We start from the raw sequence: 57671 nt of genomic DNA on the forward strand, positions 1-57671 counted from the left end.
GACATTGACCCGAATAACACCGAGCCATTTTCCCGTCACCAAAAAAAGCTGCGCGAGCGTCAGCAAGAACTGCGCAAGCAGCTCAGCGACTACCAGGTAAACCTCTACGCGGAGGACCGCCGTAGCCTGCTGCTCGTGTTTCAGGCAATGGACACCGGCGGCAAGGACGGCACTATCCGGGTGCTGCTCACGGGCGTGAACCCGGCCGGCATCGAAGTGGAATCTTTCAAGCAGCCCAGCGCCGAAGAGCTGGCCCACGATTTTTTGTGGCGCATTCACCAGCACACGCCGGGCAAAGGCCGCATCGGGGTCTTCAACCGCTCGCACTACGAGGATGTGCTCGTGACGCGGGTCCACGGCCTCATCCAGCCCCTCACCTGGCAGCAACACTACCAGGACATCATCAACTTCGAGCAATTACTAACCCGCAGCGGCACCCGCGTTATCAAGTTCTTCCTCTACATCTCGAAAGAAGAGCAAGCCAAGCGCCTGCAATCCCGCCTCGACAAACCTAAAAAACGCTGGAAATTTCAGCCCGACGACCTCAAGGAGCGCGCCCTCTGGGACAGCTACCAGGTGGCCTACCAGGAAGCCCTGGCCGCTACCTCTACCCTCGATAGTCCTTGGTACGTGATTCCGGCCAACAGCAAGCGCGCCCGCGACCTGGCCGTCGCCGAAATCGTAGTGGCCGCCCTGGCCGAGATGAACCCCCAGCCGCCCGCCGCCACCTTCGACGTGGCCGCGCAGGTAATTAAGTAAGGAGTAGTAAGAGCAAGGGGAGTAAGTTGAGTAAAGTCGTTCAGAGTAGTTGAACGACCTTACTCAACTTACTCCCCTTGCTCTTACGCCCTATCTTATTCGAGATGGCAACGGGGAGTAGCGCGAACTACAACGTTCGCGCTACTCCCCGTTGCGTAACAGCAGTTACTCCCCTTGCTCTTACTACGCAACGCTAGTTCATCCAGAGCGTGGCCACCTGCTCGAAGCGGTGGGCGGCAAAGGCGCCGTAGGGGCGCTCGGCATAAAAGCCCAGCACGTGCACGTGGGCTCTGCCGGTTTGGGCGTGGGGTAGCACGCGCACCGGATACACGCGGCCGGCCGTGGGCCAGTCGCCGACGTAGCCCGTGGGGCGGGCCGTGTCGTCGATGCAGCGGGCAAATTGCTGCACGGGAAGGGGGGTAGGGAGCTGTGTCTTACGCATGACCAAAGATACGAAAAATTTGTATAAACTAAAAATTTTGGCAAAAATAATCCGGCGTAAAATCTCCCATTCAGGCGCGTTAACTGGGTGAAAACAAAATGAATCGGTTAGTTGTTGGGGCGGGGTTAGATTTACTAATATGGCTGGCTAATGATTGTTAGTCCCACTGCCTATTTACGCGAAAACCGTGCCGACCAGATTCAGGGTCAGCACGGTTTTTTTAGCGTGGCACGGGGCGGCTCAGCGCTTATTCAAATCCACCGCCTGGTAAGCGATGAGCAGGTCGGTGCGGGTGCCCGGCGGGCGGTAATACACCAGCAGGTCGTACTGGTTTTCGGTTTCTTGGTGGGTGCCTTCGAAGTAAATTTCGTCGGGCGCGGCCCCGGCGCGCTTGGGGGCCACGGCGTAATCGTAGTTGTAGTAGCCCTGCTTGAGCAGCGCGTGGCCGGTGTAGCGCTGTTGCAACGAGTCGTACGTCAGCCGAAACTCATCCTTGAGCTGCCAGTCGCTGAGCGCGCCAAATATGTACACCGGGCCGGGCGCGGGCTGCGCGGCCTTCAGGTTGAAGGTAACCTGGGCATAGTCGGCATTATAGGCCCCGTTGCCGTACTCGCGATTTTCGAATACGCGCTGGCCGTTGGCATCCACATACTGGTTGTAGGCCAGGCCGTTGCGGGTGGACTCTTCGAGCAGCTCCACCTGTGTCGGGGTGCCCTGGCGCAGCAGCCGCGCCACGCCCATGCCATTGGCCTGCAAGGAGCGGGTATCGAAGTAGCGGTACTCGCTCAGGCCCGGAAAAGCGTTTTCGTAGTTGATATACTGGTATTGCAGCACGCGGTCGGCATCGCTCACGAAGGTGGGGGTAAGGTTGTAGTGCGCATTGTCCCAGCGGAAATTCTGGCGCAGCACCACCTTCACCTCGGCGGCCGGGTTCACCAGCGCCACGGCGCTGTAATTGATGTTGAAGTTGAGCTGCTGGTAGGCGTAGCGCGCATCCAGGCCGCCGGCCAGAATGCCCTGTTGCAGCGTCGCAACCACTTGGTTTTCATACACTAGCATCCGGCGCGAGAGCAGCGGCGCGCCCGCCTGGTTCTGCACCACCAGCAGGTAATTGCCACTGAGCTTCACGCGCGGCACCTGCAAGGTGTAGTGGTAATAAGGCACTTTAGTATTGACCGAGGTCTGGTAGTTGGTGAGCGTAAACTCGTTTATCTCGCTCAGAAACTGCATGTCCGTGATTTGCGAGGGCGTCCAGTTCAGGTCGCAGTTAATGAGCTTGGCCGTGAGGCGCGGCGCTTGCTCGCCCAGCACGTCAAACTCCAGCGTCACGGGCTGCTCCTGGCTCAGCGGCACGATGGGCGGGTTGAAAATGTCAGTGGCCTGGCCCGTGGGCACGTAGCACTGCACGCTGCGCACGCTGGGGTCATATATATAGTCGAGGTAGCGCAGCGTGCGGTCGGCGTAGTATTCGGCCGGTTTCTGCTGGCTCACGGGCGCGTTGGGGTTGGTGATGGGGGTGCCCAGCGGCACGCAGCCGGCCGCCAGCAGCAGCAGGGGGTAGGAGAGGGGGCGAAAGCGCATGGAACGAAAGTACGGCCGTTCGTTTGGCGCGGCCGGCCGGCGCGCTACATTCGCCCGGTGGCTCCCAGTGCCGGTGTGAGCCGCAGCCGGCCTGGGTCGGGGTTTGGCCCTGGTCATTTCAACAAAACACAGCCGCTCCTCAACTTAAATGAAGCTTCGGGAAATCGTAAAACTGCTTGATGGCCAGTCCAACGCCACGCGGCGCGCGCTGATTATTGAGCATCTCGACGCGCTGGGCGTTCGCTACGTGGAGCAGAAATACGCCACTGGCACCAACCTGCTCGTCGATTTGGGCCGGGCAGCCGGTAAAATCGGGGTGGGTACGCACTTCGACCGCGTGCCCGTTTCGGCCGGGGCCAATGACAATGGCTCGGCCATTGCCGTCGGCCTCGATATTATTCGCAAGCACCAAAAAGCCGGCAGCGAAGCCGGCGTGCGGGTGTTTTTTTTCGACGAAGAGGAAGCGGGCCTCAAGGGCTCGCGGGCCTATGTTGCGCACTACGGCATCGCCAACCTGGCGGGGCTGCTCAATATGGAGCTGGTCGGAATGGGCGATAAGTTTGCCCTGTGGCCTGTAGATGGCTCACGCAGTGGGCCGCTGCTTCAGGCATTTGAGGCAGTTGCCCGGCGCCAGCAAATAAGTTGCCGCCGGTTTGACCAGATAGTGACCAACACCGCCGACCACGTGCCTTTTCGCCAAGCCGGGCTGCGCGACACCTTTACCCTAACGTGCATCACGGACCAGGATATGGCGATTGCGCAGCACTATTTCCAGGCCCTGGCGCAGCAGGCCGACACCACCAAGCTGATGGAAATACTGGCGCAGGCCCCGTTGTTCAGGCACTACCACCAGCCCACCGATACGTACGAAAAGCTGAGTGAAGCTGCGCTAGCCATGACGTCGGCCGCCTTTTGGGAAACCATTCTGGCTGCCCAATAAAGTTCTGGCCAACCTGAAATAAAGCCCCGTTGCAGCAGCACGGCAGGTTAGTTTTTGAGCGTACGCAAATTAGCAGGGGGTAGTACGCAGAAATGTGCGCTACCCCCTGCTAATTTGCGTACGAAGCAGGAATGCCCGCTGTCTGTGTTCCAGATTGCCAAGCGAGCATTCTCCCGTCGCCAATAATTCGAAATAAATCTTCCTGTATGAATAAAAATGCTCTTTTTCTCAGCCTGCTTATTTCGGTAGTCTGTAGCTCATGCTCCGTTAAATTAGCCGCGCTGGTTGATAAAACTCCTGAGCAGATACAAGCTGCCTACAAGGTGACAAAAGACGTATCCTACGGTGCTGATAAGGAGCAGGATATGGACATTTATCTGGCAGAAAATGTCAAGCAGTTAAAAAGTAAAAACTACACCATCGTTTTTCTGCACGGTGGCGGCTATTATATCAGCGACAAGTCGCGTGAGGAGCGGTACATTCAGCCTTATCTGAAAAAAGGCATGAATGTGGTCAATCTGAATTACCGAATTAAACGCGGAATTCCTGTTGCCACCGAAGATTTAACCTACGCGCTGAATTTTTTGAAAGCCCACAACGATACGTATCACCTGAATCTAGACCGGGTAATTCTGACGGGCTTTTCGGCCGGCGCGCACATCGCCAGCATGGTGGCGGTAACGGCTAACGACCCGACTTACCCCAACAAGCTGGACGCGGGAATTAAAATTGCCGGAGTTATCAACTTCTCCGGCCCGGTCGATGGCTTAGACGTGGTGGAAAAGGTATTTATGAGCAACGACGTGCCCATTATGAAGGAAATCGGTTTCGCGCTTTTCCCGGAAACCACCGATTATGCGCCCAAAGAGCTTATTCGAAAATACGAGCCGATAACGTATTTTGATAAAAACGACCCGCCGTTTTTTATCTGGCACGGCGGCAAAGACGACCAGGTGCCGCCCGAAACCTTTGTAAAATTCGTGGATTTGCTCAACGAAGACAAGCAAAAGAACGAAGTTCTTTTTATACCGCAAGGCCTTCACAGCCCCAATTCCGGCGAGCTAAAAGACGCTTACGTGGAGATATTTAAGTTTCTGGATAAGAAATAGTGCCTGCTCAGAAGGTTTCGAATTAATTAAAAAACGTCATGCTGAATAAAGTGAAGCATGACGTTCTTTCAATAGAACTTACTCAAATCGTCTGTCATTGCGAGCGAAGCGCGGCAATCGTACCCGAACGATGCCCGAACGATTTCGTTCTGGTGCGATTGCTTCGCTTTGCTCGCAATGACAAACGATTTGCGTGAGTCCTAATAAGAAATCTTACATTTCCGCTAGCATTTCCCAACGGTCATTCATCTTGGCCAAGTCCTTTTTGACCTGCTCAAATTTCACCGTTGTGTCTTTTAGCTGTGACGTGTTTTGATAAATTTTCGGGTCGGCCAATTGCTTTTCATAGATGGCCATTTCCTTTTCCAGCTTGTCGATAGTGGCTTCTACCTCGGCTATTTCGCGCAGGGCTTTCTTTTGGTCGGGCGAAGCGGTTTTAGTGGGAGTGGCTTCGGTTTTCTTCTCTTCTTTGGGCTGGGGCTTGCTGGCCGAAGGGCTGGGTAGGCCGGCTTTTTTGGCGGCTTTCTCGCGGTCCTCCTGCCAAAGCTCATACTCGGCGTAGGTGCCGGGGTATTCCTTGAGCTGGAAGTCTTCGATATACCAGATTTTGGTGGCCACGTTTTCCACGAAAAACCGGTCGTGACTGATGACGATAAACGTGCCCTCATACTGCTCCAGGGCCTGAATGAGGATGTTGACCGACACCATATCCAGGTGGTTGGTCGGTTCGTCGAGCAGCAGGAAATTGGCTTCCGAAATCAGGGTTTTGGCCAGCGCCACGCGGCTTTTCTCGCCGCCGCTGAGCACCTTGATTTTCTTGAATACTTCCTCGCCGGTGAACAGAAACGAGCCGAGTACCGAGCGCAATTCCATGTCGTTGCGCTTCGAGCCAGCCTCGCTCATCTCCTGCAAAATCTCGTTTTCCAGGGTCAGCGATTCAAGCTGATGCTGGGCGTAGAACGACATGATGACGTTGTGGCCGAGCTGGTGCTTGCCATCGGTGGGGGCTTCGGTGCCGGCCACGAGGCGCATGAGCGTCGATTTGCCCTTGCCGTTGGCCCCGATGAGCGCGATTTTATCACCCCGCTCAATGTGCACGTTGGTATCGCGGAAAATCAGCTTCTGGTCGTACTTCTTGGTCACATGCTCCATACGCAGCACGTGGCGACCGGGCTCCACCTTGAAGGTGAATTTCATGTTGATTTTGGCCGCGTCCTGGGCCACGTCCTCAATGCGCTCCATTTTATCGAGCGCCTTCACGCGGCTCTGGGCCTGCTTGGCTTTGCTGGCCTTGGCCTTGAAGCGCTCGATAAATTTTTCGGCCTGCCGAATCTGGGCCTGCTGGTTTTCGAAAGCACCTTTTTGGATGAGGTTACGCTCTACCTTTTCCTCCAGATAATAGGAATAATTACCAGCGTAGGGCACGAGCTTGCCGCCCAGCACCTCCACGGTAGTATTGGTGGTGCGGTCGAGAAACGCGCGGTCGTGGCTCACGATAATAACGGCGCCCTCGTAGTCGGCCAGGTAGTTTTCTATCCACTTGATACTGGGCAGGTCCAGGTGGTTGGTGGGTTCGTCGAGCAGCAGCAGCGAGGGCTGTTGCAGCAGGATTTTGGCCAGCATCACGCGCATCCGCCAGCCGCCCGAAAACGACTTCAGCGGCTTTAGCAATTCCTCGGTTGTGAAGCCCAGCCCTTCGAGAATCTCCTCGGCCTTGGACTGCATGGTGTAGCCGCCCAGCGCCTCGAAGCGCTCCTGTAGGTCAGCCAGCTTCTCCACCAGGTCGTCGGTGTAGTTGGTTTCGAACTCGATGAGGATGGCGTCGATTTTTTTCTGCAATTCCAGCGCTTCCGCGAAGGCTTGCATGGCCACGTTGAGGATAGACTCGTGGGTGTCGTAGCTCAGCAAATCCTGGTTGAGAAAGCCCAGCGAGACTTCCTTGCTCATCGAAATAGAGCCGCCGTCGGCTTTGTATTCGCCCACCAGCAGGCGCAGCAGGGTCGATTTGCCGGTGCCGTTCAGCCCAATCAGGCCAATTTTATCCTTGGGTTTGATGTGTAGGCTGGCATTGTCGTAGAGGGCACGCGAGCCGAAATGGAAGTCGAGGTCAGAAATGGAAATCATGGCGGGGCCGGCAGGGGCCACTATAAAAGCAAGTGAGGCGTGAAGCGGGGGGTAGGGCGAAAATCAGCCGCTGGCCCGCGCACGGGTGGCCACGCAAAGGTACGGCCAGTAGGGGCAGTAGCGCGCAGCTTCTGCTTCGTGCGCGAGCGTAGCGAGCCGGCATAACCGCGCCGCTTGGCCCGTATGCCAACTGTTCGCCGCGTTCGCGCACGAAGCGGAAGCTGCGCCCTACCCCCCACCTTTGCGTCCATGCCACACGCGCCCAGCTCCGAAACCATCCTGCTCATCGACGATGAAAACCACCTGCGCACCATCACGGCGCGGCTGCTGGAGCTGGAAGGCTACGCCGTGCTGCAAGCCCCCGACGCCTACCGCGGCCTGGCCCTGCTGGCCGAGCACGCCGACGATATTATTCTCATTCTCTGCGATGTAAAGCTGCCCGACGCGAACGGCGTGGAGCTGCTGCCGCGCTTCCGGCAGAAAGCCCCGCTGGCCGAAGTGGTGCTGTTGACCGCCTACGGCACCGTGCCCGACAGCGTGCGCGCCATGAAAGCCGGCGCCTTCGACTACCTCACCAAAGGCGACTCCGACGACCAATTGGTGGTGGTGGTGGACCGCGCCGTGGCTAGGGCGCGCCTCCAGCGCCGGGTGGCCGAGTTGGAAAAGCAAGTGGGCCAGCGCCACACGTTTGAAACCATACTGGGCCACGCGCCGGCCCTGGAAGCGGCCAAGCACTTGGCCCGCCAGGTGGCACCCACTGAGGCTACCGTGCTGCTCGAAGGCCCCACCGGCTCGGGCAAGGAGCTGTTTGCCCAGGCCATTCACCAAGGTAGCGGGCGCGCCGCCAAGCCATTCGTGGCCGTCAATTGCAGCGCTTTTGCCAAGGATTTGCTCGAATCGGAGTTGTTTGGCTATAAAAAAGGTGCCTTCACCGGGGCAGTGGCCGATAAGAAGGGGCTGATTGAAGAAGCCAGCGGCGGCACCTTGTTTCTGGACGAAATCGGCGAGCTGGAGCTGAATCTGCAAGCTAAACTGTTGCGGGTGCTCGAAAGCCAGGAGTTTATCAAGGTGGGCGACACGCGGCCTACCCGCGCCAACGTGCGCCTGGTGGCGGCCACCAACCGCAACCTGCGTCAGGAGGCCGCCGAAGGCAATTTTCGGCCCGATTTGTATTACCGCCTGTCGGTGTTCGTGGTGCCGGTGCCGCCGCTCAGCGCCCGCCGCGCCGACGTGCCGGAGCTGGCCGGCTTCTACCTCAACTACTTTGCCGCCAAGCTGAAACGGCCCCCGCTGGCCCTGGCCCCCGAGGCCCTGGCCGCCCTGCAAGCCTACCCCTGGCCCGGCAACGTGCGCGAGCTGCGCAACGTGCTGGAGCGCGCCGCCATCCTCACGCCGCCCGGCCAGTCGGTAGAAGTAGCCGGCCTACCCCTCGAAGTGCAGCTGGCCGCCGCGCCCGGCCCCGCGAGCCTGGCCGCCGAAGACGAGCGCAGCCTGCGCAATGCCGAGATGCAGCACATCCGGCGCATTCTGCGAGAAGTGGGTGGCAACAAGGCCGAGGCGGCGCGGGTGCTGGGTATTGCGCACACTACGCTATACCGAAAAATCCAGGAGTACGGACTGTAAAGCGAAGCGCTACCCCGTCTCACAGCCTCCACTGGCTACCGCTGCACGGCGTGCGCTGGCAGGTCGCCGTTGAACTCGCCGTGGGCGGCCCACAGCGCGTAGGCGTCGTTCGAGAGGCTCTCGGCCATGAAGGAGCGCATGGCGTAGCCCCGGCATTCGAGGCAGTAGCGCAGAAAGTCGGGCTCCGCCTGGCTGGTGATGAAGCCGCGCGCCACCACATCGGCTTGCCGGGCGGCGGGCAGCGCCCCCAGCCAGTCGTAGAAGTCGGTTGCCGTGAGGGGAAAGTCGTTGGTCTGAGCGTAGTATGCCTTGGCGGCGTGAGTGATTTCGGTAAGTAAATCGGACATAGCACAGGAGGCCCCGGCTAGGGGAGGGGCTGCGTACGCCCTGCCAGTGTGGGGCCAATCGGCGCAAAACCCGCCTGGCACCATCGCAGCGGCCCTGGCAGCCGGTGAGTACCCTAGCACTTTGCACGTCATCCTAGTAAAACGCTAGCCAGGCGCGGCCGTGCCGGATGCGACAGCGCGGGGGATAAAAGTGCAAGTGTCTGTCAAAAAAACAGCTGGGCGAAGTGCTACCCCTCCCTGCATGGCCCGGCTGCCGCCTTGCTGTTGGCAGGCCTGCTGAGGCTGCGCTAGGCTAGCGTTTTACAAAGCGCCCTAGCAAAACGCTAGTGCCTGCTCACAGGCTGCCCGGAGCCTACATGGTTTTTTAAAAAATATTATTCATGATAATCAGGTAGTTGCTTGGTATTAGAGCCCGGTTTCGCTGCCTGGGTCGGGGTTTGCCAAGGGAAGGGCACATCCATTCACCATTCATTTTCCTGCTGCCATGTCTGCTGCCCTTCTTGCCCCGCTGCTTGCTTCTGCTGGTATTGGCCTTCTCTGGCTCTGCTACAAGTCGGTTGACTTTTTCGACAATATCTAGCCCTACCCCCCCCCGCTGCTGCCATGATGCTTGCCCTGCTGCTGCTCTCCCTCGCCACGTTTGGCTACCTGTGCTACGTGCTGCTGAAGCCGGAGAAATTTTAAGGCTGATTGTTGATTGCAACTTACTGATTGATACTATTTTATCTGGCTTACCGGATAGCAGTCAACGAGTGGCAGTCAACAAGTAACAATCAATTCCATGAATAAAGAACTACTCGGCATCCTCGTCATCTACGGCGCAACGGTGCTGCTGGCCGTGCCGCTCGGCCGCTACCTGGCCGCTATCTACCGGGGCGACAAAAGCTGGTCCGACTTCCTGCTGCCGCTGGAGCGGCTGCTCTACCGCCTCGGCGGGGTGCGGCCCGAGCGCGAGATGACCTGGCAGCAACACATGCTGGCGCTGCTGGCCATCAACCTGGTATGGTTTCTATTTGCCATGCTGGTGCTCTGCACGCAGGGCAGCCTACCCCTCAACCCCGACCACAACCCGAGCATGACGCCCGACCTGGCGTTTAACACGGCCATCTCGTTTCTGGTAAACTGCAACTTGCAGCACTATTCGGGCGAGTCGGGCCTGTCGTACCTCTCGCAGATTTTCTGCATCATGTTCCTGCAATTCGTGTCGGCCGCCACCGGCATGGCCGCTTGCGTGGTCGTTTTCAACGCCCTGAAAGAAGGCAGCACCGAAAAGCTCGGCAATTTTTACAACTACTTCGTGCGCAGCATCACGCGGGTGCTGCTGCCGATTTCGTTCCTCTTGGCGCTGGTCCTGGTGTTCCAGGGCTCGCCCATGACCATGCAGGGCAAAGCGGCCCTCGTCACCGTGCAGGGCGACAGCACGGCCGTGAGCCGCGGCCCGGCCGCCGCCATGATTGCCATTAAAGAGCTGGGCACCAACGGGGGCGGCTACTTCGGGGCCAACTCGGCCCACCCGCTCGAAAACCCCACCTACCTCACCAATATGGTGGAGAATTTCGCGCTGGTGCTGATTCCGATAGTGATGGTTTTTGCCTTTGGCTACTACATCCGGCGGCCCCGGCTCGCCTACATGGTATTTGGGGTGATGACCGTCGGCTTTTTGTTGCTGCTGGCCCCCACGGTCTATTATGAAATGCACGGCAACCCCGCCATCGCGCACCTGGGGGCCAACCAGCAGCTGGGCGCGATGGAGGGCAAGGAAATTCGCCTGGGCGCGCCGGCCTCGGCCTACTGGGGCATCACCAACACCATTATTTCGTGCGGCTCGGTCAATTCGATGCACGACTCCCACATGCCTATTTCGGGCATGTGCGAGCTGCTGGGCATGATGACTAACGCCTTTTACGGGGGGGTAGGGGTCGGCTTTCTCAACTTCTTCGTGTTCGTCATCATCGCCGTGTTTATCTCGGGGCTGATGGTGGGGCGCACGCCCGAGTTTCTGGGCAAGAAGATTGAGGCCCGCGAGATGAAAATTGCCATTATCGTGGCCCTATTGCACCCGCTGCTGATACTGGCTGGCACGGCGCTGGCTACCCACCTCTACGCCGGCAATCCCACCGAGTACGCCGCCTGGCTGAACAACCCCGGCTACCACGGTTTCTCCGAAATGCTCTACGAGTACACCTCCTCGGCCGCCAACAACGGCTCGGGCTTCGAGGGCCTCGGCGATAACACGCCCTGGTGGAACATCTCGACCGGCGTGGTGCTGCTACTCTCGCGCTTCCTACCCATCATCGGCCCGGTGGCCATTGCCGGCCTGCTGGCCCGCAAAAAATACATCCCTGAAAGCGCCGGCACCCTGCGCACCGACACGGGCACCTTCGGCATCATGGTCTTTTTCGTGATTTGGATTATCGCCGCGCTGGCTTTCTTCCCGGCCCTGGCGCTGGGCCCACTGGCCGAGCACTTCACGCTGTACTAGCGGCGCGGCCGGCTTACCTCACCCCCCGGCCCCCTCTCCTGCGGAGAGGGGGAGCCTGACGATTACTTATCCAAAAGTTCTGCACTCTTACTGTATGCTGCGCCGCCGTGGCTCCCCCTCTCCACAGGAGAGGGGGCCGGGGGGTGAGGTGAACGTGGAGGGCGACTTCCTACCCTAAAATGGTAACTCAATCCCAATCCCTCTTCCAACCCGCGCTCGTTGCCGAAGCCACCAAACAGGCTTTCGTGAAGCTCGACCCGCGCGTCATGTTCCGCAACCCGGTGATGTTCACCGTGGAAATCGGCACGGTGGTAATGTTTATTCTCACCGTCGGCCTGCTCATCAAGCCCGATGCCGCGCAGGGTAGCTTCGGCTACAACCTTACGGTATTTATCGTGTTGTTTATGACCTTGTTATTTGCCAACTTCGCCGAGGCTATTGCCGAGGCGCGGGGCAAAGCCCAGGCCGATTCGCTGCGCAAAACCCGCCAGGACACGCCCGCCAAGGTGCGCCAGCCCGACGGCTCATTCACGAGCGTTAACTCGGCGCAACTGCAAAAAGGCCAGGTGTTCGTGGTGGAAGCCGGCGAGATTATCCCCACCGATGGCGAGATTATCGAGGGCCTGGCCACCATTGATGAGTCGGCCATTACCGGCGAGTCGGCCCCGGTTATCCGCGAGTCGGGCGGCGATAAGTCGTCGGTCACGGGTGGCACGATGGTGCTCTCCGACCGCATCGTGGTGCTGGTGACTACGGCTCCCGGCGAGTCGTTTCTGGATAAGATGATTGCGCTCGTGGAAGGCGCGTCGCGCCAGAAAACGCCCAACGAAATTGCCCTCACGATTCTGCTGGCCGGCTTTACGCTGGTGTTCGTGATTGTCTGCGTCACGCTGGAGCCATTTTCGCGCTATGCGAATACGCCCATCGCGGTGGCCTCGTTTATCGCGCTGTTCGTGTGTCTGATTCCGACCACTATCGGCGGGCTGCTCTCGGCCATCGGCATTGCGGGCATGGACCGCGCCCTGCGGGCCAACGTCATCACCAAGAGCGGCAAAGCCGTGGAAACGGCCGGCGACATTGACGTGTTGCTGCTCGATAAAACGGGCACCATTACCATCGGTAACCGCAAGGCGACCCACTTCTGGCCCGCGCCCGGCGTGACGGAGCGCGAGCTAGTGGAAGCCGCTACCCTCAGCTCGTTGCACGACGAAACGCCCGAGGGCAAGAGCATTGTGGAGCTGGCCCAGCAGGTGCGCCGCCAGGACTCGTCCGACCTTCAGCAGCGCGCCCAGGGTAGCGAGGCCATCAAGTTCACGGCCGAAACCCGCAGCAGCGGCGTCACCCTGGCCGACGGCGTGCGCATCCGCAAAGGCGCTTCCGATGCCATTCGCATCCTGGCCAACGCCGCCAGCCAGGAGTTTCCGAGCGAGACGACCCAGCAGGTGGCCGCGGTGGCTAACAACGGCGGCACACCGCTGGTGGTGAGCCAGAACGACCGCATTCTGGGGGTAGTCGAGTTGCAGGATATCATCAAGCCCGGCATCCAGGAGCGCTTTGAGCGCCTGCGCCGCATGGGCATCAAAACCGTAATGGTGACCGGCGACAACCCCCTCACGGCCAAGTTTATCGCCGAAAAAGCCGGCGTGGACGACTACATCGCCGAGGCCAAGCCGGAGGACAAGATGAAGTACATCCGCGCCGAGCAGCAGGCCGGTAAGCTGGTGGCCATGATGGGCGACGGCACCAACGACGCCCCCGCCCTGGCCCAGGCCGACGTGGGGGTAGCGATGAACTCCGGCACCCAGGCCGCCAAGGAGGCCGGCAACATGGTGGACCTCGACAACGACCCCACCAAACTCATTGAGGTAGTGGAAATTGGTAAGCAGCTGCTCATGACGCGCGGCACGCTCACTACCTTCTCCATCGCCAACGACGTGGCCAAGTACTTTGCCATCGTGCCGGCCTTGTTCATGGTCGCCATTCCGGCCCTGGGCGCGCTCAATGTGATGGGGCTGAAGTCGCCGCAGTCGGCCATTCTTTCGGCCGTGATTTTCAACGCCCTCATTATTCCGGCGCTGGTGCCACTGGCGCTCAAGGGGGTGGCCTACCAGGCCGTGGGCGCGTCGGCGCTGCTGCGCCGCAACCTGCTCATTTATGGCCTCGGCGGGGTAATAGTGCCCTTTATCGGTATCAAGATTATTGACCTGATAGTAGGCATGTTTTTATAAATCTCAGAGCTTTACGAAGCGAAAATCCTTTGCAATGACGTAGCCTTTGCCAATTAGAAGCAGGTGAAATGCTGGGGTAACCGATGGCAAGTCATCAATGCCACCGATGCAATAAGCAGATGCGCCATATTTGGCACAAGCGGCAATAATAGCCTTTGCAACTATAACAGGCGCAGTTTCCAGCAGCATTCCAGACCCATCAAGTATGTTCTTTCGGAGCAGCTTTTCACCGGGTTCTCTTTTTCCAAATAGCACGTAACGCCAATCGCGCCAACCATGAAAACTAGCTTGGATTTGCTCTCGAATTTCAATGAAAAGACCTTCAGGGTCTTGTGGCCGCGAATTGATATACACGGTAGCCGAACGGCTATTGTAACCCAATAGCAGCGGGTGTTCCAAGCAGTGGCTGAATTCCCCCCGCATCCCAGGCTTTAAATACGCTTCTTCCTTTTCTATATAATCAATGCGGTACTGCTGACCAGGCATTATCAGAACAGCAAAAGTGGTCTGCGCTACCATCACGGTTACCAGTTGATTATTCAAAATTGGAGCCTCAATCATAAATCAAACTTACCGCTCGGTAGATAAAACAATGAAATCCCAATTCCTCCCCGCCCTGCGCTTGACCCTTGTGCTTATGGTGCTGTGCTGCGGTATTTACCCGGCCCTGGTGTGGGCCGCCGCGCAGCTGGCACCCGGCCGGGGCGAGGGCGTGCAAGTGCGCCAGAACGGCCGCCTCGTGGGCTTCGCCAACGTGGGCCAGCGCTTCGACAAGCCCGAGTATTTCAGCTCGCGGCCCTCGGCGGTCAGCTACCACGCCGACGGCTCGGGCGGCTCGAACAAGGGGCCTAGTAACCCCGATTATCTGAAAGTAGTGCAGGCCCGGCTCGACACGTTTTTGTTGAAAAACCCCGGCGTAAACCGCGCCGACGTGCCCGCTGAGCTGCTCACGGCCAGTGGCTCGGGCCTCGACCCCGACCTCTCGCCGCAGGGCGTGCTGGTGCAGGTGCCCCGCGTGGCCAAGGCCCGCGGCCTGGCCCCAGCGCAGGTGCGCGGCCTAGTGCAGCAGCATACTACGCCGGGAATTTTAGGTCCCGATAAGGTAAACGTGCTGGCCCTAAACCTGGCCCTGGATGCGCTGAAAGGGCGCTAGACTTCGGCTGTCCCACTACTGTTTTTTAAGATATCCACGGTATCCCACACTGTACGCGGCCTACCCCTGCTACCCACCCGTTACCGCTCAATTTTCCGCAAGTGAAAAATATTTCCCTGACTCTTTTGCTGCTGGCGGCCGGAACTCCGGTGCTGGCGCAAACCACCGAAACGGCCACCGCCCAGAACCCGGCTACCAAGGCCGACACGGCCACGGCCAAAATTCCCTTCGACGGCATGGACCTGAGCTGGGTGAACGGCCAGAACCGCCAGCAGTATTTCCCGCTGCAATTCAAGGACAAGGACGGCGAAACCGTGCTTACGGCCACGTTTTTTCTCGATAGTTACTACAACTACAACTTTGCGCGGCCCCTTGACCATACCCAGACTATTTCGGCCGTGACGGGCCGTGCCAACGAGTTTTCGGTGGCGCTGGCCAGCGTGGGCATCGAGTCGAACTACAAAAACATCATCGGACGCTTGTGGCTGCAAACCGGCTCCATGCTGAACGTGATTCAGGAAACCGACGGCTCGGTGCTGCGCGGGCGCAACACGGGCACTACCATCGGGGCCAATGGGCTGAACACCAACACCGGCATCACGACCAACAACCTCAAGTACATCCGCGAGGCGGCGGCGGGCTACCACTTCAACGTGGCCTACGGCCTGAACCTGGAAATGGGCATTTTCATGAGCTACATTGGCCTGGAAAGCTACGTGACCCAGGAAAACTGGAGCTACCAGCGCTCGCTGGTCTGCGACTTCACGCCGTTCTATTTTCAGGGCGCGCGGGCGCAGTTTTACCCCAGCAAAAAATTCAAAACCGAGCTGTGGGTGATGAACGGCTGGCAGACCTACAACACCTTCAATAACCGCCCCGCCCTGGGCAACTCGAACTACTACCGGCCCAACGAGAACCTGCAGCTGGTGGCCAACTTCTACTACGGCAACGACTCGCGGCCCGGTACCGACTCGCTGTCGGTGGGTAGGGCCAGCTACCCGCACGTGCAGCGGTTTCACCACGATAATTCCATCGTGGCCCGCTACTACCACAAAGACAAGAAAGGCCCGCTGCGCGGCATTACGCAGGCGGCTTTTAGCCTGAATACGCATTTTGGCTTCCAGAGCGGCACCGACCAGTATGGCAACGACGTGAAGATGAAGGACAACTACATGGTGGGTTCCTCATTCGCCAACCGCATCTGGTTTGCCAAGAACAAGATGGCGCTGACTACCCGCATGGGTTTCGTGAATAACCCCTCGCGCTACCTCAGCTTTACGCCGGCCGTGCTCGGGGGCGACGGCACTAACGCCTTTACCCGCACCGACCCTAAAAACCTGCGGGCCAAGGAGATTACCGCTACGTTCGATATCATGCCGTCCGACTACGTAACGTTTCGGGTTGAATACCTGCACCGCTCGGCCAACGTGCCCTACTTTGCCGGGCCGGGCGGCACGACCTCGCCCAGCGGCTATGCCGATCAGGTTATCCCGGCCTCGTACCAGCCTGACCTGCGCGACTACGAAGACCGGCTGATATTCGCGGTAAACTTCCGCCTCTAGCCACCGTAACGCAACCCGGCTTGGCAGGGACCGGGCCCCGTTTTTTTGCCTTATGCAGCCACTCGTTTCGACTCCCATTGCGCCCACGCCCGAGCCAACGGGCCACGGCACCCTCCACACCCGCATTACGGCCGCGGGCTCGCTCATTGCCCTGGGCATCGTGTACGGCGACATCGGCACCTCGCCCCTCTACACCGTGCGCGGCGTGTTTGTGCACCGGCCCGTGACGGAGGAAGTGGTGCTGGGTACCGTATCGGCCATTATCTGGACGCTCACGCTGCTCACCACGTTCAAGTACGTCTTCATTGCCATGAAGGCCGACAACCACGGCGAGGGCGGCATCCTGTCGCTCTACGCCCTGCTGCGGCGGCTCAAGCTGAAGTGGCTCTATCTGCCGGCCATCATCGGGGCGGCGGCGCTGCTAGCCGATAGCCTCATTACGCCGCCCATTTCGGTGGCCTCAGCCATTGAGGGGCTGCAAATGATAAAGCCCGACCTCAATACGGTGCCCATCGTGTTGGTTATTCTGGTGGGCTTGTTTGCGTTTCAGCAGTTTGGCACCGCCATTATTGGTAAGCTGTTTGGGCCGGTTATGGTGATTTTTTTTTCGATGCTGGCCGTGCTGGGAATCCGGTTTCTGGTGCGGGAGCCGAGCATTTTGCGGGCCCTGAACCCGTACTACGCGGTGCACATGATAACCCGGCTGCCGGGCGCGTTCTGGCTGCTGGGCAGCATTTTTCTGTGCAGCACCGGGGCCGAAGCGCTCTACGCCGACATGGGCCACGTGGGCCGGCGCAACATCTACGTGTCGTGGACTTTTGTTAAAACCTGCCTGCTGCTCAACTACCTGGGGCAGGGGGCGTGGCTGCTCCAGCATCAGGGCGTGCCCCTGGGCGCGCGCAACCTGTTCTTTGAAATGATACCGCAGTGGGGCCTGTTACCGGCCATTGGGCTGTGCACGCTGGCCACCATCATTGCCTCGCAGGCCCTGATTTCGGGCTCGTACACGCTCATTATTGAGGCGCTGCGGCTCAACTTCTGGCCCAAGGTGAAGGTGTCCTACCCCACCGAATTGCGCGGACAAGCCTACGTGCCTTCGCTCAACTGGATTCTCTGCGCTGGCTGCGTGGGCGTGGTGCTGCACTTCCGCGAAAGCAGCCGCATGGAAGCGGCTTTCGGCCTGGCCGTGACCGTGACCATGCTCATGACCACGGTGCTGCTGGCCTACTACCTGCGCCTGCGCCGGGTGGGCATCGTCTGGATTGGGCTGCTGCTGCTGACATATTTCACCGTGGAAGGCTCATTTTTGATTGCCAACCTGCGCAAATTTCCCGAAGGCGGCTACATCAGCGTGCTGCTGGGGCTGCTGCTGCTGCTGGTTATGGTGAGCTGGATTCAGGGCCGCCGCCTGCGCAACGACCTGGCCAAATACGTGCCGCTGGCCGACTGGCTGTCTCTGCTCACCAAGCTCAGTGCCGATGAGTCGGTGCCCAAGTTTGCTACCCACCTCGTGTACCTCACCGATTCGGAAGACCCCAAACTGGTCGAGAACGGCATCATTCACAGCATCTTCCGCAAAAGCCCCAAGCGGGCCGACATCTACTACCTCATCCACGTCGTCACTACCGACGAGCCCTACACTAAGACCTACCACGCCACCACCGTGCTCGCCGACGACCTGGTGCGCATCGAGTTCCGGCTGGGCTTCCGGGTTGACCACGCCATTAATTACATGTTCCGCCAGGTGGTGACTGACCTGGTGAAGAACAAGGAAATCGACATCACTTCGCGCTACGACTCGCTGCGGGGTCAGGATATGGTAGGTGACTTTCAGTTTGTTATCCTCAATCGCACCCTGCCCTATGCGCAGTCGCTCAGCGGCTGGCAGCGACTGGTGGCCCGCCTCTCGGGCGTGTTGCGCTGGCTGGGTTCCAGCCAGCAGGAAAGCTTTGGGCTGGATAACTCCTCGCTCACCATCGAAAACATTCCGCTGCTCACGCCCGAGCGGCCCGAGCTTCAGCTTACCCGCGACTAATTCTTTAGTGAGGCCGCCCGCCAGGGGGCCATGCTATACCACCCTTTCACGACGCACCTATGCGCCATTCAGTACACTTCTCTTCCCTGCTGTTGAGTGCGGGCCTGCTACCCGGCCTGGCCCGCGCCCAAACCACGCCCGCGTCCGCGCCAACTACTACCACCACTACCGCGCCGCCCGCTGCCCCCACGGCCACGGCGGCCGCGACTACGGCCGCCGCGGCCGCCGACACGGCCCGGCTGGCCGACCCCAAGCCCGAGTTTTTTGGCTACGTGGGCGTGTACTACGGCTACGATTTTAATAATCCCGCCAGCCTCACCCGGCCCAGCTTCATTTACTCGGAAAACCTGCATAACCAGATTGCCATCAACATTGCCCTGCTGGGAGCACGCTACAACAGCGACCGCATCCGGGGCACTTTTGCCATCCAGACCGGCACCTACCCCGATGCCAACTACGCCGCTGAGCCGGCCATTTTCAAGAACATCTACGAGGCCTGGGGCGGCGTGCGGGTGGCCAAAAACCTCTGGCTCGATGCCGGAATCTTCCTTTCTCACATTGGCCTGGAAGGCCCCAACTCGCGCGACGACCTCACGCTGACCCGCTCCATTATGGCCGAAAACTCGCCCTATTACGAGACGGGGGCCAAGCTTACTTACGACGCGGGCAAGAAGTGGCTGTTTTCGGTGCTGACCATCAATGGCTGGCAGGTTATCCGCGACCGCAACCAGAATGAGGCGGTGGGCACGCAGGTGCAGTTTCGGCCTACCCCCAAGCTTTTGTTCAATTCGAGCACCTTCATTGGCGAAGGCCGCAACGTGCCCGACTCGCTGGGCGTGCGCCTGCGCTATTTCCACGACTTCTACGTTACGTATGACCCCACGCCAAAGTGGAAAATAGCCGGGGCCTTCGACACTGGCTGGCAGGAAAAGCTCGATGGCCGGGGTGGTTATGACAACTGGCAGGGTGGCTCGCTCATCGCGCGCCGCCGCCTGTGGGCGCGGGCCGGCCTGGTGGGCCGCGTGGAGTATTACCATGACCCCAGCGGCGTGCTGGCCCCCACCCGCGCGGGCGGCCTGAACACCACCGGCTACTCGCTGGGCTTCGACTATCTGCCCGTGCCCCGCGTCATTCTGCGGGCCGAGTTCAAGGAATTTATCGACCAGCACGACGCGTACATCCGCGATAAAACCCCCAAGCGTACCGACGCGGCCGTGACGACGCTGCTCGGCCTCACGTTCTGACCTGCCGCCGCTCAGGCCGGCGCGGATTTAAAGCGACGCGGTAGTTAAAGTGCCTTTTGGCACTGCCTGCCAGGAGGTGCAAAACCTGGTTCAGAGGCCCCGCTACTTAAAAGCAAAAGCGACTATTCCCAAGCTACCAGCTTATTATTTCCCTGCCATGTCCACCGCCGAAACCGACCTGCGCGACCAATCCGCTGAGCGGTTCCTGCGCCTGGTGCGGGACAAGCGGCGCGGCACGCTCAAGATTTACCTGGGCCTGGCCGCGGGGGTAGGCAAAACCTACCGCCTGCTGCAAGAGGCCCACGACCTGCACGCCAACGGTGTGGACGTGCTGCTCGGCTACGTGGAAACCCACGGCCGGGCCGGCACCGTGGCGCAGCTGCGCGATGTGCCGCTGCTGCCCCGCAAACAGGTGTTTTACAAGGGCCACGCGGTGGAGGAAATGGACCTCGATGCCATTGAAAAGCGCCGCCCGCAGGTGGTGATTGTGGACGAGTTGGCCCATTCCAACGTGCCTGGCTCGCGCCATGAGAAGCGCTGGCAGGACGTGGAGGAGCTGGTGAAAAGCGGCATTTCGGTGATAACCGCCGTGAACGTGCAGCACCTGGAAAGCCTGCACGACCAGGTGCTGAAAATAACCGGCACCGACGTGACCGAGCGCATCCCGGACCAATTGATGCGCGAGGCCGACGAGGTGGTGAACGTGGACCTGACCGTGGGCGAGCTGCGCGCCCGCCTGGAGGAAGGCAAAATATATGACCCGGCCAAAGTGCCCACCGCGCTGGCCAATTTCTTTCAGTCGGAAAACCTGTTGCAGCTGCGGCGGCTGGCCGTGCGCGAGGTGGCGCAGCTGCTGGGCCGGCAGGTGGAAAGTGATGCCGGCGGCGCGCCGGCCATCGCTACCCCCCGCCGCAACGACGACCGCCTGCTGGCCTGCATCAACTCCAACGACGAGGCCGCCAAGGAGATAATTCGCAAAACCTCGCGCCTGGCCGACCGCTTTTCGGCCGCCGCCTGGTACGTATTGTATGTGCAAACCGGCCGCGAAAGCGCCGACCGCATCGGGCTGGCCACGCAGCGGCATCTGCTTCGCAACCTGCAACTGGCGGTGGAGCTGGGCGGGCAGATTCTGCGGGTGAAGGACGACGACGTGGTGGCGGCCATCCGGCGGGTGGCGCAGGAAAAGGGCGCGACGCTGCTCGTGTGCGGCATCACCCGCGAAAAAAGCCAGTGGGAGCGTCTGAGCTGCCGCGGCATCACCAACGACCTGCTGCGCGCCGTGGCTAGTGACGGGGGTGATTTGGATGTGTATTTGGTAACTTATTAAAAATGAATGATATAAAAATCGCTGGTCATTGCGAGCAACGCGAAGCAATCGCACTCGAACGATACCCACGCCGGTCGTTCGTCCATCGTGCGGGTGCGATTGCTTCGCGTTGCTCGCAATGACGGACAGAACATAGCCCCCAATCCCATGACTCTCAAGACCAAAATTACCCTCGGCTTCGTGGCCATGCTGCTGCTGCTGCTCAGCATTGGCAGCTACGCCTTTTATACGGTGCGGCAGCTCGATTTGAAATCGCGTAACATTCTGAAGGACAATCTATACTCCGTGGATTTGGGGCAGCAGATGCTGCACGGGCTGGATGCGCTGCGCGACGAGCCGGGCGGTGCCCCCAGCCTGCGGCAGCTGCGGCAGGGCCTGACGCGGGAGGCCGGCAACATCACCGAGCCCGGCGAGCGCGAACTGGTGGACAGCCTCACCCAAAACCTGGCCGCCTACGAACAGGCGCTGAGCCGCGATGCCCGCGCCCTACCCCCCGCCTGGCAACCCTTGCGCGCCCAAACCCTGCGCATGATGAATATGAATACAGCGGCTCTCACCCGCAAAAATACCCTGGCTAATCACTACGCCGAGCAGGCCAACCGCAACCTCATCCTCTTTATTACGGTGGCGGCGCTGCTGGGCCTGGGCTTCGTGGCGAGCGTGCCCGAGGCGGCGGTGCAGCCCCTGCGCAAGCTGCGCGCCGCCCTGAGCCACGCCACGGCCCGCAACTTCGCGGCCACCATTCCGCAGGAAAGCAACGATGAGTTTGGGGAAGTGGCGCAGGCTTTTAACAAGATGCTGAGCGAGTTGCGCGAATTTCGCAGCTCCACGGCGGCGGAATTGCTGACGGCCCGCAACCGCGCCTCCAGCATCATCAATACCCTCGACGAGGGCCTGCTGGTGCTTGATGAAAGCCGCCGCGTGCTGCTGGCCAACCCCGTGATGTGCGAGCTGCTGGGCCTACCCCCCGAAAAACTGGTGGGTCGCCCGGCCAGCCTCGTGCGCCTCGAAAACGACTTGTTTCAAACCCTGATTAAGCCGCTTGATGCGCCCAACCGCGAACAGGCCGGGGCCGAAGCGCCGTTGCTCACCATCACGCAGCGCGGCGAGGAAGCCTTTTACCGGCTGGCGGTGCAGGACCTGGTTTCCTTCAACGAGGCCAGCGACAAAACCGAGTTCGTAGGCCAGCTGCTAACGCTGCGCAACGTGTCGGATTTCAAGAAACTCGACCAAGTGAAATCGAATTTTCTAGCCACCGTGTCGCACGAGCTTAAAACCCCGCTCTCCAGCATCAATCTTAGTCTCAAGGTATTACAAAAAGACAACTTGCCGGAGGCGGAGCGCCAGGATATTACGGTGGGCATTCAGCGCGAAACGCAACGCCTCCAGCGCCTGGTGAGCGAGTTGCTCGACGTGTCGCGCCTCGATTCGGGCCAGGGTATTCAGCTCAACTTCGCGCCCACCCAACTCGCTGACGTGGTGCGCTTTGCTGAGTCCACCGTGCAGGCCCAGCTAGCTAATAAGCAGCTCACCCTGCAAACCGCCCTACCCCCCGACCTGCCACCCGTGCGCGCCGACGTGGAGAAGACGACCTGGGTGCTTATCAACCTGCTGGCCAATGCTATCCGCTACTCGCCGGCCGGCGAAAGCATCGCGGTGCGGGCCGCCCGCGCCGGCAAGTTCGTGCAGGTGACGGTGCAGGACCGCGGCCCTGGCATCGCGGCCGAGCACCACGACAAGATTTTCCAGCGCTTCGCGCAGCTGCCCGACAAGGCCGGCTACACCGGCGGCTCGGGCCTGGGCCTGAGCATCGCCCGCGAATTTATCACCACGCAGGGCGGCCGACTATGGGTGGAAAGCGAGCTGGGCAGCGGCAGCGCATTTCACTTCACGCTGCCGGTGGGGGGTAGGGAGTAAGCAATGAGTAATGAGCAATTGATAAGAACGTCATTCCGAGCTTGCCGAGGAATCTCGCCCGCGTCGTTGAACGAGGCCCGAACGACTGCGCGAGATTCCTCGGCAAACTGGCAACGACATTCGCTTTGCTCGAATGTCTCTATACTCATCGCGAAGTAGGGTGCGGGGCTTGTCCCCGCCCGTCGTTGCTAAAATCGTTGAAACGGTGCGACCGACGGGCGGGGGCAAGCCCCGCACCCTACTACTTTTTTCGCAAATCAATTCGCAACGAGTATAATAAGCTTTCTAAAAGCAGATTAAGCAATAAAAAAGGTCCGGCTACACTAGGAAGCCGGACCTTTTTTGGGGGCTATTCTTGCCCTACGCCCCGCCCATCTTCCGCCCAAACAGAAAATACACTGGCAGGCCCAGCGCCACCAGGCCTAGGCCGTAGCGCGAGTATTCGGCCGTGTCGGGCGCGATGAGCAGGATGACGCAGAAGGCCGAGGCCAGCACCACGTAGAGGCCCGGCAGCAGGGGGTAGCCCCAGGCGCGGTAGGGGCGGGGCGCGTCGGGCCGGGTGCGGCGCAGCACGAAAATCCCGATTATCGTGATGAGGTAGAACAGGATAACCGAAAACATGACGTAGTTGAGTAGCTGCCCGTAGCTGCCGCTCAGGCAGAGCAGGCAAGCCCAGAGGCACTGCACCCACAGCGCCCGGCCCGGCACGCCGGCCCGATTCAGGCGGGCCAGCGAGGGAAAAAACAGCCCGTCCTTCGCCATCGCGAAATACGCCCGCGCCCCGCTCAGGATGATGCCGTTGTTGGCCCCGAAGGTGCTGAGCATGATGAGCACGGCCAGCACGTAGGCCCCGGCCCGGCCCATTACTGACTCGGCCACCGCCGTGGCCACGCGGTCGTCGGTGGCATATTGGATGCCGCGGCCGGCCAGCGTGGCCGCCTCGGGCGCGCCGTGCAGGGGGAGGACCAGCAGGTACACCACGTTTATCAAAATATACAGCACCGTGACGATGGCCGTGCCCAGGGCCATGCTGCGCACCAGCGTGCGCTCGGGGTTCTGGATTTCTTCGCCCGCGAAGCCGATGTTATTCCACGAATCGGAGGAAAACAGCGAGCCGGTCATGGCCATGCCGATGCCGATGACCAAGCCGCCCGCGCTCAGCGGCAGCACCGCGCCGCCGACGCCCGGCGCGGGCGAGCGCGTGGCGTGCCAGAGGTCGTGAAAATTGGCCTGCACCGCCGCGGCGTTCAGCCCCAGCAGCAGGCCAAAGATGATGAGCAGCGCCAGCGCCACCAGCTTGGTGGAGCTGAGCACGTTTTGGATGAGCTTGCCCGCCTGCACGCCGCGCGCGTTCACGGCCGTGATGGCGACGATGAGGGTAATGGCGAGTAGCTGCACAGTCGAAAATTCGAAATGCCAGCTGCCGATGTACGTATCAAAAAGTATGTTTTTTACCGAAAACCAAGGCCGAAGCACGCCCGTGAACTTGGCGAAGGCCACCGCCACGGCCGCGATAACGCCGGTCTGAATCACCAGAAACAGTGTCCAGCCGTACAAAAACGCCACCAGCCGGCCGAAGGCTTCGCGCAGGTATACGTATTGCCCGCCCACCTTGGGGAACATGGCCGCCAGCTCGCCGTAGCTGATGGCGCCGGCCATTGTGATGAGGCCCGTAAGCAGCCACACTACCAGCAGCCAGCCCGCCGAGCCCACCTGCCGGCTGATATCGGCCGAGACGAGGAAGATGCCCGAGCCAATCATGGAGCCCGTGACGAGCATCACGGAATCGAACAGGGTGAGGGCGCGCTTGAAATGCGGCGCGTCGGTATTGGGAGAGGAGGGGGGTAGGGCGTCGGGCATAAAGGCGGGGGTAGGGGCAGTTTTTGCCAAATAACGGGACGTAGGGGCGAATGCAACCGTTGGGCGGGGCGAACGGCTCCTATTTTTGCTCACTCATTTAATTATAGTATATGCGGCCTCCTTTACGCCTTCCGCTACTCGCCGTCGCCTTATTTAGCCTGGTTTCGATGGGTGGCTGCCCTAACAAAGTGCCTGAGGGACAATTCACGGTGGCGAAGGGAACCGTCACTAACCTGCGAACCGGCCGGCCGCTGCCGGGAGTGCGCATGGCTATCGTATCGGCTATAGGTACTCTCAAAAACTATCAAAGCCTGTCAGATACCGTCCTAACCGACGCGCAGGGCCAATACGAACTCAGCTTCACGAATAGCAAAGGACTTTTTTATGCCATTGACTGCGGTCAGCTAGGAGCGTATTATCCTTTTCAGCAAACGCGTCTGGATTTTTCCGACTCCGTATCCATAACTGGCGGGGGTAGCCACCCTTCGCAGGCTACCCGAGAGCTGGTACTTGGCCGAACTAATGTCTTTGATTTTCGCCCGTCGCCCCGGCGCGTGTGGCAGGTGCAGGTGAATACGCTGACCACTGGCTATCAGAATTTCTATTTCGCTCAGAAATATTTCATCGCGTCCGGTGGGCCGGCCGATAACCAACATCGCCTGGTAACTATTTATCAGTCAGTACCCTTTGCGATGACTGCGCCGCAGGATTTTTACCGAACTCCTGGTGTTCTGCCAGTGGCGCATTTTACCCGTTCCGCACCGGGCACCACCCAAGACACGCTGGTGCAGTTGATGCCCACCACCTCACTCACCGGCGATACGGTGAAGGCCACGCTAAAATTCGGGCACTGAGAGTAGCCTTTGGGGCTTACCCTCGATTGCCCAGCGAACGCTAAGCGGCCGGCCGGGCTACTTTTGCCCCCATGTCCCGCAAGCTTCTGGCCCTGCTGGTGGCCGCGTTTTTCGTGCTTTCGCTGGCCACCTACGTTTATTATCGCCGCACGCTGGCCGCCGTGCCCGTCGATGCCTACGCCCTGGTGCCCGACGATGCGGTGCTGGTGCTGGCCACCCACGACCACCCCGCCCTGGTGCAGCACCTGCAGGAGGCCGGCGTGTGGGACAACCTCACCGGCGTGCGGTACTACCAGCAGGTAGCAGGGCAGCTGGCCCTGGCTGACAGCCTCGACAACGGCGGCCGGCCCGTGGTGGCCCCCGCGGGCGGGCGGCCCCGCGGCTTGCTGGGGCTGCTGGGTAAAAAGCTGGTGCTGACCTCGCTGCACCTCACCGGGCCGGGGCAGTTTGACCTGCTTTTTCAGATTCCGCTGGCGAGCGTGCGCGAGTACCGCCAGGCGCGGGGCTTTCTTGAAACGCTGGCCCGCGACCCGCGCTACATGCTCAGCACCCGCGATTACGAAGGCCATGAGCTGGACGAGCTGGCTGCCCGCGCTGGCGGCCGCCTCACGGTGCTCAACTACCGCAATCATCTGATTTTTAGTACGAATTCCGCGCTGGTGGAAGCCGTGGTGCGCCGCCTGGGCCACCCCGATGCGCCCACCGTGCGCGCCGGCTTCGGGGCCACCGACCTGCTGCGCCTGCCCGACGTGGATGCCACCGTGCTGGTGAATTTCCGGCGGGTGCCGGCTCTGCTCGACGTGCTCTTTCAGCCCGGCACCCACGCCCAGCTCGACCAGGTGCTGGCCCTGGCCCACGACGGCCTGGTGGGCCTCAAGTTCAGCCCCGGCCAGCTGGCCTTCTCCGGCTTCGCCAACCCCGAAACCGCCGCCAACTCGTGGCAGCAGCAGCTGCGCGGCCAGCCCGCCCAGCTCCTGCGCCCCCTGGCCGACGTGCTGCCCCTGCACGCCAGCCTGGTGCTGGCGGTGGCCGGCCAGCTGCCGCCTACCCCCCCGCCGGCCACCGACTCAGCCGCCGCCCGCCGCCCCGTCGCCTACGGCCCGGCCCTCGACAGCCTGCGCGCCGGCTTGGTGCCGGGCGCGGCGCTGGTGTACCTCACCACGCCCGCGCCCGGCGTGGTGCCGGCCCAGGTGCTGGTGGCGCGCTGCCAGCGCGTGGCGGCCACCGGCCGCTGGCTGGCCCGGCTGCGGCGGCTGGGCGGAGCGTCGCCGGCGTTTAGCCGGGTAGGGAATTATGAGGTGCAGGCGGCGGGCTTTGAGGCGGCGCGGCTGCTGGGGCCGCTGGCGGCGGGCGTGTCGGCGGCGGGCAGCTCGGTGTTATGCACAGCTTTAGTAGGGAATTATTTGGTGATAAGCGACGAAATCAGCTTGCGCCGCTACCTGGGCGAGGTGGCTGCGGGGCAGGTGTGGAGCCGCTCGGCGGCCCAGGTGGCACTGTTGCAGCAAACCCTGCCCCAGGCGCGCCTCACCGTGCTGGCCGATGTGCGCCAGGGCTGGAACGCGCTGCTCGGCTACCTGGCCGAAGACCGCCGCGCTGGCCTGCTGCGCAATGAGAGCCTGTTTCAGCGCTTCCCGCAGGTGGCCTGGCAGCTCCTGCCCCCCGATGCCGCCGCCGAGGAAGGCCGGCCCGGTAGCCAGTATTTTGCCCAGCTGCTGCTGCGTCGCCCCGGCCAGGGTCCGGCCCTCGACTCGGTGGCGGCCAGCGGGGCGGGCACCCGCTTTCGCTCGGCGCTGGCGGGCCGGCCCCTGCTGCTGCCGGCCCTCGCCAGTGCCGTCGAGGGCAATGCCACCGGCCCGGTGGTGGTGACCGACTCACTGGGCGTGCTGCACCTGCTGCCCGCCGGCCCCGCCGCCCAGCCCTGGGCCGATAGCCTGCCCGGCCCCGTGGTGGGCCTGGGGCCGCGCCTGGCGCGGGGCCGCCTGCTGCTGGCCACGGCGCATAATATTCACTGGCTGGACCCCGCCAACGGCGAGCAAGTGCCCGGCTTTCCCCTCAACCTGCCCGATTCGGTGACGGTGGCCTACGTGGCGGCCGGCACCTCGCCCCGCCTGGTGGTGGCCACCGCCCACCAGGATTTATTGCTCTTCGACACTAACGGCCGCCGCTACCCCGGCTGGCCCCGCCACCTCGAAGCCCCGCTGGCCGGCCCGCCCGTGCTGCTGACCGTGGGCGGCCGCGACGTGGTGGTGGCCGCCCTGCGCAACGGCTACGTCTATGCCTTCGACCAGGCCGGCGGGCGCTATCCTGGCTTCCCGGTGAGCGCCGGCGCGCACCTCGCCGGCCCGCTGCTGGCCACGGCCGGCCCCACGCTGGCCCGCAGCGTGCTGCGCCTCGTGAACCAGCACGGCGAATTGCTCACCATCACGCTCAGCGGCGACATCACGGCCCGCCGCCGGGTGGCTACCTGGAGCCGCACGGCCACGTTCCGATTGGTGCCGGAGGCGGGGGGTAGGGCGGGCTCGTTTGTGGTGGTGCGCCAGGATGGCGGCCAGCTCGACGTGTTCAGCCCCGGCAGCGTGGCCCCGCTGCTGAGCCGGCAGTTCGTGACTTCGGGCGAGAAGTCGGTGCAGTGGTTCGACTTTGGCGTGACGCACCAGGTCCTGGCCCTCACCGAGCCGCTGCCGGGCCAGGTGTGGCTCTTCGACGGCCAGGGCCGGCCGCTGGGCGCCGGCAGCCCTACCCCCGCCCTGGCCGCCTGGCCCAGCACCGGCACCGGCATCGGCCTGCGCTACGACGCCGCCCGCCAGCGCTACCAGCTGCTGCGCCTGCTGCGCCGCGAGCTGCGGAGGGACGAGATAGCCAGCCAATAAAGAGCGTCCGCAGCAGGGCTTACGCAAAGAAGATTTCGCACAGGGTGCGTAAGCCCTACGGATAAATCTTCAGAAGTAGGGTGCGGGGCTTGCCCCCGCCCGTCGTTGAACGAATGCCTTACGAGTCGTTCAACGACGGGCGGGGGCAAGCCCCGCACCCTACTTCTGAGGTTAACTGGTGCCTGCACCCAAGCACCCAGGGATGTAGCGCGGCCTCTGCAAGTCGCGTCGCTATTAGCTGCATAACGTTAGCGCAGCTCTCAGGCTGAGGTATCGCTTAACCGGGGCAAGCGGCCGGCTTTTTTGCCGGCAGCCCGCGGGTACATAAACCTGGAGACCGCGCTAGCGAATAAAAAGACAATCCTACTAAGCTCACGGAAGCATGACGGTCTTTTTATTCAGCGCCCACACGCCAAATTATAAAATTGGTAGGCTATTTTCGCAGCTGTAAAAATAACCTACCAACTGTGTAGGTTATTTTTACAGCCAAAAAAATAACCTACACTTAAATACGTCATGGGTCGTCATGCTAAACTCTCTACTTCGCCACTGGCGCAGGTGCGCCGCTACTTTGGCCTGAGCCAGGCCGCGCTGGCCGCTTGGCTGGGCATTCAGCCGGCCCAGGTGGGGCACCTGGAGGCCGGGCGGCGCGCCATGACCGGGGCCGTGCTGCGGCGGCTGGTGCCGCTGGCCGGGGCTGCCGCCGCCGGCCCGGCCCCGGCCGAGGCCGACCCGCCCGCCGCGGCTCCCGCGCCCGCGGCCCTGCTCGCCCGCCTGGATTATTGTCGGCACCACGCCACCCGGCTGCGGCGGGCGCTGGCCGCCCAGGCGGCCCCGCTGGCCCAGGCCCGCCGCTGGCAGCAGGCCCTGCCCGCCCTGCTGGCCGCCCCGCCCGACCCCGCCGACCCGCCCGCCCGCGCTGCCCGCGCTCACGCCTGGCTGCTGCGCCGCCAGGCCGAAGCCGCCGCCGCCCTCGATGCCGAGGCCGCCGCCCGCTACCACCTGCTGCGCGCCCAGGCCGAAGGGCTCGAAGCCGAGGCCGCCGCCCTGGCCCGCCTGCTGCCATAGCGCGGGGCCATGCTTTACCTCAGCCCCAGCACCCGCGCTGCCGGGCAGCAAACGTGCGGTAAGCTTTAGCTTGCCGTTGATTAACGCGCACGGAGCGCCACCAGCCGGCCCCCATATAAAACGCCAAGCTAAAGCTTACCCCACATTTACCGCCCGATATTTTTCGTATGAAAGCTCTCCTTGGCCTCGTGGTAGGCAAATTCTGGCCGCCGCACCGGGGCCACCAGCTGCTGCTCGAAACCGCCGCCGCCCAAGTCGCCGAGCTGCTGGTGCTCGTGTATGCCAATCCCGACGATGCCCGGCACCCGGCTCCGGCCCGCGCCGCCTGGCTGCGCGAGCTATATCGCGGCGATGATTTTGCCCAGGGCCCGCGCGTGGGCCCTACCCCCCTGCGCATCATCGCCCTCACCGCCGAGGCCGACGGCGTGCTCCCCGACGCGGCCGACGACCACACCCACCGCGAATTCGTGCGCCAGTGGCTGGCCCGCCAGGGCTACCGCATCGACGTGGTTTTCAGCAGCGAAGCCTACGGCACCGGCTTTGCCGAGCACCTGGGGGCCGCCCACGTGCTGGTGGATGAGCCGCGCCAGCGCGTGCCCATCAGCGGGACCCGGCTGCGCGCCGCCCTGGCCCAAAACTCCCCCTTTGCCACCGGCCCCCTGGCCCTGATTCACCCGTTTATTGCAGCGCAATACGGCGCGGTGCCGCCTACCCCCGTGCCGCGCCTGGTGCTGCTGGGGGCTGAAAGCAGCGGCAAAACAACCCTCTGCCAGGCGCTGGCCGAGGCACTGGATACCGCGTGGGTGCCCGAATACGGCCGCATCCTGCACGAGCAAAAAAACGGCGCGCTCACCTACGAGGACCTGCTCTACATCGGCCGCCGCCAACTGGAGCTGGAAGATGCCGCCACGCCCCACGCCCGCGGCTGGCTCGTCTGCGATACCAACGCAACTACCACGGCGCTGTATTCCTACTACTATTTTCACCGCTGCGAGCCGGCCTTGCGAGCGCTGGCCGCGGTGTGCCGGGCGCGCTACGCCCGCACCTTCGTGTGCCTGCCCACGGTGCCCTTCGCCCAGGACGGCTGGCGCGGCCCCGAGGCGCTGCGCCAGTTTCAGCACGGTGCCATTCTGATGCAGCTGGAGATGCTGGGCATTCCATATGTTTTGCTCGATGGCAGCGTGGCGGAGCGCGTGGCGCAGGTGCGGGCGGCGCTGGTCGCCCTGCCATCGCAAGTAGCCAGTAGCCGATGAGGTACTTTAGATTTTTGCTGATTAACGCGGCCTATTTGGTGGCTATGCTAATGCTGACTATCTATTGGTCAGTGAATTTTACGGCATATTCGCATAGTAAAGGCGACGAAAGCTTCTTCTTTATTGAACTTACACTTGGGTTAGCATACATAGTGTTCATTGCCAACGCTTTATTTGTGAAGTGCATAGGCTGGCTAGCTGCGTTAGTGATACCCTTGTTGGCGTGTGGAGTGGCCGTCGTTATGACATTCGTATTAGTGTTATGGCTAATTAATGGGTATCCAGCGCAGCTTATTATCGGTTATGGTATTTCATATAGTATCGTCACTTTTGGGGCAATTGCTAGAAGTGCGTATAGATGGGGGCTGCTTGCGCTCTGATTCCAATTTCCTATTCCTGACGCTTTAGTGCAGCGCCGCGCAACAAAACAACCAGGTGGCTAATAAGCTGAAAACATACTTGCGCCAGCAAGTATGCAAAGGGAAGTATTAGTTAAAGCATTCGCCTAAAAGGCCCGTCTTACTAGCTGCTACAGCTTCACCTGCCCCGCTGTCATGAAAATTCCGACGTTGCATGGTATTATCGACCGGCGCATCCTTATCAACTTCACCGCCGACCCGGCCGACGTGGCCCGGCTGGTGCCCGCGCCGTTTCGCCCCAAGCTCTACCGGGGGCGGGCCGTGGTGGGCATTTGCCTGATTCGCCTCCAACACATCAAGCCCAAAGACTGGCCCGATTTCGTGGGGGTAGCGTCTGAAAACGGCGCTCACCGCATTGCCGTGGAGTGGGACGAGGGCGGCCAGGTGCGGGAAGGCGTGTACGTGCCGCGGCGCGACACCTCTTCGCAGCTGAATGCCTGGGTAGGCGGGCGGCTATTCTCAAGCAAGCATTTTTTGGCCAAATTCAACGTGGTTGAAACCGGAAAAGATTACCACGCAGATTTTACCAGCTCCGACGGCACCCACCTTGCTATTGACGCGCAAGCTGCCCCGGTCTTCGCCCCCGATTCTATTTTCGGCACGTTGGAAAACGTCTCCGATTTTCTGGAGAAAGGCTCGGTCGGCTACTCGCCCAACGGCGCGCAGTTTGACGGGCTGCGGCTGGCTACGTATGCCTGGCGGGTGCAGCCCCTGACCGTGAGCGCGGTAACATCCAGCTTTTTCGAGGATGAAAGCCAATTTGCTAAAGGCTCGGTTAAGTTTGATAATGCCTTGCTGATGACGGGTATCGAGCACGAGTGGCACACATTGCCCAGCAAGCCGGGGCGCGCGGCGACTACGGCTTAGCACGCGGCTGGCGCGAGTACGCTGCGTTAAACCCGCGCCAGCATTTGCCAGAGCCCAGCGTTTGGCTACCAATTGTTGGCCTTCTGGTAGGCAAAGAAGCCGCCCGTCGGCCCGTCTTCATCCAGGCAGGCCAGCCACACGGCCACTTTGGCCCCGTACTCGACGGTGTTGGGCGCGTCGGGGCCGCCCATGTCGGTCTGGGTGCGGCCGGGGTCAGCACTATTCACCTTGATGTTGGTGAGCCGCAGCTCTTTGGCCAGCAGGGTAGTAAACATGTTAAGGGCCGCCTTCGAGGCCGAGTAGCCCAGGGGCGTGGCCGCCGCCAGGCGGGGAGTCGTGTGCAGGGTTTCGCCCATCGTGGCAAACGAGCCAATGGAGCTGGACATATTCACGATGCGGCCGGCCGCGCTCCGGTGCAGTAGCGGCAGGCACACCTGCGTAACGGCCACCTGGGCCACAAAATTGGTATTCAGGTTAGGACTTACGCACTCGTCGGTATTAGCGCTGGAATGAGGGGTTTGGCTAGCAACTGGCGCAGATAAGGAGCCCACTGCTGCTGATGGGCTTGGTACAGGGTTTGGGCGGTTTGGCGGGCAAACTGGCGCAAGGACACCCAGGCCAGGTAGCAACAAGCCAAGTGGTTGCGCTGGGCCTGGGCACGGCGGCACTGGCATTTTTCAGCCCCGGTGAGCTGCTTGAAGCTGCGGTGAAACTCTTCCACCTGCCAGCGCGTGCGGGTCGTGACTTCGACGAGTTGCTGGGTCAGGGTGAAGGCGAAGTTATTGGTCACGACCCATTCAATGTCGCCGTTGGCGGCGACCAGCTTGAACAAACGCACCGCAAACGGCACCTGCTTTAAGCGCACTTCCAACCCCGTGCTCCACCCGCCCGGCGGCGGGTCCACTGCGTCCAGGGCTTGATAGCCCGTCTCCTTGTTCGCACTCACCAACCGGTTGCTTTTCAGGGTCGTGAAAAACGTCCAACCGGCGCGGTGAATGCGCTTCAGGTTCTCGCTGCCGCTGTACCAGGCATCGAACAAGAGGGTGCGGGCCTGGATTTTGTCTTCGGCCACCACGTGGGCGAACATGGCCTGGAAATGCTCGTTCTTGCTCAGCGCATCCTGCTGCGGGGCGTACACGCGGTAGTCCAGGGGCAGAAAATCACCGGCCTCCCCACTGCTGTGCACCAGGTTGACCAAGCAGATGCCGGTCACCAAGCCGTGGGCGGCGCCGGAGTACTGGCGCTTGGCCACCTCGATAAAACGGCTGTAGCGCTTGTCCTGCACACTGTCGTCGACGAACAAAAAGGCCTCGGGCGAGTCACTCAACAAGGGTAGCACCAACTCCCGCAACTGCGTGGGTGAGAACGAGCTGCGGCGCAAAAACCGGTTCACTTGGTCGTGGCTCACCTGCGGCAAGTGCTCGGCAAGGTGCGTGCACGTATAATTGCGGGGCGTACTGAGCAGGTACTCGATGTAGGTTGCTTGCGTCACCATTGGGCTAGGCTTTTTCTCAAGTTACCACCAAGTGCGTAAGTCCTACAGGTAATGGTGCAGCAGGTCGGGGGAAATTTGCGAGGGGTTCTGATTTTCGCGGGCAAAGTACACCGCGTTGTTGACCAGCACATCGAGCCGGCCGTAGTCGCGCTCGACCGTGGCGGCGGCCTGGGCCACGCTGTCAGGCAGCGTAATATCGAGCGGCAGGTAGTGGGCCCGCAGCCCTTCGCTCACCAACAGGGCGGCGGCGGCCCGGCCGGCGGCTTCGTGGCGCGCCCCCAGCAGCACTGTGTAGTGGCGCTGGCCGAGCTGGCGGGCAATTTCGAGGCCCAGGCCCCGGTTGGCCCCGGTAATGAGGGCGATTTTGGGAGAGTTTTCCATAACAATGACGTTCTTTTTGGCTGGTTGTCCTTACGCCCTAGTCAGTGGACGAGGCCGCCAGGAAAGCAATGGTGCCCATGCGGGCGTCGTAAACCGTCCAGCAAAACGCGCCCCACCACTCCTGGCCGGCCTCGAAGTAGTTGGACCAGTCATCGGACCAGGCGAAAATGGTGAGCACCCCCACGTCGTCCGGCTGGCGCACGCCCAGGAACAGGGCCAAATAATCGCGCAGCAGCTGGTCGTAGAATTGGGTTTCGCTCGCCGCGTACTCGGCGTTGGCGAAGCGGCCGGCCCTGGCAAAGCGCAGCCCGTAGGGCGGGTTGAGCAGCGCGTAGGCCAGGCCCTCGGGGTTCATATGGACGATAGAGTGGCTGCCGGGCGAGTAGTTGAAAAGTCGCAGCTCACGGGTGGCCAGGTCGTAGCCAAGGCCAATAAAATCCGCGAAGCTGATGCGAGTGCCCCGCGGCGCAGGCTCGGGAAAAATGCGGATAGTGAAGCAGTTCGGCGGGGCGGTGGCCGGGTCTCCGTAGAACCGCTCCAACTGTTCGGCCAAAATCGCCATGCCGGCTTGCGTGGCCGCCCGCGAGGCCGCGTACACATCGGCCACGGGCTGGTCAGCCGCCAGGATAACCGTGTCCAGCACCACGCCGAGGCCGCGCAGGTGAAACTGCTGCTGCGCGGCAGAATAAGTAATTTCAGTCAAGTGCATAGGCCCGCGGCCCGCGGCCGTTACTCCTAAATTACGCGAAATCCAGCACGAAGGCCGTGCCCCGCCCTACTTCCGACTCGGCCCACAGGCGGGCGTGGTGGAAGCTGGCGATGGTTTGGGCGATGGGCAGGCCCAGGCCGTAGCCTTCGGGCGCCTTGGGGCCGGTGGCGTGGAAGCGCCGGAAGCGGTCGAAGAGCAGCGGCAGGTTCGCGGCGGCGATGCCGGGGCCTTCGTCTTCCACGCGCAGCTGGTAGCCGCCGGTGGGGGTAGGGCGGCCCAGCACCCGAATTTGCCCGCCCTCGTGGTTGTACTTGATGGCATTGGCGAGCAGGTTGCGCAGCAGCGTGTGCAGCAGCGTGGCGTTGGCGTGGGGCACCACGTAGTCGGGCTGCAGGTCGATGCGCAGGGTAATTTCGCGCTGTTGGCGGCGGTCGTCGAGCTCCTCAGCCACGTCGTGCGCGGTTTGGGTGAGGCTCACGCTGGCGTCGCGCAAATACTGCTCATTTTCGATATTAGCGATGAGCAGCAGCGTGCGCACGGTGTTGCGCAGGCGGTAGAGCGTGCGCTGGCTCTCCACTATCTGGCGGCCGTGCTGCTCGGGCAGGGTAGGGTCTTGCAGCATATTTTCGAAGCGCGATTGCAGGATGCTGGTGGGCGTGAGCAGCTCGTGGCTCACGTTGCTCATAAACTCGCGCTCCTTCTCAAACGACATTTGCAGCTGCCGCATCAGGGCCGAGAGCGAGTCGTCGAGCTGCCGAAAGTCGGTCGTGTCCGTGTCGAGCCGCTGAAACGAAAACTCGCCCGGCTGCCGAATGCTCCGCAGCTTGCGCGAAATCAGCTCGCGCAGCGGCCCCAGCAAATAGTGGGCAAACGCCGCGTCCGTAAAGACCGTGATGAGCGCGCCCGCCACCAGCACCCACAGCGCCAGCCGCCGCAGCGTGTTGGTGAGCAGCTCCACGGTGGCCAGCGACGAGCCGATTTCGAGGCGGTAGCGCCGCGGGCCTACCCCATTGGTGGGCCCCACAGCCGGAGCCGTGCCCAACGGGGCCACGTAGCTCAGAATGCGAAAGTCTTCCACCTGCTGGTCCACCTGCCGGGGCTCCTCAAAAATGCGCTCGGTGGGTAGTCCGGCCGGCCCGTTGGGGTAGGCCGGCAGCGGCGTAATGGTAATATACTCCTGTTTAAGAATATTGTAGTCGGCGTAGCTCTCGTTTTGCTCCACCCGCAGAAACTTGTCCAGCCCGTCGCGCTCGATGAGGTGCAGCAGCTGCATTTTCTTGTCGCGCAGGCGCTGGTCGGTGTGCACCACGGCCACGCGCTGCACCACGGGCGAAATCAGCAGCGCCCCCAGCAGCACCAGCAGCAGCTTCGAGAGGCCATTAAAGAGGCCGAGCTTGGTTTCTAATCGCATAAAACTCTAAGGATTAATATTTTGTCCTTGCGAGCGCAACGAAGTGGAGCGCGGCAATCGCCCCAGAACGATACCCGGAAGAGTCGTTCTGGGGCGATTGCCGCGCTCCACTTCATTGCGCTCGCAAGGACAAAGCTTCCTTATGACAAACTAACACACTAAAGCTACACTGCCCGGTAGCCAATGCCGCGCACGGTCTCGATAAAGTCGGGCGAGCCGAACTGGGCTAGCTTCTTGCGCACGTTTTTAATGTGCACGTCAATGTAGTTCGAGTCAGAGTCATCTTCCAGCACGTTGCCCCACAGGTGCTCGCCCAGCTGCAGGCGCGTGAGCACCCGGCCGCGGTGCAGCAGTAGATAATGCAGCAGGTCAAACTCCTTTTTGGTGAGCGGCACCTCGGGGCCGGGTGTTTCGGGCGTGCTGCCGTAGCGCACGGTGCGGGCCGTGACATCCATCACGAAGCCGTCGCCGAAGGTGATTTCGGGTCGCTTCAGGCCAAATTTGCGACGCGTGATGGCCTGCATGCGGCTCGTCAGCTCCAGCAGCGAAAAGGGCTTGGGCAGGTAGTCGTCGGCTCCCAGGTCGAGGCCCTTGATGCGGTCGTCGAGCGCACCGCGGGCGGTCAGGATAATAAACGAAGCCTCCTGCTTCTCACTCTGGCGGGCCGCGTGCAGCAGGTCGAGGCCGTCGCCGCCGGGCAGGCCCAGGTCGAGCAGCACAAAGTCATAGGAGTTCACAAACAGCTTTTCCGACGCCTCGGCGTAGGTGTGGGCCGAGTCAACCAGGTATTGCGCCTGGCTTAGGAACTGGCGAACCTCCTGGTGGAGGCTTTTTTCGTCTTCAACGAGCAGAACGTGCATGGAGCGGGGAGGGGTGAAGGAGGAATGATGGTACAACATTCGTACGGGTACCGTTAAATGAAGATGAAGATTGGCTGTCGATTTAATGAAGATGAAGAAATAAATCTGAAAGGCCGCCCCTGGCTAAATGCAGGAGCGGAGGAGTTTGGGTCAACTATCTGTTAGTTAACTGATTATTCTCTATGTCCAACTTACTGTTTTTCAATTTTTAACACGTAAATCTGTACAGGGCAGGCTTTTGGTCACAGCAGCAGCAGCTACCTTTGATGAGTGCGTTGCGGAGGGCCGCGCGCCGCTTTTGCCCATGAAAACGAAGTTTCTACCCCTGCTTTTTAGCCTGTTGCTGGCGCTGGTGCTCGGTGGCCCGGCGGCTGCCCGGCCGCCCCGCACCACTATTTACCTCGTGCGCCACGCCGAGAAAGACCTTACCCCCGGCCTCTCCGACCCGCCCCTGACGGCCGCCGGCGAGGCCCGCGCCCAGCTGCTGGCCCAGCGCCTGGCCCGCCGCAAGCCCGCCGCCCTCTTCACCACCGACACGCGCCGCACCCGCGCCACCCTGGCCCCGCTGGCCCAGGCCACCGGCCTCGTGCCCGAAGTATACAACGCCAAAGAGCCCGATGCCTTCGCCATCCGTCTCTACCGCGAGTACGCCGGCAAAACGGTGGTTGTGGTGGGCCATTCCAACACGCTGCTACCCCTGCTGGCGGCGCTGGGCGTGGGGCCGCTGCCGAGCGAAATTCGCGACGAGGAATATAATTACCTCTTTAAAGTGGACCTGCGCCCCGGCAAGCCCGCCAAGCTGATAATGAGCCGCTACGGCGCGGCCCCGCAGGCGGCGAGCACGAACAAAGTGCGGTAGGGTAGGGCTGTTCCGACCAACTGGCGCTGTGGTGTGAGCGCAGGTTGTGGCGCAGCAGTAGGGACAAAAGTCGCTAAGCTGGTACTTTTGGCCGACTACGCGGCCCGCCGCTTTATTTCTTCTCTTATGCGCGCTTTTTCTTCGCTGCTGCTGGCGGGCCTGCTGGCCGCCAGCGTGGCCCCGGCCACTGCCCAAACCACCGCCAAAACCGACTCGCTCAACCTGCGCCGCATCTACGATGAGGCGCTGCTGCGCGGGCAGAGCTACGACAACCTGCGCTACCTGTGCGAGCGCATCGGGGGGCGGCTCTCGGGCTCGCCGCAGGCCGCGCTGGCCGTGGACTGGGGCAAGCTGACGATGGAAAAGGCCAACTGCTTCGATAAGGTGTACTTGCAGGAGTGCATGGTGCCGCACTGGGTGCGCGGGGCCAGGGAAAAGGGCCAGATTATCGGCAATAAGGGCCGGAGCATCGCGGTGGCCGTGTGCGCGCTGGGTGGCTCGGTGGCCACGCCCGGCAACAAGCCCCTGCGCGCCGGGGTAGTGGAAGTCAAGAGCTTAGATGAGTTGAAAGCCCTGCCCGATGAGGCGGTTAAGGGCAAGTTCATCTTCTTCAACCGGCCCTTCGACGATGCCCTCATCGAGCCGGGCGCGGCCTACGGTAAGGCCGGCGACCAGCGCCGCAGCGGCCCCGCCGAGGCGGGCCGGCGCGGCGCGGTGGGCGCGCTGGTGCGCTCACTCACGGCGGCCCACGACGACTACCCCCACACGGGGGCCACCAACTACGGCGACACGCCCACCAAAGTGCCCGGCGCGGCCCTCAGCACCATCGCCGCCGACCAGCTCAGCCAATTGCTGAAAGCCGACCCCAAGCTGCAGTTTGAGCTGGAAATGAGCTGCCAGCAATTGCCCGACGTGCAGAGCTACAGCGTGATAGGGGAGGTGCGCGGCACCAAATACCCCGACCAGATTATTACCGTGGGCGGCCACCTCGATTCCTGGGACCTTGCTCAGGGTGCCCACGACGACGGCACGGGGGTAGTGCAGAGCATCGAGGCGCTACGCCTGCTCAAGGCCGCCGGCCTCAAGCCGGAGCGCACCGTGCGCGCCGTGCTCTTTATGAATGAGGAAAACGGCACCCGCGGCGGCGAAAAGTATGCCGAGCAGGCCCGGCAAAACCACGAAAACCACCTTGCCGCCATCGAGAGCGACGGCGGCGGCTTCACCCCGCGCGGCTTCAACGTGCAGACTACCCCCGCCGTATTTCAAAAAGTGGCCGCCTGGAAGCCGCTGCTGACGCCCTACCTGGCCGGCCAGCTCACGCCCGGCCACGCCGGTACCGATATCGAGCCGCTGACCGCCGCCGTGCATCCCGTGGCCCTCTTCGGCTACGACTGCGACTCGCAGCGCTATTTCGACATCCACCACACCGCCGCCGACACCTTCGATAAGGTCAACAAGCGCGAGCTGGAGCTAGGCGGCGCGGCAATGGCTTCGTTGATTTACCTGCTGGGCAAGTACGGATTGTAGGTGTAGGGTGCGGGGCTTGCCCCCGCCCGGCGTTGAACGAGCCCGATACGAATCGTTCAACGCCGGGCGGGGGCAAGCCCCGCACCCTACTAGTTCGTATTCAAAATCGAAAACAGCTCATCCAATTTTGGCGTCAGAATGATGTCGGTGCGACGGTTGAGGGCCTTGTCCTGGGGCGTGTCGTTGGGAGCTACGGGTAGGTACTGGCCTCGTCCCGAGGGGGTTATCTGGGTAGGGTCGATGCCGGCGGCGGTGAGCAGGCGCGTAATTTCGGTGGCGCGTAGCACGCTCAGGTCCCAGTTGTCCTTGGCCCCGTTTACTACCCCCCTGATGGGCACGTTATCGGTGTGGCCTTCAACCAGGATATTGATATCCTTGTTGCCCGTCAGTGCATTAGCCAGTTTCACCAGCGCATCCTGGCCGGCTGGGTCCACCTTGGTGGCACCTGATTTAAAGAGCAGCTGCTCGGAAAGCGACACGTAAACCTTGCCGTTTTTGACGTTCACCTGCAAGTCGTTGCTGTTGAAGCCCAGCAGGGCATCGGCCACTTTTTGGCGCAGGGCTTTGGTGGCGGCCTCCTTCTCATCGAGCACACGCTGCAGCTCGGCCACGCGGGCATTTTTGCCGGCCAGGTCCTGCTCGGTGGTGCCCAGCGTCTGGTTGAGTTGGCTCACCTGGTTGGACTTATTCATCAAATCGGTGCTGAGACTGGCCTGGGTGCGGGCGCTCGACTGTAGCAGGGCCGACTTCTCGGCCTGGAGCTGGTCGCGCGATTTGGTCAACTCATCGCGCGAGCGGCTGAGGTCGGAATTCTGCTGCTGCAAGGCGGCGATTTCCTTTTTATTGCAGCCCGGCAGCGTAAGCAGGCCGGCGGCCAACAGCAGGGTAGGGAATACACTTCCCAATTTATTGCCAAAATAAGTCATGAGTACAGCGCGTAAAGCGGTAGGAAAGAGCCAGCTTCGCGCCGGCGCTCTCCGGCTAAACGGGTTAGTTGGAAGCCAGGTTACCCGGCACCTTCGGCGGGAGCGCGGCGCGGGGGTACTTTTGCGAAAGAGCCGGGTGGGGCCACTTGTAACTATGCGTTTACTTCTACTGCTGAGTATCGGACTGGGGCTGCTGGGCGCGCCTATGCGAGGCGTAGCGCAAGCGGGGCCAGCCGGGGCCGCACCGGGCCGCTACTGGGTGACGCTGCGCGACAAGCAGGGGGTAGGGTTCGACCCGGCGCGGTATTTCAGCCCGGCCGCGCGGGCGCGCCGCCAGCGCCAGGCCCTGCCCCCCGCCGACTACACCGACCGCCCCGTACGGCCCGACTACGTGGCCGCCGTGCGCGCTGGCGTTGACACCATTACGGTCGTCAGCCGCTGGTTCAATGCGCTGGCCTGCCGCGCCACGCCGGCCCAGGCGGCGGCCCTGCGCCAGCGGCCCGGCGTGGCCGCCGTGACGCCCTGGCCGGTGCAGAGCCGGCTGCGGCCCGCCAGCTATTCAGCCCCTAAAACGGCTGCGCCGCCACCCGCCGCTCGCCCCACCGTGAGCGCGGCCGACTACCAGCTCGGCCGCCAGCAGACGGCCGCCCTGGGCCGCGCCGACCTGAGCCGGGCTGGGCTGCTGGGCCAGGGCGTGCGCATCGCGGTGTTTGACGTGGGGTTTCGGGGCGTGAACTGGCACCCGGCCTTTCGGGCGCTGCGGCGCGAGAGGCGCATCGCAGTCACGTATGACTTTCTGAAAAACCGGCCCGACGTGTTCCACGGTGGTTCGCACGGCACCGAAGTGCTGGGCTGCCTGGCCGGCCGCTTGCCCAGCGCCGACACGCTGGCAGGCGGCCCCGCGCTGGGCCTGGCCCCGGCCGCTACCTACCTGCTGGCCCGCACGGAGGGCATGGCCAGCGAGCGCTATTCGGAGGAAGAAGCCTGGCTGCGCGCCGTGGAGTGGGCCGACCAGCAGGGCGCCGACATCATTAGCTCGTCCTTGGCCTACACTGAGCAGCGCTATTTTCCGGAGGAGATGGATGGCGTGCACTCGCTTATCGGGCGGGCGGCCACGATGGCGGCCCGCAAGGGGCTGCTGGTGGTGAGCGCCGCCGGCAACGACGGCGACGACGACTGGGTGCGCATCGGCACGCCCGCCGATGCCGACTCGGTGCTGGCCGTGGGCGGCCTCGACCCGGCCACTGGCCTGCATCTGTCGTTCAGCTCGGTGGGCCCCAGCGCCGACCGCCGCCTCAAGCCCGACGTGTCGGCGTTTGGTATTGTCTTGACCAGCAACGCGAACGGCGGCTACGAGCGGGTTGAGGGCACGTCATTCGCGGCCCCGCTGGTGGCGGGGCTGGCGGCTTGCGCCCAGCAGGCCAGCGGCGGCCGCCTACCGGTGATGGAGCTATTCAAGCGGGTGCGCGAGGCCGGCGAATTATACCCCTACTACGACTACGCCCACGGCTACGGCCGCCCCGAGGCCGGCCGCCTGCTGGCCCGGCTCAAAGGCCCGCTGCCGCCGGTGGCCCCCACGTTCGACTTCGTGGTGCACGACTCGCTGGTGGCCGTGGTGCTGCGGCCCGCCGCCACCATTCCCGCCGCCATCCCGCTGCCCCTGGTGGCCGAGGCCGACGAACTGAGCCCCAGCACCGCCAGCTGGCTCACGCCGCCTACCCCCGCCCGCCCGCCCGGCACGCCCACGCCCACCGCCGCCAACGTGGCACCCGTGGGCAAGGAGCAGCCCGCGCCCGCCGATTTCGCGCCCGTGCTGCCGCCCTACCCTTCCTATCCGGCGCGCCTCTACTGGCACCTGGCCAACGCGCGCGGCGTGCTGCACCGCTACGAGGTGCGCGCCGTTACGCAGCGGCTGGTGGTGCAGGTGCCGCGCCGGCTGGCGCGCGGCGGCAATGTGCTGCGCGTTTATTATCAAGGTTATACGGGGCAATATGCGGAATAGACCGGCAATGCGGACACGACTTCAGCAGCGCTTCTTTGGGCCGCTGCTGTTCGGCTTATTGGTGGCTGGCCCGGCGGCCCGCGCCCAGCAGGTGCTGCTCCAAACCGACGTGGCCACCGACACCCTACCCCCCCGCACGGGGCCGAACCGCCGCTACTTTGGGCACCTGTATGGCGGTTTAGGGCTGGCGGCCGGTGCCAGCAATTTGGGGGTGAAGTATGGCTTTCCGTCGTTTGAGGTGCAGGCGGGTGGGCGGCTCAAGCGCCGGCTGGGGCCGTACCTGGCCTTCAACGCCGACCTGCGCTACGCCTACCTGCGCTATGGCCTGGCGCCCGACGTAGCCCGGTCCGCGCCCTTCGGCCCCAACTTCGGCTTCGATAGCCAGACCATCAGCTACCACCAGCTTCAGGGTGAGGCCAGCCTGCGCCTCAACCCCGAGCGCCGCCGGGGCAACAACGTGGGCCGCTACCTCGACCTGCTGGCCTACGGCGGCCGCACGCTGGCCGCCAACTACACTGCCATTGGCCCCTCGCCCAGCGGCGGCCAGCGCGAAGTGATTGAGCACCAGCCGGCCTACCTGGCGCGCTGGCAGGGGGGGGTAGGGCTGCGCCTGGGCAGCAATTCGCTGGCCCTGGTGGGCCGCTACCGCCTCAGCGAGCTCCTGCCGGGCATGAGCCTGGCCGAGCCGCCGCGCTGGGTGCTGGGCATCGAGATAGGCTGGTTTTAAACCCTGGCCCGATTGTGGGGCATACCCGGCGGAAGCGAGTTGGAGCGGTTTTAGCGTCAGTTAGTGAGATAGTTTAGGAAGCCCTCAGCCCGTCATTCCGAGCTTACCGAGGAGGCTCGTTTGCGCCGTTGAACGAGGCTCGAACGATGCGGGCGAGATTCCTCGGCAAACTCGGAATGACGGGCTATCAGCTTCTTCTACAGCTTCATTTTTAATCTTTAATTGCTTCCAGAATCGCCGTAATTACTTCGTTATGCTACTTTCTACCCGCTCCCTGGGAGCTGTTGCCTTGCTCGCGCTTACCCTGGCTTCCTGCGTAAACACCGAGCGCGAAATGGCCACTTCAAGCCGCGGCCCGCGCACCGAATTCACGCCTCCCAAGGGCCGGGGCGAGCGCGTGGGCGGGGCCACGGTGCTCAACACGGTGCGCGCCACGCACGTTTTTTCAGACTCCAAAAACCCCGATACGTTCATGCTGCAACTGCGTGGCCCGCGCGTGCTTAGCAGCAGTCTGCACCTCGTCGTGCTCAGCAGCAAGGGCGACACGCTGCGCCACGAGGTGCTGCCCACCAGCGTTCTGCTCACCGACCCTACGCTAAAGGATAACCAAGCGGCCTCGGTGCGCGAGCGCGAAATCAGCGTGCTACGCGGCATGAACACGTTTTTCGGCGATAGCCACTTCGTGCGGCCCGCCGTGCCCGCCGCCGCTACCCCCCCCGCCGGCCTCGACGCCGAAGCCTGGGCCAGCCTCCGCGATGACCCCGCCGCCGTGGGCTTCGACTACCTCGGCAGCAAGGGCGCAACGCGCCTGATATATGCGCGCCAGCTAGGCCGCGTGGTGGCGATTGAAGAATAGGGTAGAACGCTATGCTGACGCCGGGAAGCATCTCTGTCGCTTCGTTGAGCGACTCGCAAATGACGTGGTAGAGGCGCTTCCCGGCGTTAGCGTGAAGCACTTAAAGCAGTGCCCAGGTCGGTGTACGGGGCGGGCTGCCGGCTTTTCGCCGGCTGTCCGCTCATCGGAAGAACAAGCGGGGCGAACGACGAGCGGACAGCCGGCGAAAAGCCGGCAGCCCGTCCTACCCAAGCTGCACACGAACTTGAGAACTGCTCTAAATTACTCTTTACTAACACTCTAAATCTTTGCCCAGCCCTGCTGCCCGGCCGGGCCACGCAGTAGCGCGTAGCCGGCGCTTTCACCCAGCACGACTACCGACGTGCGCAAGGGCCACGCCGCCAGCGCCGGCGCGCTAGTCCTGGGTGCCGCCTGAATTTCGTGGGCCGCCGCCAGCACCAGCCGCCGCAACGGTTGCGCCGGGGCCACCGTGCGGGCAGCCACGTAGCACAATTGGCCGTTGGGCAATTCCACGCGCAGCCAGCTGGCGCGCTGGCCCAGCACCAGCAGGGGCAGGGTGGCGGGCAGCTGCCGGGTGGCCTGCGCGGGGCGCGGGCGCACCCACTCGCCGCGGCGGTCGGGGCCGGCGAGGGGGGTAGGGAGGGGGTCTTCGCGGTGCAAAAATGGCCACGGGTCCACGGCCCCGCGCCCGGCCCGGTAGATGCCGAAGTGCAGGTGCGGCGCGGTGGTGCGGGCGTTGCCGGTGTTGCCCACCAGGCCCAGCGTGTCGCCGGCCCGCACGCGCTGGCCGGGCTGCACCAGCTGCTTGTCGAGGTGGGCGTAGTAGAGATGCTGGCCTTGCTTATCAGCCAGCCACACTACGCGGCCGCCGAGCTTAGATTCGCCGGTGCGGGTGATGTAGCCGTCGGCCGCCGCCACGGCGGGCGTGCCGCGCGGCGCGAAAATATCCACGCCCTCGTGGCGTCGCGCGCCCCCGTCACGCGCATTGCCCCAGAAGCTGCCAATGGCCTGGTCGGTGCGGCCCTTCACCGGAAACAGCCCCAGCCCCGGCCCGCGCCACAGGCGCAGCGTGTAGCGGCCGGCGGCCAGCAGCTCGGGCTGCACGCGCAGCAGGTGCTGGGCATCGTCGGTGGCCTGGTAGCTATAGTCGTAGGAGCCGGCGGCGGTGGTGTCGGTGGCAGTCCACTTCAGCAGCTCGGGCTTTTGGTGGGGGGGTAGGGCGAAGGCATCGACGAACACGCGGGGCGCCAGCACCGGGCCGGGCGCCAGCGTGAGGCGCACGTGCACCAGCTCGCCGGCCCGCACGGCGTAGCGGTAGCCCGCCGCCGTGGGCTGCTCGGGGCGGAAATAGCCGGTTTCGAGCACCGGCAGCGTCACGGTCAGTGAGTCGCGCAGGGCCTGGTCGGCGGCCTGCTGCCACTGCCGGCCCAGGGCAGCTTGCTGCAAGCCGGCGCGGTCGAGGGCGCGGGCGTAGTCGTCGTGCGGGGTAGTTTTTTGGAATAAAGCCGCCAGCGTCCGGGGCTTGCTGCACGAGGCCAACAGAATCAGCAACCCCACGAAAAATCCTCCGGCCCGCCGCCCGCCGGAAGTGGAAAAGAACGAAAAAAGCATACCCGGCAAACGCCCGTGCGGTCAGGCAAGTTCTATGCAAATAGCCGTGAGAGAACGTCATTCCGAGCTTGCTGAGGAATTTCGCGCGCATCGTGGAACGACACCCGAACGACGCGATTGTCATTCCTCGGCAAGCTCGGAATGACAATCGCTCCCAAGCACCAACCGCCAAGCACCAAGTACCTTCGCCCCGCTATGCCCACCCACCCCGTTATCCTCACCGAGTGCCCGCGCGATGCCATGCAGGGCCTGCCGGACTTCATCCCTACCCCCGTCAAAACGGCCTACCTCCAGCAGCTGCTGGCCGTGGGCTTCGACGTGCTCGATTTCGGCTCGTTCGTGTCGCCCAAGGCCATTCCGCAGCTGCGCGACACGGCCGAAGTGCTCGCCGGCCTCGACCTCGACCGCACGCGCACCAAGCTGCTGGCCATCGTGGCCAATCTGCGCGGGGCCGAGCAGGCCGCCGGCCACCCCGAAATCCACTACCTGGGTTTTCCGCTTTCGGTGAGCGAAACCTTTCAGCGCCGCAACACCAACCAAACCATCGCCGAGGCCCTGGCCGACGTGGCCGCCATGCACGAGCTCTGCGAGCGCCGGGGTAAAACGCTGATTGTGTACCTCTCAATGGGTTTCGGCAATCCCTATGGCGACCCCTACGGCCCGGCCATTGTCGCCGACTTCACCGCGAAGCTGGCCGCGTTGGGCGTGCGCATCGTGGCCTTGTCCGACACCATTGGCGTGAGCACGCCGGCGCTCATTACGCCCTTGTTTGAGGAGCTGATTCCGGCTTTCCCACGCATCGAGTTTGGTGCTCACCTGCACACTACCCCCAGCACCTGGCTCGAAAAAGTGCAGGCCGCCTACGGGGCCGGCTGCCGCCGCTTCGACGGCGCGCTCGGCGGCATCGGCGGCTGTCCGATGGCGGCCGACGTGCTCACCGGCAACATGGCCACCGAGAACCTGGTGGCGTTTTTGGAGGGGGTAGGGGAGGAAACGCTCCTCTACCCCGTAGCCTTCGCCGCCGCGCAAGCCCAAGCTGCCTTGGTATTCGCGCCCGTCCGCGCCGCCTAGTTTCCGCGTCTTCCGCGAAATCCTCCGCGTCTTCCGCGGGCAATTTTATCCGCGCCATTTGCCAGCCATGCCCACTCCCCAAGTCGATATTTTCATCCCCTGCTTTGTGGACCAGCTTTACCCGCACACCGCCCTCAACATGGTGAAAGTGCTGGAACGAGCCGGCTGCCAGGTGCACTACAACCCCGACCAAACCTGCTGCGGCCAGCCCGCCTACAACGCGGGCTATGTAAACGAAAGCTGGGATATTGCCCACAAGTTTCTGGCTGATTTCCCTACCCCCCCTGCCGGGGCCGAAACCCGCTACGTCGTCAGCCCCTCGGCCTCGTGCGTGGGCATGGTGCGCAATGCCTACTCCCACCTGTTTAGGGAGCGTGAAGAGCGCTTTATGTGCCAGGACGTGCAGCGCCGCACCTACGAGCTAACCGAGTTTTTAACCGACGTGCTGAATATCAGCACTATCCCCGGCGCGGCGCTGGCCGGCACCTACACCTACCACGACTCCTGCTCCGCCTTGCGCGAGTGCGGCATTCGGGAGGCCCCGCGCCGGCTGCTCGATGGCGTGGCCGGCCTGCGCCGCGTAGAGATGGCCGAAACTACCACTTGCTGCGGCTTTGGAGGCACCTTTGCCGTGAAGTTTGAGGCTATTTCGGTGGCGATGGCGCAGCAAAAAGTGGAGCATGCCCTGGCCACCGGGGCCGACTACATCGTGAGCACCGACGTGAGCTGCCTCATGCACCTGGAGGCGTATATTCGGCGCGAAAAACTGGCTATCAAAACGATGCATATCGCCGACGTGCTGGCCAGCGGCTGGTAATACTTCTGGCGACTGCTTAACCGCAGATTAGCTGGTTCTTATAACCCGGCAACTGCCTGAGGCTCTTGTAGAAATTTAGGTTCCGTCATTCGTACATTGAGCCCCAATCCACCGGCCGCTATGCAACAGATAGACAAAGTAAGCGCACTGCCCTACGAGCAGTTCATCGAGAACTATGTAAAGCCCGGCATACCAGTCGTTTTGACGGATGCCTCGGCTAGCTGGAAGTCTAATACGCAGTTTACGCCGGCTTTCTTCAAGGAGCACTTTGCCGACTACGCTACGACGCACGGCGCAACAACTTACTCCATGAGCGATATTCTGGAGATTACCGCTCAGAGCACGCCCGAAAACCCAGCACCGTATCCTATCCTGTTTGAAGTGCCTACTCAATTGCCTAAGCTGCTGGCAATGCTGGAGCCGTTGCACATGCATTATTCTTTGCCAAACTGGTTTAGCAATAAACTAATGCCTTACGGGATGTTTAGGAATAATAGAGTTACTAACTACTTATTATCAATTACTTGACTTATAAACCTGTCATTTTGTAATTTGCTAATGCGGTGCAAATTCGTATGGCATCGGTAAACTTAGCCTTTTGTCTCATTCGGTTTTCGATGCGTAATATAAAGAATGATTTCACCTTAGCAATGGCATTTTCAACAGCTATTCTTACCTGTGAAAAGAGCGAATTAATTGCTTTTTGTAGCTTAGTTAAGGGATGATATTTGCTCGCTTTATACGGAATCCAAACGTCTTTGCATTTGACTGCTTTTGTTATGCCTGTAAAGCCAGAATCGACATGCAGCCGATACGCACTCAAATCAAGTCCGCCAAAAATATCTTTAAAAATAGTAAAATCATGTACATGCCCAGGGTAGGCCTTGCTAATGAATAAAATTCGCTTACCAAGGGTGCAAATAATTAGCCATTTTAGGGTGTGAAATTTTTTTTACCACTGTAATGCTCTTTTTGAACTTGCTGATTAACAGCGCGTTCGATTGGCACTTCGGTTACATCAATCACCAGGTCAGTTATGCCTGCAAATTGCTCATTAACGGCCTCCTGATTCCTTTCCATAAAAGTATTTTGTACTTTTTGCTGTTGTAAAGCCGCTTGTAAGTGAGGCTTAAGGAGTTCCAGATACATGCTGGCGGCTGCGTCTGAAATACCAAAATACATGCCCATATTTTGAAGAGTGGGATACGCTTTATGATAGTGCAAAACAAAAAAAGTGCCTCTCTTTTGTCCGTTAAAACAGGTTGCACCTGCCGGGCATAACGTGGGGGTTCCTTGGGAATATATAAAGGAGCGAAATGCTCATAAAGTGCCGAAAACTCTACTAGCGAAAGACCAGTTGCTGCTTTGTACTGCCTATCATTGATAGCGTTGTGATAAATGCTGGATGGCATAGAAAATGCTTGTTGTAAGTAGAATTTATTAGTTATGTACGTAAAAACTTGCTAATCAGTTGTTAGCAAGTCTAGTTATGTACGTAAAAACTTGCTAATCAGTTGTTAGCAAGTCTATTAAAAGAAAGTAGTCCACATTTGGAACTAGAATTGGCAAATGTTCAGGCCAAATAGCTAGCGTAATAATGCGCTTATCAGCTAGAGTTTGTAGAACAAAAATTTTGGGAACAAAATACTTTTCTCCCAACTCCATTTGCAGTTCTATCTTATTAAAGTTGTGCTGCCACAATGCATTAGAAGCCGGTAATGGATAATAACTCAACTCAAGCTCTTTATAAAAACGTGCTGATTGTAGCGCATTAATTTCAGACCAGTTTTTATATAATTCTCCTTTTTTAGGTTGTATTGGGTATTTATCGTTTCCATTGTCTTGAGGATTATCTACATAAAGTCCGAGTTTTTGAATAATCTCATTGACAAATAGAAACGCCTCCTGTCCGAAGAAGTCAGGGCGCAAAAAATTCAAGTTGAAGCTGAAGTGCATGTATTCATAATCATTCTTTAGCTCATCTACTTCTAGTGCAAGTACTGGCTCATTTAGGTCAAAGCAGAAATAAACTTCTGTGTCTTCATTCTCATAAAACCACTGGTTACCGGCCTCATTTGGGAGGCACAGATTATGTGTCAGATAGGCACTTATGTCGCTCTCAAAAATCTGTGCTTCCCGGCGTTTGTAGAAATATAGGTCGTAGCTCACTTAATGAGTCGTTAATTTAGGAAAGGCCTTCGTGACCTTTATTCCCGTTTCCAATGCCCCAAAATACCCTAAAGCTCCCCGAACTGTCCCTAATCCTGCTCATTGGCAGCACGGGCGCGGGTAAGTCCACGTTTGCGCGCCGCCTGTTCCGGCCCACCGAAATTGTGTCGTCGGATACCTGCCGGGGCCTAGTATCGGATGATGAAAACAACCTGGATGCCACCAACGACGCCTTCGACCTGCTGCACTACTGGGTGGCCAAGCGCCTCAAGCGCGGCCGCCTCACCGTGATTGATGCCACCAACGTGCGCGCCGAAGACCGCAAGGCCTTCGTGGCGCTGGCCCGGCAGTACCACTGCCTGCCGGTGGCCATCGTGCTCGACGTGCCCGAGAGCGTGGCCGCCGACCGCAACCGCCAGCGCCCCGACCGCGCCGGCCTCAAGCCCCACGTCATTGCCAACCACCGCCGCCTGCTGCGCCAGGGCCTGCGCACGCTCAAGCCGGAGGGCTTCCGACACATCTTCCACCTGCGCGGGGTGGAGGAAATCGACGCTGTGCAAGCGATAGTGCGCGACCCGCTGCACAACAACCGCCAGCAGGAAACCGGCCCCTTCGACATCATCGGCGACGTGCATGGCTGCTATGCGGAGCTGTGCGAACTGCTGGAGAAGCTGGGCTACGCGGTGGCGGAAGAAGCGGTGCTGGACGCGCGCGATTTGGGCGTGCGGGTCACCTCACCCCCTAACCCCCTCTCCCGTGGAGAGGGGGAACTAGTTTCTAGCTCTACTTTAGAAGTAGCTGCCAATAAGCAAGCTTTCGAAAAGGCAGTTAGCCCAGAACTAGAAACTAGTCCCCCCTCTCCACGGGAGAGGGGGCTAGGGGGTGAGGTGAACGTAGGCGCTACCCCCCGCAAAGTCATCTTCCTCGGCGACCTCGTGGACCGTGGCCCCGCCTCGCCGCAAGTCTTGCGCCTGGTAATGAGCATGGTGCGCGATGGCCTGGCGCTGTGCGTGCCCGGCAACCACGATATAAAATTGCTGCGCCACCTCAACGGTAAAAACGTGGCCGCCACCCACGGCCTGGCCGAAACCCTGGCCCAGCTCGCAGCCGAAACGCCCGCCTTTAAGGAGCAGGTGCGGCTGTTTCTAGATGGGCTGGTGAGCCACTACGTGCTGGACGGCGGCCGGCTGGTGGTGGCCCATGCCGGCCTCACCGAAGACATGCAGGGTAGGGGCTCGGGGGCGGTGCGCAGCTTCGCGCTCTATGGCGAGACGACCGGCGAAACGGACGAGTTTGGCCTGCCCGTGCGCTATCACTGGGCCAGCGAGTACCGGGGCCGGGCGATGGTGGTGTACGGCCACACGCCCGTGCCCGAGCCCGAATGGCTCAACAACACCATCGACATTGACACCGGCTGCGTGTTTGGCGGCCGCCTCACCGCCCTGCGCTACCCCGAGCGGGCGCTGGTGGCCGTGCCCGCGCACCGGGTGTATGCCGAGCCCAGCCGCCCGCTGCACTACAACCCGCACCAGCCGGAACAATTAACGAAAAACGAAGAACAAACAACCGCCCAGCAGCAGCATGACGACCTGCTCGACATCCGCGACGTGACCGGCAAGCAACTCATTAACACGCGCTTGCTCAACACCGTGACGGTGCGGGAGGAAGACGCCGTGGCCGCCCTGGAGGTGATGTCGCGCTTCGCCCTCAACCCCAAGTGGCTGCTGTATCTGCCGCCCACCATGTCGCCCACCGAAACCTCGGAGCTGCCCGACCTGCTCGAACACCCCGCCGAAGCCTTCTCCTACTACCAGCGGCAGGGGGTAGGGCGGGTGGTGTGCGAGGAAAAGCACATGGGCAGCCGCGTGGTCGTGGTGCTGGGCCAGAGCGAGGCCGCCATCCAGCGCCGGCTGGGGGTTGGGGGCGAGGGCCTGGGCAAGTGCTACACCCGCACCGGCCGCAACTTCTTCACCAACAGCGACCTGGAAACTGCCTTCCTGGCCCGCCTACGCGATGCCCTCACGGCGGCCGGCTTCTGGGAGCGCTTCGGCACCGACTGGGTGTGCCTCGATGCCGAGCTGCTGCCGTGGTCGGCCAAGGCTCAGGAATTAGTGAAGAGCCAGTACGCCGCCGTGGCCGCCGCCGCCGGCGCTGCCCTGCCCCAGGCCGAAGCCGCGCTGGTTGCCGCCACCGCCCGCGGCCTTTCCGGCGCGGCCGAGCTGCTGGCCCGCACCACCGCCCGCCGCGCGGCCGCCACCGACTACGCCGACGCCTACCGCCGCTACTGCTGGCCCGTGCAGTCGCTCGATGACTTGAAATTAGCCCCCTTCCACCTGCTCGCCACTGAGGGCAAAACGTACTTCGACCGCGACCACGCCTGGCACATGGAAACCCTGCGTGCCCTCAGCCTCGCCGACCCCGGCCTGCTGCGCGCCACGCCCTACCGCGTGGTGGACCTCACCAACCCCGCCGAAATCGAAGCCGCCACCGACTGGTGGACCGCCCTCACCGCCGGCGGGGGCGAAGGCATGGTGGTGAAGCCCTACGACTTCATCCCCCAAACCGGCCGCTCGCTCGTGCAGCCCGCCCTCAAGTGCCGGGGTAGGGAATACCTGCGCATCATCTACGGCCCCGATTACCTGCTGGCGGGCAACCTCGACCGCCTGCGCCAGCGCAACGTGAAAGCCAAGCGCAACCTGGCCCTGCGCGAGTTTGCCCTCGGCGTGGAAGGTCTCGAACGGTTCGTGGCCGGCCAGCCGCTGCGCCTGGTGCACCAGTGCGTATTCGGTGTGCTGGCCCTGGAAAGCGAGCCGGTGGACCCGCGCCTGTAGCGGCGAAAATAAATGGGCTGCGTACACCGCAAAATTTACTTACTCACCAGCCCTACCCCTTCCTTTTCCACTCATGAAAAAAACCGTTTTCCTACCCCTCATCAGTGCGCTGTGTCTGTGGCTGCTGGGTAGCGCGGCCCTGGCCAAGCCGGCCGCCGAGCGCCCCGCCTACTTCGAGCTGAAAATATACCACATCAAAACGCCGCGTCAGGAGGCGCTGATTGACAGCTTCTTGCAGCATCAGTATATGCCGGCCATGCGGGCGGCGGGCATCGCCACCATCGGCGTGTTCAAGCCCATCGGCAACGACACGACCGCCGACCGGCGCGTGTACGTGTTCACGCCCTACGCCTCGCTCAAGCAGTGGGAGCAGGTGAAAAACACCGCCGCGCCCAAGCTGCTGACCGCCGGCGGGGCCTACGAAAACGTGGCTTACAACAATCCCGCCTACACTCGCCTGGAAACCATTTTTATCCAGGCCTTCGACGAGATGCCCGCCCTCACCGCGCCCAAACTCGACGCGCCCAAGAGCGAGCGCGTGTATGAGCTGCGCAGCTACGAGAGCGCCAGCGAGAAAATCTTCCGCAACAAGGTGCAGATGTTCAACCAGGGCGGCGAAATCAAGCTCTTCAACCGGCTGGGCTTCAACGGTATTTTCTACGGCTCGGTCCTGTTCGGTGCCCACCTGCCCAACCTGATGTACATGACCTCCTTCGCCAACCGCGAGGCGCGCGAGGCCCACTGGAAAACCTTCGGCGCCGACCCCGAGTGGAAGCGCCTCTCGGCCCTGCCCGAGTACCAGAACAACGTGGCCCACATCGACATCACGTTTTTGCGCCCTACCCCCTATTCGGGGCTGTAAGGCCAACCCACCTGAACGTCCTTCCGAGCTTGCCGAGGAATCTCGCCCGCGCCGTTGAAAGGTATCCGAACGGCGCGGGCGAGATTCCTCGGCAAGCTCGGAAGGACGTTCTGCTGGCTTCCTATACAGACTCCTTAAAACTTGTCATCATTCACCTCCACCCAAAAACCGTCGGGGTCTTGCAGATAAATCTGGTTTACACCGTCGGGGCGGGGGGTAGTCTTGTGCGGCTCGCTTTTCCAGTTGCCGTAGCGCACGCCGAGCTTGTCGAGGTGGGCCATGAACTGGGCCAGGTCCGGCACGCTGAACGCCAGGTGGGTATTAATGTCGTGCTCCTGCGCCTTATTACCCTGGATAATATGTAGTTGGCTGTGCGGCCCGATGCGCAGCCACACGTGCCGGCCATCCTTAAACGGCTCGGGTATCTCGGGTAGCAGCAGCGCATTTTTATAGAAATCGGCCGTTTTATGCACATCCACCACATAGAGCGCGATGTGATTGAGCACGGCCGGCGTCTGGGCGGCGGCATTTTGGGGGGTAGCAGCGGCCATCGCAAAGGCGAACAGGCAGAATACCAGTAGTTTTCTCATGGGCGGAAATGGAAGGGGTAGGCGGTTTGGGAGAATTGGTTAAGAATTAGAACAGAACGTCATTCCGAGCTTGCCGAGGAATCTTGCTCGCCTCGTTGCACGTTACCCGAACGGTGCGAGCGAGATTCCTCGGCAAGCTCGGAATGACGTTCGAATAGCTTGCTAAAAACCATTTATATAACCCGCCACTAAGCTACTTATTTTACCCGCGCCGCCCGAAACTCCGAGCCCGCCCGCCACTGCGGAAACGTGGTTTCGCCGGCCAGGCGCTGGCCCACGCGGTAATAAAGCTGGGCATCCTGGGCCACGCCGCGGAGGTCCCAGCCGGGGTCAAACTGGTCGGCGGGCTTGTGATACATGCCGGTGGTGTAGGCCTGGCGCTTCTGGGCGATGTAGGCCTTGCCCTGGGCGCGGCTCTCGAAGCCGCCGCTGGCGTAGAGCGAGGGCACGCCCACGTGGGCGAAGCTGAAGTGGTCGGAGCGGTAAAACATACCGGTTTCGGGCGTCTGGTCGGGCAGCAGGTAGCGGTCCTGCTCCTGGGCCGCCGCGCGGGCGTAGTCCTCCAGCTCCGACTGCCCGTAGCCGATAACGGTGAGGTCCTTCATCGGGCCGTAGGGCCAGAGCATGTCCATATTGAGGTCAGCCACCGTTTTAGCCAGCGGAAATGGCGGGTGCTGGGCGTAATAATTCGAGCCCAGCAGGCCCTGCTCTTCGCCCGTCACGGCCAGAAACACGATGCTGCGGGCCGGCTTCTCTTTGGCCTGCTGAAATTCCTTGGCGATGCTGAGCAGCGCCGCCAGCCCGGTCCCATCGTCCACGGCGCCGTTATAAATAGAGTCGCCGGCAATAGCCTTGCCCACGCCAAAGTGGTCCCAGTGCGCCGAATAAATGACGTACTCGCCGGCATTGGTAGTGCCGGGCAGCACCGCCAGCACGTTTTGGGATGTCTGGCGGCGCAGCTTCTGTTGCAGGCTGGTGCTCAACGTGAGGCCCAGCGGCCGGGCGCGGAAGCCGCGCTGGTTGGCGGCGGCGTAGAGCGCGTCGTAATTCTGGCCGGCCGCAGCGAAGAGGCGCTTGGCCGCGTCGAGCGTCAGCCAGCCTTCAATGGCGCACTTGCCTGCGCCGTGGTCGGCGGTTTGGGGGCGCAGTTTGGGGCCGACGGCCCCGCTCAGCACCACGCTCCAGGGGTAGGCGGCGGGCTTACTATCGTGCACGATAAGCAGGCCGGCCGCGCCGTGGCGGGCGGCCTCCTCGTATTTGTAAGTCCAGCGGCCGTAGTAGGTCATGGCCTTGCCTTTAAATAGCGTAGTGTCCTGGCCCGCGTTGCCGGGGTCGTTCACGAGCACCACCACGGTTTTGCCCTTCACGTCGAGGCCGGCGTAGTCGTCCCAGCCGTATTCGGGTGCCACCACGCCGTAGCCAGCAAACACCAGCGGCGAATTGCTGACCATCACCGTCGGCTGCTCGCGCTGGCTGAACACCACGTAATCCGTCTTGTATTCCAGGCTCAGCTGCTGGCCCTTGCCCGAAATTTGGAGGGTAGGGGCGGGAGTCACGCTGATTTCCACCATCGGCACCGGCTGAAAATAGCTGCCGTTCGGCCTCGCCGGCTTCAGACCCAGCTGCCTGAACTGAGCCGCGAGGTAGTTGGTAATGCGCGTTTCGCCCACCGTAAATGGCTTGCGCCCCAGCATACTATCCGACGACACGGCTTTAAGATAGCCGCCAATCTCGGCTGCCGTAATGGCGTTGGCCGCCGCCGGGGGGGTAGGGGCCGTGGTGGCTTGCGTGGTAGTGTTGGAGGGCGATTGGCAGCCGGCCAAAGCCAGGCCCAGCAGGCCCGCCAGCGGCAGCCGGGCAACCCGGCGAGAAGTAAAAATCATGAGCGAAGCATTGAAACGAAAAGACGTAGCTAAGGGCGCTCAAGGTACAAGCCAGCCCCGCATAGCCCAGGTTGCCGCCCCGCACCGGCGGCCGTTAGCGCGGGCAGGCCACGGGCAGCAGCGTGTATTTCGCGTCAAAATGCAGGGTGCCAGGCTGCTCAAATACCATCTTTCCCTGGCGCTCCACTACGGGGCCAAAGCCTTCGACAAAGCCAATATCGCGGCGCAAAAAGGCCACCTGCCGCACCGATGTCGTGCCTTCCGACCCAAAAGTATAGTCGGCCAGCAGCGTATCGCCGTGCATGGTGCCGCGAATGGTGCCCTGGTTGCGGTCCTTCTCAGAGTAGCGGTAGCTCAGCTGGCCCGTCACGGTGGGCTGCGTGGTTTGCAGTGTCAGGCGCACCGTGTCATTGGCCATGCGGTAGGCGAAGCACTGCGGGCCGATGGGGGTAGGGGCCGCCAGCTCCTGGGTGGCCTGGGTGCCTTGCTCGTGGCAGGCCGTGAGCATCCCCAGGCTTAGGGCAAAGGCAATAAGGGCTATAACGCGCATCCTATGAAAAAATTAATCGGCTTGCTGTTTTCAGCAGGCGACCACAAAGTTGGTGAAGTTTTCGATGAGCGCCGCCTGCTCCTCGGGCCGCCATTGTAGTCGGTACACCACCGGCCAGCCGCTGGCGCTAACGTGTAGCGTCAGCCCATCCTCGTAGGGTACAAAATTAGTTCCCTCAAATACCCAGGTTTCGCCCACGGGGTGCGCCTGGCCGTCGTAATCAACGAACTCCTGCACCACGCGGTAGCGCTGGCCTGGGGTAAGCGTCTGGATAGCAGCCATAACTACTCCTGCGGCGTGGCCAGCAGCGTGCGCTCGATGCGGCGGTCGGGCACCAGCCACATAAGAGCCACAAAAACGTAGCAAGTCCCCGACAACCAGGGCAGCCAAAAGCTGCTGCCAATGCCCGCCGAATAAAGCACCGGCGAGAGCTTGCCCTTCCAGTCGCGCCCCACGGCGCGGGCCAATGGCGACTCAGAACCGCCATTCACGGCAATAATGCAGTTTTGTAGAATGGCATACGCCACCGCCGAGCCGAGCAGCACGCCGCCGTACACGGCCAGCGTGGCCGGCGCAAAATGGTTTTCGCCCATCCAGCCCGTGGCAAACGGTATCAGCGAGAGCCAGAACAGCAGGTGCAGATTGGCCCACAGCACGCCGCCGCTCACCTGTCGCGTGCCGCTGAGCAAATGATGGTGATTATTCCAGTAAATACCTACGTACACAAAGCTCAGCACGTAGCTCAGAAACACGGGCAGCAGCGGCCGCAGCGCCGAAAAGCCGGCCCCGTGCGGCACCTTCAGCTCCAACACCATGATGGTGAGGATGATGGCGAGCACACCGTCGCTGAATGCTTCGAGGCGGCCTTTTTGCATAAATTAAGCGTAATAATTAATCGACATCAATGCAGTCTGACTGCTTGACTTTAGTGAACAGCTTGCTAAACTGTTCATTGAGCGGGTATTGGTCGGCGATAGTGTTGTATTTGCGTTGTGCATTAGCGCAATTTCCCCAACCAAAGGTCATAAGCGCGACTTTGGCGTACGCCATCCGCTCGGGCGACGCCGACTGGGCCACAAACTCGGCCTCCAATTGCTTTGGCATCCCGTTGTTAATCTTTTGCTGGTCAACCAATTTGCGCCAGGCCTTCATCACCACCACCGTGTCGGTCGAAGCTAGTGCGGTGGCGTACTCCGGGCAGGCCGCGTGGTAGCGGTTGCTCAGCCACGAAGCCGGCTGAAAATAGCCCTCCAGCGTAGCTTGGTCTAGCGCGTAGCCTTCGGCCAGCTCCAACTCGCGCAGGTGCTTGATGTTGCGCCAGAATTTGGTAGGAACTACGTGCAGTTTATGGATGATGCCGGCCAGTGAGTCGTGCTCGTGGGTGAGTTGGCTGGCCGTACTCCGAAAAAAAGCGTCGTTGTAATTCTTCAAAGAAAATGGCACCACGGTTGTCATAATTAAAAAGCCATT

General features: G+C 61.7%; 50 protein-coding genes (2 of these 50 running past the window's edge). 29 read left to right on the forward strand and 21 right to left on the reverse strand.

Translation table 11 applies throughout. The features are described from left to right. A protein-coding gene (locus A0257_01855) for a hypothetical protein (protein AMR25964.1) crosses the window boundary here: on the forward strand, positions 1–759 show its 3' portion. Its footprint begins 81 nt before the window's first position; the window shows 759 of its 840 coding nt (coding positions 82–840); the start codon falls outside the window, past its left edge; the stop codon is at positions 757–759. A gap of 193 nt (positions 760–952) precedes the next feature. Here the strand turns inward: A0257_01855 and A0257_01860 are convergent, their stop codons facing one another. Next, a complete protein-coding gene (locus A0257_01860) occupies positions 953–1168 on the reverse strand; it encodes a hypothetical protein (protein AMR25965.1) in 216 nt (71 codons plus the stop codon). 273 nt (positions 1169–1441) lie between these two features. Then, positions 1442–2782: a hypothetical protein gene (locus tag A0257_01865; protein ID AMR25966.1), complete on the reverse strand. Its 1341-nt coding sequence runs from the start codon at positions 2780–2782 to the stop codon at positions 1442–1444. Positions 2783–2930: 148 nt separating this feature from the next. Between A0257_01865 and A0257_01870 the strand changes: the two genes are divergently transcribed. Continuing rightward, positions 2931–3722: a hypothetical protein gene (locus A0257_01870; protein ID AMR25967.1), complete on the forward strand. Its 792-nt coding sequence runs from the start codon at positions 2931–2933 to the stop codon at positions 3720–3722. Between the two features lie 365 nt (positions 3723–4087). Then, positions 4088–4831: a hypothetical protein gene (locus A0257_01875; protein ID AMR25968.1), complete on the forward strand. Its 744-nt coding sequence runs from the start codon at positions 4088–4090 to the stop codon at positions 4829–4831. 213 nt (positions 4832–5044) lie between these two features. Here the strand turns inward: A0257_01875 and A0257_01880 are convergent, their stop codons facing one another. Then, positions 5045–6955 (reverse strand): ABC transporter ATP-binding protein, encoded by a 1911-nt coding sequence (locus A0257_01880; protein AMR25969.1) that lies wholly within the window; start codon positions 6953–6955, stop codon positions 5045–5047. Between the two features lie 249 nt (positions 6956–7204). On the opposite strand from A0257_01880, the gene A0257_01885 reads away from it, so the two are divergent. Further along, the gene (locus A0257_01885) at positions 7205–8578 is read left to right on the forward strand and encodes a sigma-54-dependent Fis family transcriptional regulator (GenBank protein ID AMR25970.1); all 1374 of its coding nucleotides are present in this window, start codon (positions 7205–7207) and stop codon (positions 8576–8578) included. 35 nt (positions 8579–8613) lie between these two features. On the opposite strand, the gene A0257_01890 is transcribed toward A0257_01885, so the two are convergent. Beyond that, on the reverse strand, positions 8614–8925 hold the full coding sequence (locus tag A0257_01890; protein ID AMR25971.1) for a hypothetical protein: 312 nt from the start codon (positions 8923–8925) through the stop codon (positions 8614–8616). A gap of 603 nt (positions 8926–9528) precedes the next feature. On the opposite strand from A0257_01890, the gene A0257_01895 reads away from it, so the two are divergent. The 3 genes from A0257_01895 to A0257_01905 all read left to right on the forward strand — a co-directional run bounded on the left by A0257_01895 (position 9529) and on the right by A0257_01905 (position 13635). After that, positions 9529–9609, forward strand: a complete 81-nt coding sequence (locus A0257_01895) for an ATPase (GenBank protein ID AMR25972.1) — start codon at positions 9529–9531, stop codon at positions 9607–9609. A 97-nt stretch (positions 9610–9706) separates the two neighbouring features. Next, the gene (locus tag A0257_01900) at positions 9707–11407 is read left to right on the forward strand and encodes a potassium-transporting ATPase subunit KdpA (GenBank protein AMR25973.1); all 1701 of its coding nucleotides are present in this window, start codon (positions 9707–9709) and stop codon (positions 11405–11407) included. A gap of 179 nt (positions 11408–11586) precedes the next feature. Then, entirely contained in the window at positions 11587–13635 is a 2049-nt protein-coding gene (locus A0257_01905) for a potassium transporter KtrB (protein ID AMR25974.1), read from the forward strand. A gap of 3 nt (positions 13636–13638) precedes the next feature. Here the strand turns inward: A0257_01905 and A0257_01910 are convergent, their stop codons facing one another. Continuing rightward, complete coding sequence (locus A0257_01910; GenBank protein AMR25975.1) at positions 13639–14196, reverse strand: hypothetical protein; 558 nt, start codon at positions 14194–14196, stop codon at positions 13639–13641. A 31-nt stretch (positions 14197–14227) separates the two neighbouring features. Between A0257_01910 and A0257_01915 the strand changes: the two genes are divergently transcribed. From A0257_01915 to A0257_01940, 6 genes are all read left to right on the forward strand, one after another. Beyond that, positions 14228–14788 (forward strand): potassium-transporting ATPase subunit C, encoded by a 561-nt coding sequence (locus A0257_01915; GenBank protein AMR25976.1) that lies wholly within the window; start codon positions 14228–14230, stop codon positions 14786–14788. 101 nt (positions 14789–14889) lie between these two features. Next, positions 14890–16350 carry a hypothetical protein gene (locus tag A0257_01920; GenBank protein ID AMR25977.1) on the forward strand — a complete coding sequence of 487 codons (1461 nt, stop codon included), beginning with the start codon at positions 14890–14892 and terminating at the stop codon, positions 16348–16350. Between the two features lie 52 nt (positions 16351–16402). Continuing rightward, complete coding sequence (locus A0257_01925; GenBank protein ID AMR25978.1) at positions 16403–18385, forward strand: potassium transporter Kup; 1983 nt, start codon at positions 16403–16405, stop codon at positions 18383–18385. A gap of 92 nt (positions 18386–18477) precedes the next feature. Beyond that, on the forward strand, positions 18478–19629 hold the full coding sequence (locus A0257_01930) for a hypothetical protein (GenBank protein ID AMR25979.1): 1152 nt from the start codon (positions 18478–18480) through the stop codon (positions 19627–19629). Positions 19630–19786: 157 nt separating this feature from the next. Then, positions 19787–20956: a hypothetical protein gene (locus A0257_01935; GenBank protein ID AMR25980.1), complete on the forward strand. Its 1170-nt coding sequence runs from the start codon at positions 19787–19789 to the stop codon at positions 20954–20956. Positions 20957–21103: 147 nt separating this feature from the next. Next, positions 21104–22873, forward strand: coding sequence for a hypothetical protein (locus tag A0257_01940; protein AMR25981.1), 1770 nt, complete (start codon positions 21104–21106; stop codon positions 22871–22873). Positions 22874–23233: 360 nt separating this feature from the next. Here the strand turns inward: A0257_01940 and A0257_01945 are convergent, their stop codons facing one another. Continuing rightward, the gene (locus tag A0257_01945) at positions 23234–24733 is read right to left on the reverse strand and encodes an amino acid transporter (GenBank protein AMR25982.1); all 1500 of its coding nucleotides are present in this window, start codon (positions 24731–24733) and stop codon (positions 23234–23236) included. A 167-nt stretch (positions 24734–24900) separates the two neighbouring features. Between A0257_01945 and A0257_01950 the strand changes: the two genes are divergently transcribed. The 6 genes from A0257_01950 (at position 24901) to A0257_01975 (ending at position 32064) form a co-directional block, all read left to right on the forward strand. Then, positions 24901–25587 (forward strand): hypothetical protein, encoded by a 687-nt coding sequence (locus A0257_01950; protein ID AMR25983.1) that lies wholly within the window; start codon positions 24901–24903, stop codon positions 25585–25587. A 71-nt stretch (positions 25588–25658) separates the two neighbouring features. Further along, entirely contained in the window at positions 25659–28457 is a 2799-nt protein-coding gene (locus A0257_01955) for a hypothetical protein (protein ID AMR25984.1), read from the forward strand. A 558-nt stretch (positions 28458–29015) separates the two neighbouring features. Then, complete coding sequence (locus A0257_01960) at positions 29016–29525, forward strand: hypothetical protein (protein AMR25985.1); 510 nt, start codon at positions 29016–29018, stop codon at positions 29523–29525. Between the two features lie 167 nt (positions 29526–29692). After that, on the forward strand, positions 29693–30778 hold the full coding sequence (locus A0257_01965) for a hypothetical protein (protein AMR25986.1): 1086 nt from the start codon (positions 29693–29695) through the stop codon (positions 30776–30778). A 14-nt stretch (positions 30779–30792) separates the two neighbouring features. Next, a complete protein-coding gene (locus tag A0257_01970) occupies positions 30793–31158 on the forward strand; it encodes a hypothetical protein (GenBank protein ID AMR25987.1) in 366 nt (121 codons plus the stop codon). Positions 31159–31332: 174 nt separating this feature from the next. Continuing rightward, positions 31333–32064, forward strand: a complete 732-nt coding sequence (locus tag A0257_01975) for a hypothetical protein (GenBank protein AMR25988.1) — start codon at positions 31333–31335, stop codon at positions 32062–32064. A gap of 65 nt (positions 32065–32129) precedes the next feature. Here A0257_01975 and A0257_01980 read toward each other — a convergent pair whose 3' ends face one another. The 6 genes from A0257_01980 to A0257_02005 all read right to left on the reverse strand — a co-directional run bounded on the left by A0257_01980 (position 32130) and on the right by A0257_02005 (position 36920). Further along, the gene (locus A0257_01980; protein ID AMR25989.1) at positions 32130–32522 is read right to left on the reverse strand and encodes a hypothetical protein; all 393 of its coding nucleotides are present in this window, start codon (positions 32520–32522) and stop codon (positions 32130–32132) included. A gap of 23 nt (positions 32523–32545) precedes the next feature. Next, positions 32546–33445, reverse strand: a complete 900-nt coding sequence (locus tag A0257_01985; GenBank protein AMR29580.1) for a transposase — start codon at positions 33443–33445, stop codon at positions 32546–32548. A gap of 156 nt (positions 33446–33601) precedes the next feature. Continuing rightward, positions 33602–33940 (reverse strand): hypothetical protein, encoded by a 339-nt coding sequence (locus A0257_01990; protein ID AMR25990.1) that lies wholly within the window; start codon positions 33938–33940, stop codon positions 33602–33604. Positions 33941–33977: 37 nt separating this feature from the next. After that, positions 33978–34649 carry a hypothetical protein gene (locus A0257_01995; protein AMR25991.1) on the reverse strand — a complete coding sequence of 224 codons (672 nt, stop codon included), beginning with the start codon at positions 34647–34649 and terminating at the stop codon, positions 33978–33980. Positions 34650–34680: 31 nt separating this feature from the next. Further along, entirely contained in the window at positions 34681–36060 is a 1380-nt protein-coding gene (locus tag A0257_02000; GenBank protein AMR25992.1) for a hypothetical protein, read from the reverse strand. Positions 36061–36224: 164 nt separating this feature from the next. Beyond that, a complete protein-coding gene (locus A0257_02005; protein AMR25993.1) occupies positions 36225–36920 on the reverse strand; it encodes a DNA-binding response regulator in 696 nt (231 codons plus the stop codon). A 304-nt stretch (positions 36921–37224) separates the two neighbouring features. Here A0257_02005 and A0257_02010 point away from each other — a divergent pair, with 304 nt between their 5' ends. Together A0257_02010 and A0257_02015 are read left to right on the forward strand one after the other, a co-directional pair. Continuing rightward, the gene (locus tag A0257_02010; GenBank protein AMR25994.1) at positions 37225–37779 is read left to right on the forward strand and encodes a hypothetical protein; all 555 of its coding nucleotides are present in this window, start codon (positions 37225–37227) and stop codon (positions 37777–37779) included. A 126-nt stretch (positions 37780–37905) separates the two neighbouring features. Further along, positions 37906–39306: a peptidase M28 gene (locus tag A0257_02015; protein AMR25995.1), complete on the forward strand. Its 1401-nt coding sequence runs from the start codon at positions 37906–37908 to the stop codon at positions 39304–39306. Between the two features lie 89 nt (positions 39307–39395). On the opposite strand, the gene A0257_02020 is transcribed toward A0257_02015, so the two are convergent. Then, entirely contained in the window at positions 39396–40139 is a 744-nt protein-coding gene (locus tag A0257_02020) for a cell envelope biogenesis protein OmpA (protein AMR29581.1), read from the reverse strand. 247 nt (positions 40140–40386) lie between these two features. Here A0257_02020 and A0257_02025 point away from each other — a divergent pair, with 247 nt between their 5' ends. The 3 genes from A0257_02025 to A0257_02035 all read left to right on the forward strand — a co-directional run bounded on the left by A0257_02025 (position 40387) and on the right by A0257_02035 (position 43817). Continuing rightward, positions 40387–42234 (forward strand): hypothetical protein, encoded by a 1848-nt coding sequence (locus A0257_02025; protein ID AMR25996.1) that lies wholly within the window; start codon positions 40387–40389, stop codon positions 42232–42234. Between the two features lie 58 nt (positions 42235–42292). Further along, entirely contained in the window at positions 42293–42961 is a 669-nt protein-coding gene (locus A0257_02030; GenBank protein ID AMR25997.1) for a hypothetical protein, read from the forward strand. 289 nt (positions 42962–43250) lie between these two features. Beyond that, positions 43251–43817 carry a hypothetical protein gene (locus A0257_02035; GenBank protein ID AMR25998.1) on the forward strand — a complete coding sequence of 189 codons (567 nt, stop codon included), beginning with the start codon at positions 43251–43253 and terminating at the stop codon, positions 43815–43817. Between the two features lie 279 nt (positions 43818–44096). Here the strand turns inward: A0257_02035 and A0257_02040 are convergent, their stop codons facing one another. Continuing rightward, positions 44097–45428 (reverse strand): hypothetical protein, encoded by a 1332-nt coding sequence (locus A0257_02040; protein ID AMR25999.1) that lies wholly within the window; start codon positions 45426–45428, stop codon positions 44097–44099. A 195-nt stretch (positions 45429–45623) separates the two neighbouring features. On the opposite strand from A0257_02040, the gene A0257_02045 reads away from it, so the two are divergent. The 3 genes from A0257_02045 to A0257_02055 all read left to right on the forward strand — a co-directional run bounded on the left by A0257_02045 (position 45624) and on the right by A0257_02055 (position 47844). Beyond that, positions 45624–46499 (forward strand): hydroxymethylglutaryl-CoA lyase, encoded by an 876-nt coding sequence (locus A0257_02045; GenBank protein ID AMR26000.1) that lies wholly within the window; start codon positions 45624–45626, stop codon positions 46497–46499. 67 nt (positions 46500–46566) lie between these two features. Beyond that, entirely contained in the window at positions 46567–47316 is a 750-nt protein-coding gene (locus A0257_02050; GenBank protein AMR26001.1) for a Fe-S oxidoreductase, read from the forward strand. A 120-nt stretch (positions 47317–47436) separates the two neighbouring features. After that, on the forward strand, positions 47437–47844 hold the full coding sequence (locus A0257_02055) for a hypothetical protein (protein AMR26002.1): 408 nt from the start codon (positions 47437–47439) through the stop codon (positions 47842–47844). A 978-nt stretch (positions 47845–48822) separates the two neighbouring features. Here A0257_02055 and A0257_02060 read toward each other — a convergent pair. Continuing rightward, positions 48823–49485, reverse strand: coding sequence for a hypothetical protein (locus A0257_02060; protein AMR26003.1), 663 nt, complete (start codon positions 49483–49485; stop codon positions 48823–48825). Positions 49486–49538: 53 nt separating this feature from the next. On the opposite strand from A0257_02060, the gene A0257_02065 reads away from it, so the two are divergent. Together A0257_02065 and A0257_02070 are read left to right on the forward strand one after the other, a co-directional pair. Then, the gene (locus tag A0257_02065; protein AMR26004.1) at positions 49539–52316 is read left to right on the forward strand and encodes a polynucleotide kinase-phosphatase; all 2778 of its coding nucleotides are present in this window, start codon (positions 49539–49541) and stop codon (positions 52314–52316) included. A gap of 73 nt (positions 52317–52389) precedes the next feature. Then, positions 52390–53178, forward strand: a complete 789-nt coding sequence (locus A0257_02070) for an NIPSNAP family containing protein (GenBank protein AMR26005.1) — start codon at positions 52390–52392, stop codon at positions 53176–53178. Positions 53179–53312: 134 nt separating this feature from the next. Here the strand turns inward: A0257_02070 and A0257_02075 are convergent, their stop codons facing one another. The 6 genes from A0257_02075 to A0257_02100 form a co-directional block, all read right to left on the reverse strand. Next, the gene (locus A0257_02075) at positions 53313–53729 is read right to left on the reverse strand and encodes a hypothetical protein (GenBank protein AMR29582.1); all 417 of its coding nucleotides are present in this window, start codon (positions 53727–53729) and stop codon (positions 53313–53315) included. Between the two features lie 236 nt (positions 53730–53965). Then, the gene (locus A0257_02080) at positions 53966–55651 is read right to left on the reverse strand and encodes a hypothetical protein (GenBank protein AMR26006.1); all 1686 of its coding nucleotides are present in this window, start codon (positions 55649–55651) and stop codon (positions 53966–53968) included. Positions 55652–55745: 94 nt separating this feature from the next. Beyond that, positions 55746–56201 (reverse strand): hypothetical protein, encoded by a 456-nt coding sequence (locus A0257_02085; protein AMR26007.1) that lies wholly within the window; start codon positions 56199–56201, stop codon positions 55746–55748. Between the two features lie 30 nt (positions 56202–56231). Then, complete coding sequence (locus tag A0257_02090) at positions 56232–56483, reverse strand: hypothetical protein (GenBank protein ID AMR26008.1); 252 nt, start codon at positions 56481–56483, stop codon at positions 56232–56234. Positions 56484–56485: 2 nt separating this feature from the next. Continuing rightward, complete coding sequence (locus tag A0257_02095) at positions 56486–57076, reverse strand: hypothetical protein (GenBank protein ID AMR26009.1); 591 nt, start codon at positions 57074–57076, stop codon at positions 56486–56488. 16 nt (positions 57077–57092) lie between these two features. Beyond that, a protein-coding gene (locus A0257_02100; GenBank protein AMR26010.1) for a hypothetical protein crosses the window boundary here: on the reverse strand, positions 57093–57671 show its 3' portion. The gene runs 243 nt beyond the window's last position; 579 of the gene's 822 nt are visible here — the last part of the coding sequence; its start codon lies off the right edge, out of view — the gene reads right to left on this strand; it ends in the stop codon at positions 57093–57095.

The sequence above is a fragment of the Hymenobacter psoromatis genome (genome assembly GCA_001596155.1).
In the GTDB taxonomy this organism is placed as follows: domain Bacteria; phylum Bacteroidota; class Bacteroidia; order Cytophagales; family Hymenobacteraceae; genus Hymenobacter.

What these genes read in the sequence shown, in the direction of transcription:
- A0257_01945 (AMR25982.1), bottom strand. Translation starts at nt 24,733, where the DNA reads ATGCCCGACGCCCTACCCCCCTCCTCTCCCAATACCGACGCGCCGCAT.
- A0257_01910 (AMR25975.1), bottom strand. Translation starts at nt 14,196, where the DNA reads ATGATTGAGGCTCCAATTTTGAATAATCAACTGGTAACCGTGATGGTA.
- A0257_01865 (AMR25966.1), bottom strand. Translation starts at nt 2,782, where the DNA reads ATGCGCTTTCGCCCCCTCTCCTACCCCCTGCTGCTGCTGGCGGCCGGC.
- A0257_01990 (AMR25990.1), bottom strand. Translation starts at nt 33,940, where the DNA reads ATGGAAAACTCTCCCAAAATCGCCCTCATTACCGGGGCCAACCGGGGC.
- A0257_01995 (AMR25991.1), bottom strand. Translation starts at nt 34,649, where the DNA reads ATGCACTTGACTGAAATTACTTATTCTGCCGCGCAGCAGCAGTTTCAC.
- A0257_02050 (AMR26001.1), top strand. Translation starts at nt 46,567, where the DNA reads ATGCCCACTCCCCAAGTCGATATTTTCATCCCCTGCTTTGTGGACCAG.
- A0257_01975 (AMR25988.1), top strand. Translation starts at nt 31,333, where the DNA reads ATGAAAATTCCGACGTTGCATGGTATTATCGACCGGCGCATCCTTATC.
- A0257_02000 (AMR25992.1), bottom strand. Translation starts at nt 36,060, where the DNA reads ATGCGATTAGAAACCAAGCTCGGCCTCTTTAATGGCCTCTCGAAGCTG.
- A0257_02075 (AMR29582.1), bottom strand. Translation starts at nt 53,729, where the DNA reads ATGGCCGCTGCTACCCCCCAAAATGCCGCCGCCCAGACGCCGGCCGTG.
- A0257_01915 (AMR25976.1), top strand. Translation starts at nt 14,228, where the DNA reads ATGAAATCCCAATTCCTCCCCGCCCTGCGCTTGACCCTTGTGCTTATG.
- A0257_02015 (AMR25995.1), top strand. Translation starts at nt 37,906, where the DNA reads ATGCGCGCTTTTTCTTCGCTGCTGCTGGCGGGCCTGCTGGCCGCCAGC.
- A0257_01940 (AMR25981.1), top strand. Translation starts at nt 21,104, where the DNA reads ATGACTCTCAAGACCAAAATTACCCTCGGCTTCGTGGCCATGCTGCTG.
- A0257_02095 (AMR26009.1), bottom strand. Translation starts at nt 57,076, where the DNA reads ATGCAAAAAGGCCGCCTCGAAGCATTCAGCGACGGTGTGCTCGCCATC.
- A0257_02005 (AMR25993.1), bottom strand. Translation starts at nt 36,920, where the DNA reads ATGCACGTTCTGCTCGTTGAAGACGAAAAAAGCCTCCACCAGGAGGTT.
- A0257_01890 (AMR25971.1), bottom strand. Translation starts at nt 8,925, where the DNA reads ATGTCCGATTTACTTACCGAAATCACTCACGCCGCCAAGGCATACTAC.
- A0257_01935 (AMR25980.1), top strand. Translation starts at nt 19,787, where the DNA reads ATGTCCACCGCCGAAACCGACCTGCGCGACCAATCCGCTGAGCGGTTC.
- A0257_01900 (AMR25973.1), top strand. Translation starts at nt 9,707, where the DNA reads ATGAATAAAGAACTACTCGGCATCCTCGTCATCTACGGCGCAACGGTG.
- A0257_01885 (AMR25970.1), top strand. Translation starts at nt 7,205, where the DNA reads ATGCCACACGCGCCCAGCTCCGAAACCATCCTGCTCATCGACGATGAA.
- A0257_01905 (AMR25974.1), top strand. Translation starts at nt 11,587, where the DNA reads ATGGTAACTCAATCCCAATCCCTCTTCCAACCCGCGCTCGTTGCCGAA.
- A0257_01880 (AMR25969.1), bottom strand. Translation starts at nt 6,955, where the DNA reads ATGATTTCCATTTCTGACCTCGACTTCCATTTCGGCTCGCGTGCCCTC.
- A0257_02040 (AMR25999.1), bottom strand. Translation starts at nt 45,428, where the DNA reads ATGCTTTTTTCGTTCTTTTCCACTTCCGGCGGGCGGCGGGCCGGAGGA.
- A0257_02025 (AMR25996.1), top strand. Translation starts at nt 40,387, where the DNA reads ATGCGTTTACTTCTACTGCTGAGTATCGGACTGGGGCTGCTGGGCGCG.
- A0257_02065 (AMR26004.1), top strand. Translation starts at nt 49,539, where the DNA reads ATGCCCCAAAATACCCTAAAGCTCCCCGAACTGTCCCTAATCCTGCTC.
- A0257_01875 (AMR25968.1), top strand. Translation starts at nt 4,088, where the DNA reads ATGGACATTTATCTGGCAGAAAATGTCAAGCAGTTAAAAAGTAAAAAC.
- A0257_02070 (AMR26005.1), top strand. Translation starts at nt 52,390, where the DNA reads ATGAAAAAAACCGTTTTCCTACCCCTCATCAGTGCGCTGTGTCTGTGG.
- A0257_02045 (AMR26000.1), top strand. Translation starts at nt 45,624, where the DNA reads ATGCCCACCCACCCCGTTATCCTCACCGAGTGCCCGCGCGATGCCATG.
- A0257_01895 (AMR25972.1), top strand. Translation starts at nt 9,529, where the DNA reads ATGATGCTTGCCCTGCTGCTGCTCTCCCTCGCCACGTTTGGCTACCTG.
- A0257_01870 (AMR25967.1), top strand. Translation starts at nt 2,931, where the DNA reads ATGAAGCTTCGGGAAATCGTAAAACTGCTTGATGGCCAGTCCAACGCC.
- A0257_02080 (AMR26006.1), bottom strand. Translation starts at nt 55,651, where the DNA reads ATGATTTTTACTTCTCGCCGGGTTGCCCGGCTGCCGCTGGCGGGCCTG.
- A0257_02010 (AMR25994.1), top strand. Translation starts at nt 37,225, where the DNA reads ATGAAAACGAAGTTTCTACCCCTGCTTTTTAGCCTGTTGCTGGCGCTG.
- A0257_01950 (AMR25983.1), top strand. Translation starts at nt 24,901, where the DNA reads ATGGGTGGCTGCCCTAACAAAGTGCCTGAGGGACAATTCACGGTGGCG.
- A0257_02090 (AMR26008.1), bottom strand. Translation starts at nt 56,483, where the DNA reads ATGGCTGCTATCCAGACGCTTACCCCAGGCCAGCGCTACCGCGTGGTG.
- A0257_02055 (AMR26002.1), top strand. Translation starts at nt 47,437, where the DNA reads ATGCAACAGATAGACAAAGTAAGCGCACTGCCCTACGAGCAGTTCATC.
- A0257_02085 (AMR26007.1), bottom strand. Translation starts at nt 56,201, where the DNA reads ATGCGCGTTATAGCCCTTATTGCCTTTGCCCTAAGCCTGGGGATGCTC.
- A0257_01955 (AMR25984.1), top strand. Translation starts at nt 25,659, where the DNA reads ATGTCCCGCAAGCTTCTGGCCCTGCTGGTGGCCGCGTTTTTCGTGCTT.
- A0257_01925 (AMR25978.1), top strand. Translation starts at nt 16,403, where the DNA reads ATGCAGCCACTCGTTTCGACTCCCATTGCGCCCACGCCCGAGCCAACG.
- A0257_01965 (AMR25986.1), top strand. Translation starts at nt 29,693, where the DNA reads ATGAAAGCTCTCCTTGGCCTCGTGGTAGGCAAATTCTGGCCGCCGCAC.